Raw genomic sequence first — 57,671 nt, 5'->3', positions numbered from 1 at the left:
ATCGCCCGTGAGCAGGAGCAAGAAGAGGGCATGAAGAGTGCTCGCATGCTCAGTTCATCCCAGTTTGTGCCCAATCGTCTGACGCAAATCAGCATGACCGCACAAACCATCGCACCATTCATCCTGGTGTTGGCAACCTGCGCAGTGCTACTGACAAATGTGGCGCGGCGCGGTGGCACAACCTTGATCGAAGCGGATATCGTGGCGCTGGTTCTGATTTTGATTGTGATTGCCCGTCAAGCTATGACCTTGCTAGAAAATAACCGCCTGACCATGCAGATGCGCGGCGAACTGGTTATTTCGCGCCGTGAGTTGCAAGTGACGCGTCGTGAGGCAGATGAGGCAACACGTTCGGCTCAGGACAAACAGATCATGGAAGATGGCATCTCAGCACTACGAGATGTGCATGCACGTGTCGCTCGCGGTGATATCATCGCTCGTGCCCCTACGGTAGCTGGTCCCCTGCTACCTATCGCAATTAGCCTGAACCTGATGCTGGATCGTATTAGCGCTCTGTCACAGCGTGGAGCTAAATATGATCAACTGGCGCAGGAGTGCCGGGCACTGCAAGAAGGTATAGATCGTCTGGGTCAAGGATTGGCCCCCTGGCCTGCCAATCAGCCGATGCCGCAGGGAGCGACCGAGCTGCGGTCAGTCTATATTGGGCTCTCACATATTCAACGTCGGCAGGAAAATCAGTGGCGACGTGTGGGAAGCGCTCTGGAGTCGTTGAACAATCTGACGCGGCGCATCCAGGAGGCGCTCAATGAAATCAAGGGCTCACATCTGTTCAGCAAACAGACCAACGCCAGCTTTGAACGTATGGTGCTGGATCGCGTGATCCGTGAAGTTGATCTGCTCCATGAGCAACAACGTAATATCATCACGCAGTTGGCCTCTAGCCATCAACAGCAGCAGAGCGCAATGGCGCAGGCCGCAACATCGAACAAGCGGACCTCCGATATGGCTCATATCATACCGCCAACATTGACGCCACGTCCGCAGAGCCTGCCAGCGCCTCAGCAGAATGTCAATGCTCATCAGAATAGTTATAATCAACGCTTCTATCAATCACATCATCTGGAGCATATGCCTTTAGATGAATAAAGCAGCCAGCCAGGAGGGATATCTCATGGGATTTAACAGCATGCAGCCTATCCCTCCCGCTGCATTGGCACGCTGGTGGCACATCTGGTTAGAGAAATGATCGAAAACACTTCCCGTGGTTCAGAAGAGAGGCCGAACGAAATGGATCACAATTCACAATCAGGGTCGCGAGGTGAAATGACGACTCCGTTTTGTCTGGGACATCCTTCGCACACATTGCTGCCGGAGGAGAGTATTTGTCGGATATGTGGTGCGCTGGCAGCCCATACCGTGATCGGGGTCTATGAGGTGCAAAAACTTCTGGGCACTGGGAAAAGTGGATATGCCTATCTGGCACAGCATCAGCGTTCAGGACAACCTGTGGCACTCAAACTTTTCCCACCACAGGCCGCACAGACAGAACTCTGGGAAGCAGCACGTCGAGAGGTACGCATCGCGACATCCTTGCGACATCCATCTATCCTATCCGTTTTTAGTTGTAATACCTGGTCCCCTGAACAAAAAATGAGTTCTAGCGGTATCCAGGATCGCTATCAAACGCTCTCAAATATGTATCTTTTGACGCTCTGCCAGTACATCCCAGGCTCGCTTAAACACTTTGTGACATATTTGCAACAAGCAGAGAACCAGCGGGCACTGCGTGAACATGGCACATCAGTAAAGGCATTGCTCCTGCATGTCCTGCAACAGATTGGCTCGGCTGTCCAGGCGGCCCACGCGCGCGGGATCGTCCACGGGGCATTGTTGCCCGGCAATATTCTCTTTACCAGTTATGAGCGAGCCTGGGTGGCGGACTTTGGGCTGGGTCGTTTGCAACCACCGCCCGCGCCTTATCTGCCGCCAGAACTCTATGCCGCGGCCCAGGCCAGTCAACAGGGGAACTTTCAAGCCTATTGGAATATGGCGAATCCTGCCAGCGATCAATACATGTTTGCAGTCCTATGTCAACAGTTATTTTCGCAAACACTCCATAGTACAGACTATGAACCATTCCTGCCCGTGCTCAACCGGGCAATGCATCTCAAACCTGAGCGTCGCTATCCAGCGCTTAGCCTGCTAGTACAGGATCTCCTGACGTTGAGTACACAGGCCTCTGGCATACGCCCGGCCCAGTCACCGCGTCCAGCGCCAGGGAATCAAGGAAATCAAAAGAACTATCCATTGACTCCTCCAGCCTCGCTGCCGCCAGTTAATCCACGTGGACCGGCCGGGAATAGCGGATCTGGAGGCCCGAGATCATCAGGTGTCACGCCGCTACCAGCCTTTGCCAGTGGCCCGTTGACACCGGCACTACCAGCTACCCCTTTGACGCCCACTATGTCGCTGACAGCGGAGGATTGGGAGAAACGTGGTGACAAACTCTTTACGATGCATGATTATGAAGAGGCACTCAAAGCTTATCATCGCGCGGTAGAAGTCAACTGGAACAATGCTCATACCTGGCTGGCCCTGGGGGATACCTATTTCGCACTTGAACGTCATAAAGAGGCTTTGATGGCATATGAACAAGCCATGTATCTCAATCCCAATGACGCGCAAATCTGGCTGAATCGTGGAGCTATTCTGGATGTGCTGGGACGCCATCAGGAAGCCCTTGATTGTTATGAACGAGCCGATCAATTGCAGTCAGCATAATACCAAACGAGCAAAATAACTGCGTCAAAGTAGCATGCGCCAGCCCGAATCATCGTTTCTATCTCTATTGTATCCTTTTATAGCCCTGTCCGAATAGGAGTTGTCTTGTATGCAAACCATACTTAAACCAGATTTTTCCGTACAGCCTGCGCCCACCGCAACCAGCTATCTTCTTATTCAGGACTGTACTGTGCTGGCTCCCGATGAGCCTGGCAAGCTGCTACCAGGGCAAGATATTTTAATTGCCGATCAGAAGATTGCTGCCGTTGGTCCCAGTGGATCGCTTGCCGTGAATCCATTACGCGTTGAAAGGGTGATTACTGGCAAGGACCGCCTGGTGATGCCGGGACTGATCAACGCCCATACCCACTCATTGGAAAATCTGCTCAAGGCAACCTCGCCATCGCTCCCGCTAGAACTCTGGTTGATTCCATTATTTGCCGACACGCTTGATTGGTCACCCCGTTTAGTGTATCTTAGCACGTTGCTGGGGGCGCTAGAAATGCTGAAAACTGGCACCACGGCTGTATTGGACCATCTGTGGACAGGAGCTGGTGTCGCCACAAAATATCTGGATGCGACGATGCATGCCTATCACGATGCGGGTATCCGCGCTGCCGTTGCACCCTCGATTGAAGATCAGGATCTGGTGCTGGAGGCCGGTATCAAGCGCGGCATGACCTTTCCCGATCATCCCTTTACGAATCGCTTTGATGATTGGGATACCATCGATCAGCAGGTAGCTTCCTTAGAGCTTTTCGTGCAGACCTGGCATCAAACGGACAATGGACGCTTGCGCTGTTTCATCGGTCCAAGTGGCATTCATTGGTGCAGCCCGGAACTGCTAAAAACATGCTTACAGCTCTCAGATCGCTACCAGACAGGTATGCATCTGCATGCCGTAGAAACGGAGCTACAGGCAGCAGTGATCCACGAAGAGCTTGGCCAGGGAGGTATCCATTATTTAGCAGACATGGGGCTGCTACGTCCCGGCACATCGCTGGCCCATAGTATCTGGTTGGAGAAGGGCGACCTCGAGATCCTGGCCCGCACAGGGGCCACAGTAGTACATAATCCTATCAGTAACTTGCGACTCGGCAGTGGTCGCTTCCCGTTTACGGAGGCGCTCACGCAGGGCGTCACGGTCGCCCTGGGCAGCGATGGTTCGGCCAGTAATGATCGTCAGAATATGTTTGATGTCATCAAGCAAACCGGCCTGATGCATAATTTGCCAGATATCAATTATCGCCAATGGCCTCAACCACCGCAGATCCTGCATGCCGCAACCAATGGCGGAGCCGCGGCACTGGGATTATCCAACGAACTGGGCAAGATCGCGCCAGATCAACTCGCCGATCTTATGTTACTGAATCTAGAGGATGATGCGTTTATACCTTTGCGCGATCCTTATTTACACCTTGTCTATTGCGAACATGGTACAGCAGTCGATAGCGTCATCGTGAATGGAAAAGTGGTGCTCGAAGGAGGCAAGATCAGCAATGTCGATGAGCAAGCGGTACGACAAGAAATACGTGAACATTGCCAGTTCACTCTGACAAAGACGTCACAGAGCCATGCCGCAACACAGACAATCCTTTCCCAACTCGATCAATTACGTCACATTATTCTGCAGAAAAAACAGGTATTGTAGGTTATTTTTTATGAGGAAACAACTCTTATGTCCCGGCCATGCCTGCCACGGACACTATTTTGGATAGCATGAAGAAAGGACCACTACCCATGGATGATTTGACACGCACGCAGAATACCGATACAGCTAACGATCAGCCTCTCAATGAGGTCGAGAAGCCAAACTACGCCAGCGATTATCCAGAAGAACCACCCGAAGTTGGAGGGAGCGCCTCAACCAGCATTCGCTATACCTTCCGCTTCACGGGCTGGCCGAACATCTCGCAACTGGTCGCGGTAGCCGTTGCAACAGCCGTGTACACCGTCTTATCCTGGCTCACCATCACCACATTACCTAATCCGGCACTCGGCGTCAGTCCGCTCTTTATCGCCATCGGCTTTGGCATTCCCTTCGCCCTCTGGTTTGGTGGCTGGGCCTTCGTTATCGCCTATATCGGCAACTTCGTCGGAGCGGGCCTGCTCTCAGGGCTGCCAGCGCCAATCGCCATTCCCTTTGGGGCAGCGGACTTCATTCAGCTCTGTATCCCCATGCTCCTGTATCGTTTCCTTGCTCCACGTTTCAACGTAAGCCCGATTGGGAAAGATGTCTTTACGCGTCGTGGCTTCATCTTCTTCCTCATCTGTGCGGTCATACCCAATAATATCGTAGGCGGCCTGTATGGCAACTTCGTCTTATTAACCACCAACATGGAAACACCCAACTTATTCATCCCTAGCTGGTTCACATGGTCGGGTGTCAACATTATCATCGTCCTGATCATCGGTTCAATCCTGCTTTCACAACTGGGCCCCATCGTCGAGCGATTCGGACTCACCATCCGAGACGCCTTGCGCTAGATCCTCCCAACGCGTAACCAACGCCTCCCCGATCATTTTAGAATGGTCTGGGAGGCGTTTTGTCACCCCTTCCGTAGAAACCACCCTTCACGGGCAACGATCCTCTCGTACCCGGCTCTCATTTCCGCCTGCTCTGGCGCGACTTCGGAGCGAGGTTGCAATGCTCCTCCACCCGTGAAGGGTGGTTTCTACGGGTGGATCGGCGTTCCGCCTTTTATTTGCAGCTATAGGTGGGGCGCGGTATATTGATAAGAGAATATCAATGAACTGAGGTTTATAGACAAATGGTAGAAGTTTCGCTTATGATCGAGGGCCAGAACGGTTTAAACTGGCCCTATTGGAAACGTTTGGCCGCCGAAGTGGATCAGCTGGGCTTCGCTGGCCTGTTCCGTTCCGACCATTTTACGAATCCTAATCCACCTGATCTCGACTCGCTAGAAATGATCGTCTCTCTAGCCTATCTGGCCGATCAGACAAAGCAGATCCATTTTGGTCCGCTGGTGGCGCCGATCTCTTTCCGTGAACCAACCTTGCTGGCACGTCAGGCCGCATCTATTGATGATTTAAGCGGCGGTCGCATGATACTGGGATTGGGAGCTGGCTGGCAGGAGCGGGAACACCATAACTTCGGACATGAACTGGGCGATATCAAAACGCGTATGGCGCGCTTTGAAGAAGGATTGGAAGTTGTGACACGCTTATTGCGTAGCGATGAGCCCGTAACCTTTGAAGGCCAATTCTTTCAGTTACGCGACGCTATCCTCTTACCGCGCCCACAACGTGCTGGTGGGCCTCGCATCCTGATTGGCGGCAACGGTCTCAAACGCACCCTGCCCCTGACCGCACGCTATGCCGATATCTGGAATGGAATCTTCCTCACGCCAGCCGATTTCAAAGCGCATTCTGTGCGCCTGGATGAACTATTAATAGCGGCTGGTCGTCAGCCCGGTGATGTGAAACGCACCATGATGCATCAGATCATCTTTGCCCATGACGATACGGATCTCGCGCAAAAGCTCAACGTTTACCGCCTGAATCCTGATTTCCATGGACTCTCCAACGACGAACTTGTCGACCATCTGGCCGCCAACACTACAGCTATTATTGGTACCGCCAAACACGTCATCAAACAGATTCAGACCTATGCACAGGCTGGTGTCGAAGAATTGATGCTCCAATGGTTTGATTTCGAAGATGTGGAGGGTTTGCGCGCTTTCGCGACCAGTGTACTGCCGCACATCTAAGCACATATCAGACAGCTCTTGTCTGCGCAATCTTTGCGCATGACTTTTCGCACCGAGGTGCTCAAAAAAAATTTTTATTATATAGTGTATAAAGGGTTCTTCGAACCCTTTATACACTATATAATAAAAACATGCAGTAGTGTCAACACCTGTACATTTTTATTAAGTGTTGCAGTAGTGTCAACACCTGTACATTTTTATTAAGTGTTGCAGTAGTGTCAACACCTGTACATTTTTATTAAGTGTTGCAGAAAAAGTTCGAAGAACTTTTTCTGCAACACTTAATAAAACTTTTTGAGCACCTCGGTGCGAAAAGTCATGGGCCACGATAGCAAAGACCATGCGAGTTTGAAATATGCTAAAGAGCCCAGCGCAAAAATCCCTCTAACGCGATGAGGAATTTTTACGCTGTGCCTTTGCCAGCACTTCTTTTTGTACGTCCTCCATGGGCATGGACGTGGTTGGTTGCTCGTAGTAGGCAAGCACTTTTGTCTGACCAACATACGGCGGTAAGATCTGATGGACATATGCGGCTGTGGGACGAGGAGTCTTATGCAATAAGCATTTCAGGCGTATTCCCAATACATAGGTAAAAGCTTCGAATACGATCTTACGTGACATCTTGGATTGACCCAGGCGGCGATCCACAAAGATAATCGGGGTTTCGACAACTTTAAAACTTTTATTCAGGACACGATATGTCATCTCAACCTGGAAAGCATAACCGCGCGATTGGACACTATCCAGATCGATAGCCTCCAAAACCTCACGGCGATAACAGCGGAAGCCGCCGGTACAATCGTGTACAGGAACCTGCAAAACGACGCGCGCAAAGATATTGCCGCTCCCACTGATCAGCCGCCGCATCAGCGACCAGTTAGGCATAGCGCCACCAGGAATATAGCGCGAGCCAATCACCAGATCCGCCTCGCGAATCGCCGCCAGAAAGGCTGGCAAATGCTGTGGATCGTGTGAGAAATCAGCATCCATCTCAAAGGCTGCATCATAGCGCTGGGCGATGGCATACTTAAAGCCAGCGATATAGGCCGTGCCCAATCCCAATTTACCCGGACGTCGCATGACCGAGATACGCCCATCCTGCTGCTTCATTTCCTCCGCCAATTGACCGGTTCCATCGGGCGAATTATCATCGACGATCAAAACATCCGTGGTGGGAACATACGTAAAAATGCCGGCTAAGAGAGAAGGAAGATTTTCTATTTCATTATATGTGGGAATAATAATCAACGTTTTCATGAATTGTTCCCTTTACTGTTCATCACTACTGGTGTCTCGAAAAATAAAACTCTGTCTAAACAACGCTTTATGGACAAAATTAGCTTCTCAACAAAGTGTACCTCTGCCACAAAATTTTGCCTCTGGAGAGAGCAAACACAACGCATGCCATACTGATCATCTTGTGAAAGCTTTTTTAACTGGCTCAAAATGATTGGGAATTACGTTACAAAAAGGAAAGCTATCAATGATTTATTAGACCAATAGTGATAAAGGACGATGCACATATGGACAAAACCGCCACGCAAGATGCTATAAAACAGACCGGCCTGACAGGCCTGCTCAAGTATACGGATATGCTGCTCCAGCCAGCGATCCAGCTTAAAACGACGCTGGTCAAAGATCAGAAGGCCGAGGCTGCTCTGAAGCCAGGCACTTCAAAGTTTGGCGGCATTCCTGATCTCCCACCGGAACAGGATTGGCCGACCTGGAAAAATATTCCTCAATCGTTTATCGCCCAGCTTCGGCTCGCCGATCTACAAAACTATGATGTCCATCACTGGCTCCCACAGGATGGGATGCTCTGGTTCTTCTACGATGCCAGGCAAGAAACCTATGGCGAAGATCCTCAGGATGTCGGGGGCTGGCAGGTTTTTTATCGCGCCGACACGAATAACCTCAAACCAGCGACGGTACCCACAAATCTTCCAGTCTCAAGCCGCTTCAAGAGCAGTACGGTCAGCGTTGCGTCGGAACTGACCCTGACACAACAGCCACAACTAGAGGTTACTAATCTGAAATGGAGCGATGACGATCAAGAGAAATATGATACTGTCTATGAGCAATTTACGGACGTAGAAAACAAAACGCAGCCACGCCATCGTATCTTTGGCTATCCCGATACTCTTCAGGATGATATGCGCGTGCAATGTCAGTTAATGACCAATGGCATTACCGACGCCAATGATCCACGGGCAGCGCAGCTATCCAAAGGGGCTAATGACTGGCAACTCCTGCTCCAGATCGATAGCGATGAGGCCGCTGGTATGCAATGGGCCAATAGTGGCATGCTCTTCTATTGGATCAAACTATCTGATCTTCAAGCACATAAATTCGATCATACCTGGCTCGTACTGCAATCCGAGTAATTTGATTACTGTCTGGTGCTCGCTTTATAGCTAAAACACATAAAGGAGGAATGGAGAGATGGAGAAAAAAGGGAAGTGGTTGATCCTATGGCTATTGAGTATCCTGCTACTCAGTGGCTGTACTGGCGCGACAACACAAACGACAAAGCATTCAACTACAAAAGCCATAAACTCAGCCGATACAGCGAGCATCTTGCATTCTTCGCAAGCCATAGCACCGCTTTGGGGCCATCGTACCAAAACCAGTCACTGCCATATTCAAGGATCACTACCAGATCCAGCCTGTACACCAGGGAATATTATGCCTGGGGCCACTGCAGATACAGTCTGCGTACCGGGCTATACACGCACGGTACGGAATGTATCGGTCAGCACCAAAAATCGCGTCTACGCCGAATATGGCATCACCCAACGTTCACCTGGTCAGTATCAGATCGATCATTTCATCAGTCTGGGATCGGGAGGAGCCAACGACATCTCTAATCTCTGGCCACAGCCTGCTACGCCATTACCTGGCTACCACGAAAAAGATCGCCTGGAACGCTACCTCTATACACTGGTATGCAACGACCAGATGAGCTTGAAAGACGCACAAATCCAAATGGCAACCAACTGGGTAGCCGCCTACCAGGCCATACCCAAAAACTGGGTAGCCGATACAAGCAAAGATCCTGATTAACGTAGCCGCCGCACTTTATGGGCGATACCACTAAAATAAGAGGAATTTGTAGATCTCTGTCTTTCCGGGCTCGTACTACTCTCTCACCCCAACGCTCTGCACTGCTCCCTGAGAGGGATGTTGGAGTGGGGTGGGAATGACCTACGGGCGCGTTGGTCGTACGCGTTACAGTGCATCGACCTGCGCTACGCTGCGTGCGCTGCCTACGTTTTCCATCATGATTCTCGTTATTTGAGCTGTATTGGGGTGTCCCCTTGATCCACCAACAGATCCATGCGGCGATTGTGTTTGACTCGTAGTTCAAATCCACATCCCAACGCTTGACAGACCTCCATGAACGCAAAGATATCGCTGCCTCGATCCCCGACATGGATATATTCGCAGTCGGCAGGCGCCATCCCGATGCTCTGCGCTTGTTCTTGCCACACCTGCGACTCTTTTTGTTTCCGTCGTTCGCGTTGATGAGTCGTTTCTCCCTCCGGGGCAGGCTGGCGCAAAAAGGGATGTTGCGCGGCGATACCGGACACCTGCCGGGTGGTTGGGGAGACGGCTAAGACTGTTTGCAGCAAATAGCCCTGATGATCGCCATTGTCCAATGAGGCCCAATCCCGTGGTGGCGCGATGCTGTTGATAGTCCACCTCGGTCATATCTTGAATGAGGAGGACGCGTTTCTGGTGCTGCATCTGCATGCGTGTGTGCTGCACATGCGGCTGGATGAGCCGTTCATAGGTCACCTTCGGGCTCTCCAGGAGCCGATACGCTGCTTTGGTGCCGGCCTGACTCCCCATTTGAGCGGGCAATGACTCCATCGGAAACCGAGCCATGGCCGTGGCGACCTGAATGGCCCGGGCTGTGTGTCGTCGTCGTCTATCAGCCAGCAGCGCTGCCCCATAGGTCAGGACGGCCCACTGTTCAGCTGTTTGTATGCGCTCTTGCTCCATTTTTTCTTCTCTCTCTTTCTTTCCTTCACTTTTCCTTTCTTCTATTCTGTCATTTCTTCATTCCAAAAATGTGGGTAAAAGACAGGGTCGCAGCCGAGGTGCGCTTTGTCGTTCACGTACCCAAATCTCGCCCCAACACGCTCGCATGCCTGACATCATACGCTTTCCTCGTCCCGTACGATCCCAACGCCACAGATGGGAAAGAAGCATTTGGGGAAAACACCAAATGAAGGAAGACGTAGGCGCGGCACGCAGCGTCGCAAGGTCCGCGCTCTCGTCTCGTACGATCCTCCCGCCCGTAGGTATTCCTCCCCAGCATCCGTCTCGGGCAATACCGTTAAAAGAAGGAGAATGGATGGCGAAAAACGGGGTCTTCATCTCCCCAACAACGGTGCCGGGGCAGAGGACAGAGCATTGGGCCGCGATGAAGGTGCGTGCCAAGGCCGCAGCCGAGGTGCGCTTTCCCCTTCCTCGTACGACCCCCTCGTCAGGGCATTGGGGCGAGATGGTGGTACGAGCCAGAAAACCCGACCGCAAGGGTGCGGGCCTTCTTTACAAGATCCTCCTTCGGATCGATGCCGCTGCAACAACGTGGCATGGCTTACTGATACGTATGTAACTTCTGCGCTTACAGGATCCTCTTTCGGATCGACTCCTCTGCAACGCCAAAGGTATCAACGGTTACGTCGTCAATATCGACTTACAGTAATTGATGGACCCAGGGCCCACCATCAGGGATGAAAATGCGTATGAATCAGTGGGGATCAGTCGTGGCCGAGGTCGCGGATACTGTCACCCGGGCGACCACGAAAACATCCTTTGCCCGATCCGATGGCTCCCAAACGGCCCGTTGGTCGGCCTCGGAAAAGTGCTTGAGCTCATTCACCACTTAATGATATTGTTGGCGAAATCAAAAGTCGAGCCTGTGACGGAGGACAACATGTCTCTCGTTTGAGCTTAGGAAACCTATTCGCCAACAATATCTTAATATAGTTCTACCCTTATCTTATCTATCCTCCAGCTTTTCGACACCACACATTATTTAAAATATCTTCATCAATCACATTCCTGCCTTTAAAACAAAAAGTAGTGTTACATCTCCTGCTAATTAGTATTAACATGCTAGGCATAACCATCTTATAATTAATTCCCTTTGCCTTTTATCAATACGTACAGATACAATCATTCAGACATAATCAAAAATCCATATATCTCTTTACTAGCTGCTATAATGCATTGACATATATATATATGTTATAAACAATAGTGCTTGATGAAATTACTGATTCAAGCATCTAATAAGACGCTCAAAGTATTTTTAATATTTTAGAGCGCTATAAATCAGAAAGAACGTATATACCTACTAAGAATGTGTTCATTTCTTTTGTCCTAAAGAGAGGAGAACTATGCACCCATTGGAAGAAGGACCAAGAGACGCTAAGTTAACAAGCACGGCTCAGTCTTATGACCACAAAGGAATAGTCCGTATATCCCATTTTACGCGACTATTTTTGTGTAGCTTCAGCATTTTGCTAATCATGTTAACCACCAGTGGTTCTGTCTTGGCAGATCAACAACATGTAAGTAAGCCGTTGAATATCATCCAAATTGTCTATCCATCCTATGATTTTTTAGGTTGTGGAACTGGATGGAACAATGCTATTGATGGTAATCTACAAAGCTTTCGATACGCTTATACTACGGGTTCACAAGCTTGTTCGCAGGCAGTTTGGGATATACATGACGTTTCTCAAAACCGTACATGTAGTGTAAACGCGTATATCCCTACTGTGTTTGCAACCGCAAACATATCTTATGGATTCTATAGAGCAAACGGGTCATTAATTAAACGTTATTCAGTCAACCAGTACTATTACTCTGGCGAAGTTACGCTAGGTGATCCTGTGTATGGAATCCACCATATACTTATTCAAAGTAATAATGGGGAAAATGGAACATACATGGGTGCTGCTTACTTGAGCTACGATTGCGGTTAAGCAGTAGCAAGCATACAATAGATAAAGAGTACAAAAAGAAAGTAAAGGATTACAATGAAAAAACTCAAATGGCTTAGATACCTAGTAATTTGTTTGACTCTTACCGTCTTATGCTTTGCATACATTTCCGACACAGCCTCAGCTGCTACTTTTAAGAAAAATCCGACAACTACGACCAACTGGGAAAGTATTAAGGTCAAAGCAGATGCACACATTCATATAACCAACGGCGTAGCTTCTGTTGATTCACAAATCGATACTGCACTCGTAAAAGATGAAGTAGCTCTTGTCAATAAGTTTGTCGCAAAGTTTAACGCTTTACCTTTAACACTTCGACAACATCCTCATGCTTCGGTTTCAGTTGTTGCTCCCAAGTTTGTACAACCTTATAGTAATACTTATCAATGGCACTATGATGTGTACTGGTGGGGTGTGCGTATATATTTAAATACGTACGCCGCACAAAATTTCAATAACGCTATGATCGTTCTTGGGGCTGCAATAGGAGCCGCGATTGGGAATGTACTTGGAGTAGGTGCTGGGGCAGTTATTGGAGCTATAGTTGGAGCGATTGCTGGAGTAGCCGCCTCCTGGGTAGATAACGAATGTGGAGATAGGGGGATATTCATTGATATCAACTGGCTTTTACAAGTAGGTCTCACGCCAGTCTGTTGATCATAATATGCTTTATAAACTACCTGTACCGTTGAAATTAGACAGTCTATCATTGAGCTAGTTTCTAGTTACGAACAAGGTGCGCGAATAAGGCAATAACAGCAAACTCAGTGTACAAGATTTTCGTGAACTGCTATTCATGGCTATAGCAGGAGACCGTCACACTGAGTTGATCGAGAGAACGTCCCGTGATTTTTTGTTAAAAAAGATTATGGGACGTTCTTACTAGTAAGTAACATTCGTCCTAAAATTTTTGTAGAGAGGATAAAACGATGGAACAAGCAAACATTCGTATTGAGCGTCGTCCAAGCACCTCCGGTATTCTGCGTAGCTATAAAGTGTATGTTGATGGTCAACAAGTAGGGAAACTCCGAGAAAGTGAGCAATTGGCAGTACCAGTTCAACCAGGAGATCATGTGATCGTTTTGAGAGTCGATTGGTGTTCTAGCCATCCTGTTACCGTTCATGTCGAAGCCGGTGAGGAAGTACCACTTTACGGCCAAAGCATATCAGGTATAATTGCGGGACTGTATACACTAATATTCAATCCCCAAAATTATATTCAAGTGTTTTCGCATTAAGGGATATACACATCTAGCCCAACACGCATCAGCGTGTTTTTTGCGGCGATATTCCCTAGCAAATTCAACCTTACAACTCTACTAAATAGCGGTCAGCTCCGAATTGGCCGCTATTTTAGCACATGAAAAAACCTCCCCAATTCGTCTATTGCAAAGACAGAGCTTTTTGTGGATTCTCTTGATTACGTTCGCATCTCAGTGCAGAGCATCGGGGCGAGAGCGTCGTACGAGCAAAGGAGCATTGACCTGCGCTGACGCTCCGTGCAATGCCTACGTTTTTCCTCATGATTCTCGTTATTTGAGCGGTATTGCCCGTAAAGCATGGTGGCGTCGTACTTCCAATCTTCCTCAGGGGGTTATCACCAGATTATGGACGGTTGTATGTGGCTTGAATGTGATGGGGAGACTGTTTACACGCCGGAAGACGGTAATGGTGTCAGAGTCGATCACGGTGCCAGGGACGACATGCAGATCGGTCAGCTGCTCAAGAATCATGGGTAATGCGATAGTGGTTTCGAGGCGCGTCAGTGGAGCGCCCAGGCAGGTATGAATACCATGTCCGAAGGCAAGATGCTTGCATGCTCCCCGCTCGATGTCAAAGCGTTCGGGATCTACGAAGCGTTCGGGATCACGATTGGCCGCGGCAATCCAGCCAAATACCATATCGCCAGCATGGATCAATTGATCATCAAGCAGAATATCTGTCTGGGCGACTCGGAACATACCCCAGAGAATGGCCCGATAACGCAATACCTCTTCCACAGCGGATGGCATCAGGGTAGGCTGCATGCGTAGACGATCCATGACGCCGGGATGGGTATCAAAACATTGGATCGCCAGTGCCAACAGATTTTTCGTCGTCTCATGTCCTGCGATCAGCAACAGGACACAAAAAACAATCAGTTCCTCTTCCGTCAAATGCTCACCATCCACCTCTGCGGCCAACAGGCTACTCATTAGATCCTGGCGTGGACGCGAACGGCGCTCCCGCAGCATAACAGAAAAGTAATCAGACATCTCCTGCATCGACTGTTCACGCCGTTCCTCACTTCCTTCATCCATATCCGCGCCGCTGGCGATACCATCTGCCCAGCGCTTATAGAGTGCGCGATCACTGACCGGAATCCCGATCAGTTCCGCAATCACTGTCACGGGAAATGGATAAGAGAAATCCTGCACGAAATCAACCGATCCTTTGTCCTTAATCTGATCTAATAGATCCTGCACGATCTCCTGGATACGTCCCGTTAGCAGCGAGCAGGATTTCGGCGTGAAGACCTGCGCGACAATATTGCGCAACTGATTATGGCGTGGTGGGTCCATCGTCAAAAAGCTAATCCCGCGCCGCTGATCCTCTGGCCGCACAAGTTCCGCCCATTCAGACGAAAAGTGTGTATAATCAGTCAGCACATGCTCGACATCCTTATAGCGAAAGACATACCAACGCTCGGTCTCTTGATCGTAATAGACAGGATGTTGTTCACGCATCTCGCGGAACCACGCAAACGGATCAGATTTCTGGATGGGGCTGAATTGCTTCTGCACGCGCACCATACGATGCTTCCTTTCACGACTTGCAACAGAACACAGGTACAGAATACGGCTCGCCAGGAAATACAATAAGTACTGGCTCTTTTCTATAGAGTATTCCGCCAGCCAAAGAGGGGCATCACTATAACACTCCGATCTGTAATGTTTGCTATAATTTTCGTGAGGATGTTCATAGATAGAGAGAAAAAGGATTACATTTTTTATGGAGAGCGAACAACTCGCGATCTTTACAGAGCAGATGGAACGGATTGGCGTGTGTAGCCGGACCGAGGTGCATGCTCAAGGGTACTGGCACGAGACATTCCATTGCTGGTTCTTACAGCAGACAGACGGTAAAGATTATCTGCTCTTTCAATTGCGGGCTGCGCAAAAAAAAGATTTCCCATCCACATTGGATGTTACTGCCGCCGGTCACTTACTGGCTGACGAGACACCCGCCGATGGAGTACGTGAAATAGAAGAAGAATTAGGGGTGAAACTTTCTTTTCATGATCTCATAGATGCTGGCATTATTCCACATCAAATTGAGCTCGGGGCGTTAAAAAATCGAGAATTTTGTCATATCTACTTCTATCAACTCACCCAGGCAATCGAAACATTGGTGCTACAGCCAGAGGAGGTGGCCGGTATCTTCCAGATTGAATTAGGTGTTTTTGAGCAATTTATCGCACAGGAACGCACAACTATCCCAGGATATGGCTATATCATACAAGCAGATGGGACCAGACAGACGCTGATTAAAGAGTTTGGGACAGCAGACCTCTGTCCACACAACCCGCACTACTTCCCTGAAATTATCCAGACTGCCAGGCAGATCTTACATAAAAGCAACGCGTAATTTGATGCTCATTTCTAAACCCATTATCTTGATGTCGCTGTGACTGCATCGATGAAATATGAGATCGATTTGTGATGTGCAAACCTTATTCTATCTATGGATGAGAAAAGAGATTCAACTGATTGGAGCGCTGGATAGAGCGTATAGCTTGAATTAGAATTCTTCATTCATTGATAGAAAATTGTAAGTTTCATTACTTTTTGTGCAGTACTCATCATAGAAAAGGGACAATTATGAGATCTCTTCACGACGTACAACCACGCGCAGCCACACAGATTGGCGAAGCGCCACTGGCATCATTTATCTTTGCAGACACTCGTATGGCCTGGTTCTGGCTGATTGTTCGCTTATATGTAGGATATGAATGGCTGTCCGCAGGTTTAGAAAAAATGGTTGGTCCTAACCGCTGGGTCTTCTCTGGACATGATGGCGCGGCAATGGCGGGCTTCGCGAAAGGCGCGTTGAAACTCTCTGCCGGACCCCATGCGGCGGTACAGGGCTGGTATGCCACTATCTTGCAAAGTGTCGTTATTCCAGCCGCTCCTGCCTTCGCCTATATCGTGACCTTTGGTGAGGTGCTGGTAGGACTGGGACTGATCTTCGGTATTCTGACCGGTATCGCCGCCTTCTTCGGTGTCTTTATGAACCTGAACTATATGCTCGCCGGCACCGTCAGCATCAACCCGGTGATTGGTGTACTGGCAATGTTCTTGATCCTGGCCTGGCGTATCGCTGGCTACTGGGGTGGTGACCGCTGGATACTGCCTCTATTGGGCACTCCCTGGACAGGCTCCCTGCTCAAACAGCGCAAGAATGAAGAGCATAAAACAACTGGCGAAGCGCAATCATTATAATACAGCACAACGAAGGCCCGGCCGCAAGGATCGAGCCTTCGTTGTGTTTAGGGATGCAGGGCCTCTTGCCATTGGGCGACGGTGAGCAGAGGTGGGAAGTCGGTCTGTAAATGACGCATGCGTGTTGCCAGGGCGGCGGCGGCGGGTGGTCGCAGGCCGGTGCGCTGGAGGATCTCTTCGGTATGGAAGAGTTCCTGGGGCGTGCCGGTGAAGGCCAGTTCACCCTCGCGGAAGGCTACGACGCGCTGACAGTATTCCGCGACCAGTGTCATATCGTGCGTGATGATCAGGATGGTCTTCCCTAGCTTTTGCAGATCACATAGCAGGCTCATAATGCTCTGAATTGAACGTGCATCCTGTCCCGTGGTGGGCTCATCGACGACCAGGATATCTGGCCCCATTGCCAGCACGGCAGCTACCGCCAATCGCTGGCGCTGACCTTTACTCAGGAAGAGTGGATCTTCATCCGCATAGCTCGTTAAGCCAACCGCTTCGAGGGTCTCCGCCACGACCTTTTTGCGCTTTTTGGCATCCATCCCTAGATTCTTCAAGCCATATTCGATTTCATCACTCACCTTGCGGCAAAACAGTTGATGATCGGGATTCTGAAAGACATAGCCGACCGAGCCGGGCAGACGTGAGCGTACTTTGCGCGACGCGGTATCCTGTCCAAAGACCAGGAGGCGTCCGCTGGTGGCGCGATAGATGCCCGCGATGATTTTGGCAAAGGTGGTCTTACCGCTCCCATTGGGCCCCAGCAGCGCCAGCATCTCGCCGCGATACAGCGTGAGATCAACTCCTTTCAGGGCCAGCGAGCCATCACCATAGTTATAGGTTACACCACTGGCCTCTACCACAGGCTCTCCCTGTGGCACAGGAGCGACTACGATAGGATGCAAGGCATGCTGTGCAAGGACTGGCTGCAAAGCGGCCTCGGCCTCGGCAAAGGTCAGAGGTGGGCGCTGCTCAAAGGTATAACCTGTCTGCCAGGAGATACGCACTAGCTCACCAATCGAGGCACCACAACGCTCCAGCACGTCTCTCGCCCCGTAGAACTCAGCCGGTGGCGCGACTAATTCGATCCGGCCCGCATGCAAGAGCGCAATCCGGTCACAAAAGGCCGCCAGGATATCTGGATCTTGTTCAACCAGCAGGACGGTCATATGATAATCCCGACGTAAGCGTGCCAACGTCTCAATCACTTCTCGCTTGCCAACCGGATCAAGATCGCTGGTCGGCTCATCGAGGATGAGAAGTTCGGGCCGCATTGCCAGGAAGGCGGCAATTGCCACGCGCTGCTTCTGCCCGCCCGAAAGATCGGAAGGATGTAGATAGAGCGCCCCACGCCAGAGCTTTTCCAGGCCAACCCACTGCAAAGCCTCGTGGATACGCTGCACAATCTCCTCACGTGGCATATTCTGGATCTGCAAGCCCAATCCTAATTCATGCAATAAGCTCATACGCAGAAACTGATTTTCTGGATCTTGCAGCACCATACCAACCTTGTGGCTGGCGGTGGTATCCGCTGTGACGGCTTCGCCCAGCAACTTGATCTGCCCACGAAAATGATGGGGTAACTGCTCCTGTGTGAAACGCGTGCTATGGGGAATAATGCCTGTCAAGGCGCGGCAGAGCGTCGTTTTGCCCGCGCCACTCGGACCGGTAATCCCAAAACATTCACCTTGCCGAACTTGCAAGGCTACATCCCGCAATGTCCAGGCTCCAGGCTTCTCACTGAAAGTTGGATAGCGCCACCACAATCCACGCACATCCACGGCATTCCCCGTCAGCGTAGATGGTGCCACCTGTGACAGAGTGGCCGACCCATGCGGCTGATCAACAAACTCCTGCTCATGTGTCACCATATTCACCACCATCTCTGCGTCAAGGTCGTCAGGCCCGGAAAGGGACCAACAGCCATATACAATAGAACGAGACAGACGGCCACCACAGCCCAATCTATCGCACGCCAGGGGCTCGTCTCATAGAAATCCATGCTCTGCTGCCGCAAGGTATAGCCTCGTGCTAGCAAAGCATCACCTATTTCGCTGGAACGGCGAATCATCATCGCGACCATCGGTACAGCAATACTCGCCAGATCGCGTAAGCGACGCACAAAACTGCGTGGTTGCGCATTCACAGCCCGTGCGATTTGTGCCTGATAGATGGTCTCATAATCGTTCAACGCCAGATTCAGCGCTCGAAACACGGTACTCAAAAAGAAGATGATCGGCTGTGGAATATGTAATTGCCGTAGCGCGCCCATAAACTCAACATCGCGACTGGTCACAACCAGCGCAATCGTCGATAGCATCATGCCAGAGTAGCTAACCACCTTGGTAAAGGCCAGTAAAAGACCTTGATCGCTGACATACAGAGTCAGAGAATGGAAAACAGGTACCTGCGCCAGGGGCCAGGATGGGAGCGGCACGAGATACGAAATCACAAGCGCCACCGCGCTCGCCAACAAGATCCCATTGACAATCGCACGTTTCCACCAATAGTATGCCGCCACAATCGCCAGCCAGATGAGTTGCCATACAGCCACGCTCACAACAATAAAGCCTGCATAGACCTGCTGTTGTATAAATACAAAATTGCCCGGCACAGGATTCACCAATGCCCAGGTCAAAAAAAGACTCAATAAGGTCGGAATAATCAACAATAAATAGACACGCGCTACCTTCTCATGCATACCGCTTAAAAAGAAGAAAAGCACACTGGGTATCCAGAGCACTACCGCCCCTACAATATCGGGATGCGTGGTACTCATTGTGCGCAACTGAGCGGCTGACAGGCACATCACCAGGAGTACACGAGCCAGCACATGGATGCTCGCCAGTGGCGTATGCACACGGCGCGAAAAGAGAAAAGAGCGCACATAACGCCGCCCCGGAGGTGGCTGCAAATATGGAGTATTCTCAAGAGTTGTCGGAACATATTTTTGACTAGACAATCGCCGTGGCCTCCCAATATCTACGCTGAAATCCCGAAAAGTAGAATGACGCATTCAAAGTATACGCTATCCACGCTCACTGCTATGCATAAGTTGGATGCAAATTACTGCAATGTACATTATAAATACCACTTCCGGCTGTGGTCCTTTATCCTGTCTGAGCTGAAGTATAGCTGACAAATTGCCAATCCTCATGTTTAAACACAAAAGTCCCTACCCTCCCCTGCCTGTCTACAGGCGCCGCCAGGGAAGATAGGAACATATCAGATGAGTTCAGCTATTGTAAGAGATGTTAGTCTCGGGAGCGAGGATCGAAGGCGTCGCGTAAACCATCCCCGATGAATGAGATGGCAAGCACAATCACCGTAAGGATAATAGTTGGGAACAGAGTATTCCAGGGATGAAGGTCCAGGTTATCCATACCATCCGCGATCATCAGGCCCAGACTGGAGCCGGGATGTACCACACCCAGCCCGAGCAGGCTCAGACCAGCTTCACCAATAATTGTGCCAGCGATATTCATGGTTGAAGTGACAATAACAATATTGAAGAGATTTGGCACAATATGCTTATACATAATATAAATATCGCGTGTCCCCGATATTCTGGCGGCCTCGATAAATTGTTGTTGCCGGATCTGTAAGGTCTGACCACGCACAAAGCGGGCCATCATCGGCCAGGAGACAAGGGCCAGCGCGACGGAGACAATGACGAGGGAGGCGTTACCATTGCCCAGAAAAGGACCAATCAACGGTAAGCGCGTGAAATAATCGTTGGCGGTCGGTCCAAAGATGCCTGAGAGCAGAATGGCAAAGAGCAAACCGGGAAAGGCGAAGATCAGATCGGTAAAGCGAGCCAGCAGCGTATCAATCCAGCCACCATAGAAGCCCGCCAGAACCCCGACCGTCACACCCAGGCCCACATCCACCACCTCAACCAGAAAGGCCACAGTCAGCGAGATTAGTAAACCCTGCATCAAGCGTGCCAGCATATCTTCGCCCAGGGTATCAGTGCCCATAGGATATTGAGCTGATGGCCCCTGGCTGGACTTACTCAGTTCCTGATGATCATAGGTATGATAGACCGCCGGGCCGATATTCCCCTGGAGATCACTGGGGTAGACGGCTCCGATATGTTGATAAATCGGTGGCCCAAAGAGCGCCAGCAAGATTAAAAAGATGAGTACACTCAGGCTGATCATCGCCCGCTTGTCACGTCGGAACTGCTGCATCGACGCCCCGAACGGGCTGGGATGTTTCTTGCTTGACTGCTGTTGTAATGGTGACGCGCTTCTCCCCTGCCCCTCATGGGATGCCGCGATCTCCGCCGGCGTATCTTCAGCCAGCGCCGGACCATCCAGCGTATCCAGTCCCAGTATTTCTGGAGCGGGTGCACAGCCAATCTCCAGGATAGATGTATCTGGCGCAGTTGCCGTAAACTCCTTCTCGTCTTTCCCCATCGTCTGTCTTCCTCGATTCTAGTGCTAGTTTCTTTGTACTGTTTGCGGTTGGATCTATCTCTACTCGGATTTGATACGCGGATCGACAATGCCATAGAGCACGTCAGAGAACAGATTGCCCACGACCACGCCAATGGCGACCATAATCGTCGTAGCCTGAATCACTGGATAGTTACGCTGGGAGACAGCCGCAACGGTAATATTGGCAATGCCAGGAATACTGAAGATGTTTTCAATAAAGAACGAGCCGGTGACAAGCAAGCCGAGTAATAAGCCAATCGCCGTAATCAGAGGAATGACGGCGTTGCGCAAGGCATGGCGATAAATCACAATATTCTCGTGCAATCCCTTGGCACGAGCGGTACGCACATAATCCTGCCGCAAGACATCCAGCATCGTAGTGCGAGTCAGACGAGCATAATAAGCATAGCCAGCCAGGCCGTAAGTCAGGATGGGCACGATTTTGTACTGAATATTGCTCCAGTCATAGCTCCAGGGGGTGCCCCAGCCGCTCACCGGCCAGCCGACACCGCTCTTATCGATCCAGAGCACCAGCACCTGCACAAATACGGCAAGGATAAAGGAGGGTAAGGCGTAGAGAATCAGGGACGCCCCCATACTCAGCGTATCAATCCAGGTGTTGGCCTTTAAGGCAGTGATAATGCCAAGTGGAATGCCCATCATCAGCATTACAATCGTGCCCCAGAGCGATAATTCGACCGAGATGGGAACCCCATCCTTAAGGATATCCCAGACCGCTCGTTGCTGAGGATGAAAGGAGGTGCCCAGATCAAAGTGGGAGAGGCGGACAAGAAAGGCGAGATACTGTTGATACCAGGGAAGGTCAAACCCATAGGAATGACGTAATTGCTGCCAGAGCACAGGATTAAAATGATCTCCCATCGATTCTTTAATGGGATCACCAGGAGCAAAATAACCCAGAATGAAGGTGATAAAGGTCACGCCAAGCAGGATAAAGAATAATCCTATCAAGCGTTTGACCAGAAATCGAGTCATACCATGGTCCTCTGTAATACATGCGGTAGTGCGCAGGAGTGGAACAGCAAGACCAACATGGCCTCGCGCTTCCCTTCTGCGCACACATCATCAAGCTCTGTTTATGAGGTACTTATTGTGCGAAATAGACATTCGCCCAATCGCTACTCGCCATACTTCCCGTGGAGGAAAGTTTGTAGCCCTGTAACTTGGGATTGATCAGTTCAACGAAGGAAGACTGATACATGGTAATGAAGGGCACATCATTAACAAGCTTTTGCTCGGCATCCTGATATAGCTTCAAGCGCGCAGCCTGATCCTGCGTCGTATCGGCCTTCTCCAGCTCAACCTGTACCGCCTGCTGTGCAGCGGCAGCGGCTGATTTATTCTGACCATAGTTCACACCATTGTGCGAGGCACCTTTATCAAAGAACAGGGTCGTCCAGTCTTGCGGATCAAGATAGTCCGCGCTCCAACCACCATACCAGATTTGCAGCGGACCATTTTTGCCTGTCGTATTAAATTCCTGGGTGATCAGGTCAGTGTTCTGCATACCATTGAGTTTCACGTTGAAACCGAGAATTTGTTTCCACTCATTCGCGACAGCAGCCATGGTATCCGCACCGGCTTTATAACTCTGTGAAAAGGACAGTGTTATGCTCGGCAACTGGCTGGCGCTGCTATAACCTTCTTCCTTGATACCTTCCTGGAACAACTGTTTGGCTTTGGCTTGATCGCCAGTAGTACCTTTAACACCGTCAGGCCCGGTTAGATTTGGATTGTAACCAGGAATGCCGTTGGGGATAAGATGATTGCTAGGAGTGACCGTTTTGCCAATAATGCTATTTGCGATCAGATCTTTGTTCAATGCCAGATCCAGAGCCTGACGCACTTTGATGTTATCCAGAGGTTTGACCAGATAATTCAGGCTCATATAACGGTTTGCCAATGCGGGCGATTCCAGATAGCCTGGCAGATTCTCTGAGGCAGGGTCATCAGCAGGAGGAACAGGTGAGACATCGAACTGACCGGCTTTAAAGGATTTGAAGGTGCTATCACGATCACCCGTGATGATCTCATCAATCTCTTGCAGCTTAGGCTTGCTATCATAATAGTTGGGATTGGGGACCAGTACGAGTCCGGTGTTGTGATTGTAGCTCTTGACCTTGAAAGGACCAGCACCGGCACCCTCTTGCATATGGTCCACCCATTTGGCACCATACTCGGTCACCAGCTTTTTGTTCACGGTAAAAGATGTAGAATAATTCAGCGCCTGTAAAAAATAGGCTGCGGGCTTGCTAAGAACAATCTCAAGCGTCAAAGGATCTTTGACAATAATGCTATCACCGATCAAGGTCGGGATTTTGCCAGCGGATGCTTTATCGTAGTCTTTAATCAGACTTAAATAATTGCTCACCTGAGATTTGGTTACTGGATCAATGGTGCGATTGATGCTATAGGCAACATCATTGGCATCCAATTTGCTGCCATCGCTGAACTTCAGACCTGGACGTAACTTAAAGGTATAGGTCAGGCCATCAGCCGAAATCTGATGGGAGGCGGCCAGTTGATCATGGATAATTCCATGATCGTCGGCCTGAACCAGGCCCGTGAAGATCAGGTTGTAGGGATCTCCCAGTCCACTGGCTGTCAGGGCAGGATCGAGAGAATCGAAGTCGCCACCGACCATTGGCTCACGCAGAACCTGCTTGCTGGCGGGAGCTAGATTACTACTTTTGCCATTGGAGGTGCTCGCACCACCACATGCAGACAACAGGATGGCCAGGACACAAAAGATGCTTGCCAGGCTCAATAATTCCTTTTTCTTGTACACTTGACCCATGCATATCCCCCATGGTTCTAAAATAAGATAACTAGATTTCTCATTGTGGTCTATACATACTGTAAAAAGTATGGCAATAATTCTTCACAGATTATGCATCCACAACGCTCTTTCTTACCTTAAACTTGAAAGTAATCCAGAAAGGGTTCTAGTTAGCTATTGCGTGATATTGTTGATCAACAATATCAATTATCATCTGAATTTATTATGATGTATACTTTGCCCGTTGTCAAGAACCTGACGGAGTAATATTTATAATTGTATCTGATTTCAATTATAAATAGCGAACAAAATTGCATGTAAGGATGCAGCCTCAAATAGAGGATTACCCGCTACGCGGGTAGTGGGGGAAGAAAGAAGACCAGGGCTGCGCCCTGATCTTCTTTCAAGCGGGATTGCAAAGGGCGGCCAGCCCTTTGCCGGGGTTTGGGGTGTCCCCAAATACTTTTTTTCTCTCCCCCTACCCGCGTAGCGGGTAATGGGGGAGAGAGCCTGCTTACTCTTTAATCATTTGCATAAATTCCATACGCAGATCACGATCGGTGCGGAAAGTGCCGCGCATAACAGAAGAGGTCATTACGCCTGGTGTACGAATACCACGGGCGGACATGCACAGATGCTCTCCTTTGACGACAACTGCCACATGCGACGAGCCAGTAATACGGCAGACTTCGTCGGCGATCTGCTGGCCCAGACGCTCCTGAATCTGAAGCTGATGGGCGAATTGATGAGCGATACGCGCGAACTTAGAGAGTCCCAGAACCTTCTCCTGCGGAATATAACCAATGGCAACATCACACCACATTGGTAACAAATGATGTTCACAAAGTGAGAAGACACGCATGCCCGATACACAGACAATCTGATCGGTGGATACAGCGCTAAAAGTCGTCTCAGTTGTGCCCGGATTGTATTCTATAAACTCACGCCACCAGTCGGCCCAACGGCGCGGTGTATCTTGTAATCCTTCTCGATCAGGATTTTCACCCAGTGCGACAAGTAACTCATGTCCTAATTCGAGCAAGCGTGAATAATCCACCGTTTTGACTGCTGGATGCTGCTCTTCCGCAATCTCAGCCTGCTCATGTTCTCGCTCCAGAACAGGAGTTTCTTCACTGTGACCATTGCTCCTGGCATGGCCATTATTCCTGGCGTGGTCCTGATCTAAATGCAATACCATAATCTATTTATCCTCATTTCAGTGCATTTCGCTGCGCTTCCCACTGATAACCTTATACGCCACGCTTGTTTCCCCACAAGAGGGTGTGCAATTGAGGCAGCACAGTCACCCCATACCAGTGATCCGCTATAGTGCGCTGGATAAGCCAGTCCATACGATCTAAAATGCCTGATATGTCGATTTTATCGGCAGTTTGCGGCGGAGTATGGTTGCCCGCCTGTAAGTACATCGGGAACGCAGGGTACTGTTCTGCGACATATCTTGCATAGGCATAATCTTCCTCATTGAATATAACAATCTTGAGGCAGATTTGTATTTCATGGTTGGGTTGTGTATTCGTTGCGTTTACTATACAACGTTCCAGCCGCTCCCAACGAGTCACCTGCTTGCTGCTAGGCGGTTTGGGTGAGAGAGTGAGATAATCGAGCATGGCGAACCAGGGTTGCGCTACACTCCCCTGCGTCTCAATCGCAAAGGTGTATCCATACTGATGTCCCAATTCGATCAGCTCCTCAAGTGGCTGGATAGCGGGATTTCCACCGGAAAGGGTAACGAGAAGCGGTGTATCGCCAGATAAACGCCGCACTTCGGCAAAGATTTGCGCGCTATCCATGGCCTGCCACTCGCCTTTATGTTCCGGAAGTACCGCATAGAGGCTATCACACCAGGAGCAGCGATAATCGCAACCACCGGTTCGTACAAACACGGTAGGCTTGCCGATTAACGCCCCTTCCCCTTGAATGGTTGGCCCAAAGATTTCGGAAACCATAACCGTTCGTGTATGCGCGCGTGTGCCCTGAGCTGGCTGTATTGTTTGTGTCATCCCTTACAACTCCTCCCGCTCTGCATGTGTAATTTCCACATACCCTTTTTCCGTTTCCCATAATCTGATGCGATAGAGCAGCGTATCGGGTACACCACCTGCGACCAGCGCATCCCAGATCCAGTGCACTAGATTTTCAGCGGTGGTCCGTATGCCAGTCAAGGCATTCAAATCATTGTGATCCAGGCCGCCATGCTCGACAAGCTGTGCCTCTTTTCCACGCGGCACAGAGTCAGAAAGTTGCTCAAGAATCGTGGCATTTACAATCGTCTTCAAATCATCAAAATCCATCACCATCCCATCACTCGATTCGCCAGGCGTCTGGTTAATCGGCCCGCGCAAGGAAATCTGTAAGCGATAGGAGTGACCATGGGGACGACGACATTTGCCACGATGATTTGGAAGATGGTGGGCGGCCTCAAATGTAAATTCTTTGGTGATAATGGCATATCTTGTCATCAGATTTCCTCGTCTCATCTCATTTTCGTTCTTGCTCTCTTGAAAGAGTAAACGCTCTCCATGCCGTAATTATCGTCTCTTCACATATGATATGCATAGTACAAGCTGTCAGTTTACTTCTTCAGGTTGCGTGCAACTATTGGTCTGCACGCCCGGGAATATGTAAATACTGCTCGGGATCATTGGCATACGCGGTTGGATCGGGCACGCCAGCAACTCGAAAAGCCTCGTAGCGTTCAACGCAGGTTCCACACACGCCACAATGCCTATCATCCAAGCCATCGCTCCCGCCCTCATAGCAGCTCCAGGTCAGCTCAAACGGCACCTGTAAGGTAGCACCCAGGCGGGCAATTTGCGCCTTTGTGAAACGCATAAAAGGCGATTCTACCTCAATCTGCTGCCCTTCCATCGAGACGGACAGTAAAGTATTAAAGGCATCCACGAAAATCTTCCGGCAATCGGGATACTGGGAATAATCCCCTTGATGGGCGGCATAGGCGACGACACTGGCATGATCATTCCAGGCTACAGTGGCGGCTTGCAACAACATATTAGGATTGCGATACGGCACTACCGTTGCCTTCATGCTATCGTCAGTATAATGTCCATGCGGCATCTGGCGATTGGTATTGATCAAGGCTGAATCCGAGTCAGCCAGCAAACGGGCAATCGGCAGATCGATAGTATCATGCATGATCTCAAGATTGCTATAGCGAGCACGCAGGTCCGTGATATAGCGCTCCGCATAGGTCAACTCTTTCACGTGCTTCTGACCATAGTCAAACGAGAGCAAATGCAGTTGAAAACCTGCTGCGGCATAATAATGCGCCAACACGCAACTATCCATACCACCGCTCACAATTAAAACTGCTCGATTGGTAATAGGCATAATGAGTCCTCCTGATAATAGTCGGGAAAATCACAAAGTTGCTAGCCGATGGCAGGCAGATAACGCGTCAAAGCAGGACGAGGCCCTTGATACTCGGGGCGGGCATACTCGGTTGTAATCACAGTTTTGATATTACCACGGACAGTAAAATCGCCCACAACGCGCATCCAACGTGGTGAGAGCAGAGTAACCAGATCATCGAGAATAGCATTAGCGGAAGCTTCATGGCTAATCTGACGATTGCGATAAGCATTGATATACAGTTTCAAACTCTTCAACTCAACCACCGATGCATCAGGAACATAATCCACAATGATCGTCGCGAAATCAGGAAAACCTGAGCGAGGACAAAGACAGGTAAACTCAGGAATCTCAAAATGGGTCACATAATCTCGATCCTGATAGGAATTAGGCCATGCTTCAAGATGGCTACTCGCAATTTCATCAAAACCATAGCGTCCAGGAATGCGATCCTGTTCAGACTCTGCCATAAAGACCTCCAAATAGTCAGGAACAATTCTTCTAATAGCAACAATATCATACCTGACAACTCTTTCGCCCTAAAAAAATCACTCTGAACAGGCATGTACTGTAGTTGTTTACCAGCGATACCATCTCCAACTAAGGTGGAGGTCTCAAAAAATGACGACCCCCCTCTCCATCACTGATACCCGGCATTAATAATATCACGCCCAGAGGCTTATGGAAGCGGGATTACAAAGGGCGGCCAGCCCCATAGGGGCAAACGTAAGGCTTTTCAAGCGGGATTACAAAGGGCGGCCAGCCCTTTGCCGGGGTGTGGGGTGTCCCCAAATACCCCTTTTTCTTTTTTTCTTCGCCGCCGCAGGCGGCAGGGAGAAAAAAACGGATGTTGCACCCCTCGGGGCTACAACATCCAGCTGGCCTCATCTTCTGAGCTGGCGAGACCGATGATGATGACGCTGATATTGTCGACCCCACCGTGATTGAGGGCCGCCTGTACCAGTAACGCGCTGACCTGGGAAGGATTATGGGCCGAGGAGGCCAGAACTTTTTCCAGGGCCGAGTCGCGCACCATCTCCCACAGACCATCGGAGCAGAGCAACAAAACATCATTAACTTGCAGATCAACTATAAAGGTATCGATTTCAGCCGAGGCATGCTCTCCCAGACAGCGATAGATCTGGTTGCGCTGCGGATGCGTGTAGATGTCGTCGCGCGTGATCATGCCATCCTCAACCATGCGGGCTACCACGGAATGATCGTGGGTGATCTGCGACAAGCCTTCCGAGGGACGATAGAGATAGGTGCGGCTATCCCCGATGTTAGCGATATACGCGGTGGTGCCAACCAGCAAGGCCGCAGTAATAGTAGTCCCCATCATCTTAGGTGCCAGCTCACGATTGCGCCGATAGAGCGCCAGATTCGCGCGATGGATACCATCTTTCAACATGTCCATGAACAAAGTGTTTTCTTCTTTAGCAGTATTGCCACTGACATCGCGCAACAAGGCAGGCACAATCACATCGCTGGTCATATGGATGGCGGTTCGACTGGCCTCACGCCCATTGGCATGTCCGCCCATCCCATCGGCAACCATAAACAGACCGGCAGGATTGGAACCTTCATCCGTGACACGCATACCCTGAAAGGCAAACAAGCTATCCTCATTCGGAGCATCGCGGCGCTTCAAACCTGGATCAAGCCCGATTCCCACCACGAAGCGTAACGAAGCATCCTCTTCAGCTACTGGAGCGGGTGGCTCATCAGGGGTGGGGATTGACTGCAGGTCAAACTCAAGCTCATCGCTATCATCTACGTTGCCGTCCTCCTCCTGCACGTCAGGAAGAGGGAGTTGCTGATCTTCCTCATTCCATTCCTCAAGGAGTTCATATTGGGTAATATCGAATTCATCCTCCCAGTCGCCTGGATGCGTTTCCCAGACATCTACCTCAGACCCATCTTCAGTAGAATCCTCAAGATCTTCCCTGGCAATATCATGCCGTGAACGAGCAATCGGCAAATCCTCCTGCTCATCCAGGAACATTTCATCTGGATCTTCGAACTCCACCGTTTCAAAGCTTTGTTCTTGCACAGGAGGCGGAACAACCCTCAATTGCTGCCGTGAACTGTCAGGGCGACGTGAACTGTCAGGGCGACGTGAACTGTCAGGGCGACGTGGGATCGACACAGGAACATAGCTGGTCTGTCCACGATCCTCAATCGGGTTGGATGGTGACGCAAGCATGACTGAGCCAGTATCCTGACGCGGCATATTCTGGCGTAGCAGCGGGGTTGGATAGCTTAAACCAGGAAATTGTACATCTCCGACCGCCCGTGGAGCTTCATACGCTGGCCGACGCGCCAGTACAGGCTGTGTTGCTGGCATCCGCTGATTCGCCTGTATCTTCTGAGTGTCTGAAGTCTGACGCGTTTCAAGTAATTGTTTAGTTTGACGCTGTACGGGTCGCGAGGCCGGGGCTGATCGTGCAGAGGCTCTGATGGATGCATGAGATGCATGAGGCACCTGGGATGCCTGTGCATATTCCACTTCCAGAGCAATATTATCCTGTTCTACAGCCTGCTCGGCCAATGCTTCAGCCTCACGTAAATCATCCTCGAATGACTGGCGGGCAGTAACATCTTTCCAGAGATGCATGAGTATCTTCCGACCTGCAACCACTATCGCAATCCATAAGATGAGGAGCGATAGCGAAAGCAAGCATAAGCCGATCAGGGGGATCAGGATCGCGCTCCCTTGTGCCTGCCAGAGAACTGGAAGTTGTGGAAGCACCTGAATCAGGAAACGCCAGGCCCAGGGCGGAAAACCTCCTGAGCTAAGAAACAGGAGGATGGCGCTGACCCCTAACGCTACCAGCGCCATGACCTTCACCCAACGGTGCTGTGTGTATGCTTCTTTCAAATTCTCACTCATCATAACCCATCCAGACATTTGTTAGATCAGCTTTACATTTATCCAATCTCTATTACATAATCCGTCCTACGGACGGGATAAGAGAAGAAAAGGGGGTTTTCGGGGACACCCCGAACCCCGGCAATGGGACTGTCGTCCCCTTGCAACCCCTTTTTAAGGGCTGTGGGTAGACCGGACCGGCCTTGCAACCCCTTTTTAAGGGCTGCGGGTAGACCGGACCGGCCTTGCAACCCCTTTTTAAGGGCTGCGGGTAGACCGGACCGGCCTTGCAACCCCTTTTTAAGGGCTACGCGTGGACTGCCCTGGCAACCCCTTTGGTTAGCGGCTACGCAGACAACTCCATTTTGCTTTATTCACTACAGGTCAGTTCCCATAGTGGCGGGCGTGACCTGAAACGAGGTCATATTGATAACCGTTGTCGGCTGCAGAACAAAGCGAAAACCTGACTTCCCATCTTTCAATGCTGAATCAGAGACGGTAATCATCCACTGGGCGGGCTCCTGGGTATTCAGAGGCCAGACTTTCGCGAATAACATCACTCCAATTGCCTGAAAGCGGAGGGTATATACCTGCCCGGCTTTAGCATGGAAAGGGACAGCCTGTACCTGGGTAGAGGCACCATTAACGCGCTTGAGAATGCTCAAGTGGTTACCATCGATCAAGGCTTTATACCAGTTTTGGGCGTTGCTCCAGCGCAAAACCACTCCCATATTGACACCATTGCCGAATTGATTAACCATCCCATTGGCCTGGACATCCACATTGTCGCTACTCGGTCCGAGAATGGCGTTGACCGTTCCATGGGCGTTGGACACCTGTCCCGTCGCTGCATTAATCGAGAAGGCTTGAGATGTATTCGCATCTCCATCCCAGCTCCGGCCATCGGTTGCCAGGCCCCATAACGGTTGATTATTGCGTTGAAAAGTATCCTGGGCCAGGATATTGGTTGGTAGCGGAGTTGATGCTATCTGCATAGTTCCTCGATTCTGGCCTGTGGGCTGAATCTTTCCCGGCGTCTTCTGCGTCGGCGTACTTGTGCTCGAGGCGATGCTATGAGTAGGCTGCTTCCCAGGTATTGCCATTGGTACTATCAAAGCTGATTGGATCGCGTGGGCATTGGTGTTCGCTACAAAACCACCAATCAGCAGGAGAGCCAGCAACGTTATTAGAATAAAACGCCTGTTCATATGCTCACGCTCCCCTCGTACTGTGCACACACTCAGCGACAATAATAGACAATGACAATGATGGTAAATATTCATACAAAGTTGTAAGTGTATCCAATTTTTGCCATTCCATCATCTTTTTACCTCAAATGGGACCATTACCCTGCCATTGACTTGATTGGGCAGGATCTGTGGAATATCGCTACTCATCTTTGCCGAAATAGGCTTTAAGTCCAGCGTTGCCAGCAACTGCATATGATCATGCAGCCAACTCACCCCCTCGCGTGTCTGGCCCGTCGATGGATCAGCCTGACCAGCAAAAGCACGGTTGGCATTGTCAATCATGTCATTAATAATACTGAGCGTTACCGGCTGGCGCATTTGGGCAGGGGTCATTTTCATAAGTTTCTGAGCATCACTGCGGACTTGCGTCAGCCAGAGCTCAATATTGTCCATAGCAACCGTGAGATCCGTTACCTGCTGGCGCAGACCTGCGGGCGGATTTGACGCCTGCAACAGGCCACGTAAATGCTTATTCACATGATCCATATAGTCGGGAGGCAATTGATCTGGGCCATTCACATCCAACAAACCGATGCGGGCCAGGCGCTCATTGACTAAGAGCGGCGATTTAGCCGGTAAATCTTTATACAGGAAGGTCGTGCCATCCAGATAAGCCAGCACCCGCAAGGTCTGGCGCTGAATAAAGGCCGTATCCTTTGTATTTTCCCATGTCTCTCGCATGCTACCCGTCCACTCAACAAGCTTGCTGGTATTGCGATACAGCCAGTTGTTCAATCCACCCGGCAACTCCATCTGCTCCAGGGTAGGATCAGAGGACAATAGATGGCGCAGATGATCCAGATAGCTATAGGGCTTTGCGTTACCCGTAGCGGGAATCGGCGTGGCGGAAAATTCGCCATAATAGCGCCAATCCTGCGTATTCAAGGAGGGAGAGATAGGTGGGACATGGGCATCCTCCTCGGTAATCAATATGCGACTGGTCAGCGCGAGCAGATTAGAATGCTGATTATCTCCGGCAAACTGCAGATGAGCTTTCCCTCCAGTAAGGGTGAGCGCTCCCAGCGCAATCGACATAGGATCACTCTGGCTCTTATCCGCCAGCAACCAGGCATAATATTTCTTGTTAGCAGCTGGATTAGGAATGCCATGGAGATCCAGCACAACCTGATCAGCGATTCCCTGACTACTCGTTTCATTGACCTGTCCGCTACTGGTAAAGGTTACGCGTCCAACCGCCGCCGGTGCAGATGGAGTTGGCTTCGCAGCGATACCAGGGGTAAAAGAGCGGGAGAAAACTAGAAATGAGCCAAGAATACCCAGAATAAGGGCGATAGTCACAAATGCCAGGAGTTTGGAAACAGGCTTTGTATGCACGCGGGCCTGAGCTGGTGGTGCTGGTTGGATGGGCTCAGGAGGCGGCGGTTGCACGGAAAGGTCAGGACTAATGCGAGGGGCAAAAGGCACTTCGCGATGCAACTGACCTGGAGCTGGAGTAAATTGATTTGACGCTTGAGTAGCCTGGGTATCAAAAGCCAGCAGAGGTTTCTGTTCAGCTGAGACCGAAGGCTGGGACATATAGTGAGGCTGATTCTGCGCCTGAGGCAGCGGTACAAACACCGGTGCTGGTCGCAAAGGCAATCCAGGAGCCGCTACAGGTTGTGCGGATTCGCCACCAGTCGTTTGGTCAGAGGGCAACGGGCGTGTTGTTCTGGTAGATATCTCAGGTGCCAGAGAAGCTGTATTAGAACGGTTTAATGAGCGTTGGCGCGCAGCCTGTCCTCCTCGGACGGCATCTATTAACTGCTCCATTGACTCATAGACAGGAAAACCATTTTTTATTGCTAGCTGCTTCAACTGGGCACTATGCTCAATAACAAAAATGAGCGTCAGATTATACTGTCGCTTCAGATGCTTGAGTGCTGTAAAATCATCAGGACGCTGGATAGCACGTGCTCCATCGGCCAGCATTAATACAACCGGCTTCTGCTGTCCTGAGAGGATAGGGAAAAGCGTTGCCTTCTCATCCCCGGGCTCAATATAAAACACACTGAAATCACCTGAGTCATTTTTCTTCATTGTTTCCTCGCTTCCATGACTTCCTTATCTCTCCCAGCGTACCAGCGCCGCTCTTGCTTCTGTGTCACCACGGTACGTCGATGGGGAACATGTGTAGGAGCCTCAAATATTTGATCATCGGCCGGTTCAATATGCGCCAGACGCACACGGCGATGCTGACGACGTGGAGCATCCAACTCCCATTCCTGTCCATAATCCAGCTCTATCGTCTTGCGTCCGACTGGAGGAGTCGGAGTAACGAGATGGGGGGTATAACCCATCTGCCGCATCGTACGCAGATCTAATTCAACGCTGGGGGCTGAAGCCGTAAATAATCTGTTGCAAAGGCGATAAAACACCAATCCGCCAATAATGACCACCGCACTCCAGGCCAGCACCCAGGAAGCGGATTGCGCCAGTAAAAACACTGTCTCCATGCGCCGCCCATCCTGCAATGATGCGGGCAACTGCGGCCACATGCGGAAAAGATCATGCCAGACGGGGGGTGGGAAACCACCCGACTTGAAGACGAGCAGAGCTCCAAAGATACAGCACAACATTGGATATAAAAACTCGACAAACCATGATGTACGCAACTGCTGATTCGCCAGATCGCGCTGCCGCCGTACTGCCCGCCTCTGAGCTGGTCGCTCGACCGTGCCCCAGGTATGGATCAATACACCAGTAACAACCAGCAAGCCACCCAGATAGCCATCTAACGGTAACACCTCGTGCAGATAGAGATACGCCACGATTGCGCCAAAGATAGGCTCTAGAATTGAGATAAATGAGACCGTCACTGGCGAAATATATTTCTGTAAGAGCACTGTGAACAGAGTTGGCAATAAGATCGTTCCCAGGCCAATGTAAAGAACTACCCCGACATCTGCAGGTAGTTCGAAATGAACCAGCGTCCAATCGCCAAAGAGCAAAGCAATCAAGTTGGCCCAGATCGCCATCGTCAATAACTCAACCCCGAAAAGCGGCCAGTATACAGATGGGTCCTTCTGCTCGTGATCCGCCAGAAAGATATAGAAGGTACACAGCATGCCACCGATAAACGCGATCAGCGCCCCCCTGGTCCCACCCATCGATGAGTTCACCATCAGCAAAATCGCGCCACTAACCGAGACAATCCCAGCAAACCAGGTTGCTTTTGAAATCGGCTGGCGCAAGAAACGCCAGGTAAAAATCGCCGCCAGCAAGCCATTCAGCGAGGGAAAGAACGCAGTACCGGTCGCGCTGTTATACTTCAGGGCAACCGCTAGCGAAAACAAGCCCAGGCATAAACAACTCCCCAGCAAGAAACCGCTCTTCACCGCATCGCGCGTCATATGACGCCAGGAAAAAGCAATGATAAAGACTGCTGGTGGAACCAGAGTCATCATAGTGAAAAAAGTGAATACAATAGGATCAACCCGTCCCAGCATCGCTTTGGCAACCGAATAATATGAGCCAAAGAGAAATGTATTCAACGCGAATGCGGTACTCGCTACTACCTTCATTTTTTTCATAACAATGACACCTCGTAACCCCTCAAGCAACCTGAACGACGGTTGATAGCATACAAACGCTGTCTATAAAAAAGATCCAAAGATCATAAAATGCTTAAATATACCTTTTTAAGGAAAACTTTGTCATCGTGCTGGATAAAGATAGGGATATGTGAGATGGCTCGATCAGACTAGAGCGCAGACTGACCGGAGCAAAGCCCTTCAAAAGCGCATAGGCGGTAGGAAGCGGTGTACCGTGTTATGCTTACGAGAAAGCAGAAACACCCGATGAGCGAACTGTTATTCTGGTAATGTCGATACGCCTTCAAAGTTCTCATTCACATACCCATGTCAGAAGTATACCTAAATACAGGTGCGAAGCGGGGCGCATTCGTCTCCAAATTGCCTGTGCCCGCTAACAGAGAGTCGCTAGAAAGCCATTACAGATTGAGGTGGAGTGACACTATTTTGAGTGAGCACATCGTCATTTTTCTGGATGTCCATCACCATATCCAACAATCACGCCGCCAAAGGTCGTCGAACCAACGTAGCAGCCACTCTTCACGGGCAATACCGCTTAAACAAGAGGAATATTGACGAAAAACGTAGGTGCGGCCCGAACGCAAGTGAGGCCCGCTTTCCCGTGAATCGTACGAAACTCCTTTTCCCGCAGCTCCGCATCCGTACCCCAACCAGGAGAGCATGGCGTAGTAGAGAGAGCATTGGAGCGAGATGGTCTTACGAGAAACGGGAAAGCGGACCTCCGTTGCGACGTCGGGCCGCACCTACAATCCCCTTCATGATTCTCCGTATTTAAGCGGTATTGCCCGTAAAGGGTGGAGAAATCCGCAAATCTCGCCCCGAAGACGCGCCAGAAATACAAATGTGGCAAGCTGGTCGTTTAGCTCCACCCGTGAAGGGGCCACTACGAGTTAATCGACGGCGCGCATGGGCAGGCATGGATGAGGTCTCTGTTGCATGATTACATAAAACATCGTATGATATCGTAAGCGTACAGGAGGAGAAAGCACATGTGTAAACAAAAGAAGCAACAATCAAATATTCTCGCCAGAGTTGCTTCCCCCGGCCAGAGTTATATCATCTGGGGCAGCCTGGCGCTCGTCGGGGCGGCCTTTCTCTGCATTATCAATATCGTGTTCATCTATGCTTCGTATAAATCAGCACATCCTACTCTTAACTTAACACTATCCGATGTGCTTATCCTACTCTCCGGCCCTCTCATTATTGCCGGATTGCTTGCCTTGATCGGGATCGCGGCCATAATCTTTGGTATCAAACAACATAAACATGGATAGCCACCCACCAGGCCACCAGGATACGTCAATTCAAGTGGTCTGTATCTGTTGCCGATTAGTACTTTGAGATAGTTAAAACGTCAGGTTAAAACAAAATAATCATCGTCTACAACAGGCTAAACGGTGCTCAGACCTGCTATTACAGCCTTAAGCACGACTATAGAATACTTGTATAGCGCATGTAGCTCTCTTTTTGTATAAAAATGCAGAGATTTTTGCGTTCATTGACGTTAGTATACTTGAACGTCCTTACTAAAAGCGTGTGCTAGCTTTCTATCAAAAATGCCCAAGACTCAAACTATAAGAAAATCAGATGTCTTGACAAAGAGGTTGTTTTCCCATTACTATTCTTTTTACGGATATATTCACTATAGGCACAAAAAAATAGATAGCAACAATAGGAAAGATCGCTTGCCTTTTAATAGGAGATCTGTCTGGAAATTTGCGGATTGCGGTAGTTGTGCTATTCTGCACTTCATATGGATAAAACGTCGGCCGCTGTTACGCTATCGGTCAGTAAGAGCGAGCAAGCAAGCATGTATCCAACAATGATGGGATTTGGAGAAGCATAATGGAGATATTTCCTTCGCATACCATTCATGATATATCCACCTCGGCTCGCATAGAGCAGTCGCATGGAGTTGTCTCTCGCTTCAAACAGCTTTTTTTTAAGCCTTCTAACCCAGCTTCCGTCACGCAACAGCAGCGGGGTCCAAGAACGCGGCCACTTGCCCTCACGGTCGCTCAACGCACCGATGTCGGACGGAAGCGCCAGCATAATGAAGACAGTGTGGCGTATATAATTCCTAAAGATCAACAGCTCCTCGAAAACAAGGGCGCGCTCTTTATTGTCGCGGACGGCATGGGCGGGCATGCGGCGGGTGAGGTTGCCAGTGAGATCGCTGTGGATACTGTATGCACCCTGTACTATCAAGATGCTGATACCGATATTCCAACCAGCTTGCGACGAGCGATCCAATATGCGAATGCCACAATTTATCAACGTGCCACGGAAAATACCGAGCATAGTGGTATGGGAACAACCTGTGTGGTCGCGGTGCTCCGTGGCAAAACAGCCTATGTCGCCAATGTAGGGGATAGCCGTGCGTATATGGTACGCAAGGGTCATGTACGCCAGATCTCACAGGATCATTCCTGGGTTGCGGAACAGGTACGTATGGGACAAATGTCTGAGGAAGAAGCTCAGAGCCATTCAATGCGCAATATTATCACTCGTTCGTTGGGGCCCTTTCCTGAAGTAGAGGTCGATATTTTTGTTGAGCCAGTAGAAGAGGGTGACGCATTTGTACTGTGTAGCGATGGACTCTGTGGCATGCTTAACGATAATGAAATCACCAGTATTGTTGAACAATTTGGTCCCCAGGAGAGCGTTTACCGTCTGGTAGAGTATGCAAATGCGCAGGGTGGCATTGATAATATTACAGCGATTGTGGCACGCGTCAATCAAAGATAAAGCCAGCTCGTACCTGCTAAAATTCCAGAGCGCTGACACTTCCATGGAGACAGTCTCCGCCAATAGACAAAATATTATCTATAAATAGAAGTATGGCTATCTATTACGCTCCTCTGGCTGACTCCTCCCTGACACATCCGGGTAAATTTCTTTATAAATTCAAACTAGCAATAGCGCGCTAAGAGTTCCTGTGCATGTGTGACAATCTGCATGTACTCGCAGCCCTGCGCCTCTGCGCACACCTCTTCGAATCCCTGTCTCGCCTGCTGACTTTTTCCCTGTAAGGCCGCCACCAGCGCCAGAGCCAGATTGCCTTTCATCCGTGTCTCAGCCTCCACCTTTAACGCCAGCGCCCATTGAATATCTTTTTGTGCCAGAACCAGCAAGCGGGATTGCTTCTGCTGGCTGATCGTGCTATCCTGCGCCTGCGCAATACGTATGTTGCCCAGCGCCACTAATGCCTGTCCCATACAGGGAGCATTCTGCATGGAGCGTGCGACATAAAAGGCCTGACAGACACAGGTAGTGGCCTGCCGCAAATTTCCCTGCGCCTGGAGCACGCCAGCCAGGCCAGCATTCCAACGGCTGGTATATTCGGGATCGCCTTTCAGTTCTAATGCCTTGCGATATTGCTCTTCAGCTTGCGCTAAATTGCCCTGGGCGGCATCTAACTCGCCCAGATTGCTCAGAACAAGCGATAACAATGCTCGATCACCGACGCTTTCAGCCAGATGCAAAGCGCGCCGAAGTACTGCCTGCGCCTGTTTATAATCAGCCATCTTAATATAAATAAAACCGATATTTGAGGAAACATGCGCAATCTGCCGCAATTCTTTATACTGTTCCGAAAAGACAAGGGCGCGGTTCTGATAATCCAGAGCCTGGCGAAGCTGGCCCATAAAGACTGCCACTGCACCCACATGGCGCTGTAAGCGACCCAGTAGATCGGGATAACCCTCAATAATACGCTGCGTCTGCGTTTTGCAGAGCTGCCGTCCTGTGATTACAGGTAACGAACGCTGTTTCTGATCAGCTTCAAAGAGGGTAAGCGCCTGCTGTGCCATTTGTAAAGCCTGTTCACAGTGACCTTCCAGATTATAAAGATTGCTCTGCGTATAATACAAGCGTGAGAGTACTGGCCCTCCGACGACCTGTGCTTGTTGCAAGAGCTTTTCTTCCTGCGCAATACACTCCCATGCTTGCCAGATATTGCCTTGATAGCGCCACGTCCAGCTAATCTGATCCCAGAGCAGTGCCTGAATCTGGATTTCAGCCAGGGTATCATCCGCAGATTTTATCTGATTGCGCAGCTTCAGTACGCGTTCAAACAGTTTACGCGCCTGGGCATAATCACCATCGCTGGTAATCTCACATTCCGCCAGACGCTCCAGCAGCATCAGATAAGAAGGAGTTTCATGCGCACCTTCTTTTTCGAGATAGCCGACCGCCTTTTGATAATAGGAGGCGGCCTCAGCAAAGGCAGAGACACGATAGGCGCTATTTCCAGCCAGTTCAGCATAATAGGCAATCTGCGCCGCCTCGGCTCCAGCCAGTTCTAGATGCCGTGTCACCGTCGCGGCAACCTCTTCTTCGCGCCCACGGTTAATGCGCACAATCACATCTGCCGCGCGTTGATGCAGACGGGCGCGTCGAAATAGGGACAAATGAGGATCGTCGTATAATAATTCCACCAATAAAGGATGCCAGAAATGATAGGTGATGCGCGTGCCGCTGCCTTCAGTTGTCACGACACCTTCCTTGAGCGCCTCTTCAATCAAGGTGAGCATAGAATCGTCCTCATCAATTTCAGAGCCCGTTTCCAGTGCGCACAAGACTGGCATTTCAAAAGAGCCCCCCAGGATCGATGCATGAATCAGCAGCTCGTGGCATTGTGTACTCAAGCGTTTCATGTGATAGCTCAACGCTTCCATCACATTCTCAGGCAGCTTGTTAGAGGATGGGGCATGAATCAGTTCTTCGGCAAACAGTGGATTGCCGGAAGCTCGTTGCTGAATATTTTCTACCCGATGTTCCGATACATCAGTTACCGCTGCCGCATCCGATAAATTGGTGACAAGCTGTTTGATATGCTCAGGCGAAAGAGGCTGCACCTCGATTGGCTGGATAGTATGCTCGCGCTGCATTTCCAGGATCAGCCGGCCAAAGGCATGCGTAGAAGCCAGTGACGCTTCTCCATCGCGACAGGTAGCGAGAAAGGCAATTCCATAGCCAGTCAATTGGCGGGCCAGATGTCCCAATAATTCATAGCTACTCACATCCACCCACTGAATATCATCCAGTACAATCAAGAGAGGTCCATGCTCACTGGCTAGCTTGAGAAGCTCGCTGATTGCCGTGTAGAGCGTATATTTGGACTGCTCAGGCATCAAGATATGTGGTGACAGGCTGACATCGATATCCGTGTGCAGAGTATCCAGCAGGCCGGGGAGGGTTGCCAGAGCGCGTACCGCCTCAATATTCAGTAAGGAGAGCACGCTGGATTCAGCGATCAAAATCTTACGCAGAGCCTCGATCCAGACACGATAGGGGATACCACTCTCCTGTTGATAGACACGGTTCCAGACAATGTTCCAACCATTGTGCTGGGCGTCGCGCCCCAATTCCTCCGCCAGACGCGTCTTGCCAATCCCCACACCCCCTTTAAGCAAGAGCAGTTGCGGCTGCCGCTGGGTATCCAATGGAATACCGGACAGGCGACGCGAACCGACCATTTGTAAACGCGCATTCTGCTCAATCTGTCGCAAGAGGGCGCGCATCATCTGCAACTCGGTATCACGTCCGACGAGAGGACTATGATGGCGGCGTCCAATCTGCGCGCTGGATGGCAGAGGCATCACAAGGTGATGCGCACGCGCTTCCTCTTTTGAGGAGGGGCGAGGTTTCTCACGCTCTTCAGCCTCTTCCAGGGGTAACGGGGCAGTAGCATCTGTCAATGCCTGAATATCGAGCGTCCGCCCTGAACGGATCGCATCATACAGGGCGCGCGTCTCGATGGAAGGATGCGCTTTATAATCACGCTGCAACGTATCGGCAAAACTTCGATACGCTTGAATGGCTTCGACGCGCCGTCGCTGATGGATCAGAACTCTAATCAACTGCTGAATCGCCAGTTCATTGGTTGGATCTTTGATCAGCAAATTATTTAAGACATTGATCGCGTTGGTATAATCCTTACGTGTGATATACAGGCTGGACGATTTCAACAGCAAATCGGCCCACTTCCGGCGCAAGCGTTGCCGCAACGCCGTCGACCATTCAGCCGTGCGTTCCTCAGGCAAAAAATCACCATGATAGAGCGCGATGGCATGCTGGAGCACGTCCTCATAGTCGGGGAGTTGATCGTCAGCTTGCTCGATTTGAGCAGTTAAACGTTCGAATTCGTCGATATCAATCCAGATATGCTTCTGGCCGGCCAGGGTAAACCAGTCCCCATCTGTCAAAAGGCGCTCACTGGTGGTCGGTGGCGTCTTCTGATCAGCCTTGACGGAGGGATGCCCAAGGGCACGGCGCAGAGAAGTAAGGGCGTCGTTTAATTTACCGTTAGCGACATTCAAATCGTCGTTGGGCCAGAGCGCCACCAGCGCCTGAGAGCGATTCGCGCTACGCCCGGGACAGCAAATCAGATAAGCCAGCAAGGCACGCGCAGAACGCTTCTGCCAGGCAGTATCATTCACCACACTCCAATCGTTCCGCTTTTTCTGACGGCTACGTGTCTGATCCCGTTGCTCCAGGCGAAACTGCCCGAGAGTCGAGATACGCAGCACCACATTCTCTCCATCGACACCCGATGTTGAACGCGAGATGCGAGACGAAAGCGTAGAGATGTTTGACGCCATAGCACTATCTCCTGTGGTGATAGATGGTGTATCCAACGACGCCTGCACATCGGGAGGAAGATGCTTGCCGATATACTTACGCGTAGTCCGTCCATCGATGGTCTGATAGGCATACCAATAGGGCCCATGACCAATTCCTTCTTGACACCTGCGACAACGTGGCTTCCCACAATATGTCACTTGTTGATGGTAGGTGATCTTGCTCGGCTGCGTCATGCCGCACCCTCCTCTGTTCCGGGTCCATACCTGCATTGCACGCCACAATTTTCAACTTATGCAGGAAAAGATTTGGGAGCTACTGGCTGCCTGAGCTCCATTCTACGCTAAGTATCTACAGCATGCTCTATATAGTATTCGCTTTATGGACGTTATTTATCACTAGCGGCCTATTTACTAGTACAATGTGGCTAATAACGTATTCAGCTACTCATCCGACCGACTGGCACACAGGCGGGTGGGCACAGCTCATTGCTCAGCTAGAGATAAATAGCTACAAGAGAGCTATGGTATCTTTTCCCTTAATGTGTGAAGATACCATATGATTTTCAAATCATCAATATTTCATCATACCAATTCCGCCCCGCAATTTCTTTGTTTGCTTACTCCAGCTATCCCAATGATAATTTGTTGCTTTTCTATTTCAAAACGATTTTATTACTATTATATCCAAAAATACAAAATTTGAGAACGAATTTCCTTACCTGAAAGCTTATACAAAGTGTTTGATTCCCATCACCATCGGGATCTTGCTGCTCACCTGCTGGCAGGCGCCGGCGCGCCTGCCAGCAGGTGCGAAAACTCATGCACAGAGACCATGGAGGCCATGGGAATCAAACACTTTATTAAAAGGTCTAATCATACCGAATAAAACGTAGATGCGATCCGGAGAGCAGATCCAGCTCTAGAATCATGACTGGCATTAGTTAATTCTAATAATGTCTCAAACACTAGAAGCAGGAGATTTGCACTGAGCGTTGTCGTGGACCATCAAGTTCAACCAGAACGATGCGCTGCCAGATCCCAAGGAGCAGGCGGCGATTGGTATATGGTATGACCAGTGAGGGGCCAATGATTGAAGATAAAATATGGTCGGGCGTATGCTCAGGATCATGTGGATGGCGATAATTGAGATCCGGGAGGATATTTCTCAAGGCATCCAGAAAATCCAGATCGGTGCCGGGATCAAGGTCCGCGGTAGTGATTGCACAAGTGGTGTGAGCTACGAAGAGCATACAAATGCCACTCTCATCTTTCACACGCTGCATATATGCTTCAACCGTATCGGTGATATCCACAATCTCATCTTTTTTTTGTGTACGAATTTGTAGTGTTTTCATTGGCGCTTCGATATAGTCCTCCACCTCTATAAATAGACAGGTACAGTATACCGCTAAAAGTTTCAACCAGATTGTAGCATATAATATCCATCCTACGGCCAGGCTACTCGCGACATTCAATCTCAGTTGCGCTCCAATAGTGTTCAACCACGCTTTGGGCTAATTGCAGTATCTGTACACGCAATTCTAGTGGATCAAGGATCTCTACACCTGCGCCAAAACTAATAATAGCGGCACAGGCTTCATGAGACGTTTCAAAACGGAGCTTGAAGGTGATCCATCCGGCTTCATCCGCCTCAGCTACCTGCCCAATACGAAAGAGTCGGCTGGCGCTATAGATACGCTCGACTGCCTCAGGAGCAGCACGCAGCAGGACATGATAACAGGGCAAAGTGGCCTGGAAATTCTGCGATGACTGCCGCCAGAATGCTGCCAGATCAAAAGCTATGGGACGTACAAATGATTGATCAGAAAGAGAAACATCCTGAATACGCGACACACGATAGCTACGCATCTGCCCCTCAACGCCCGCAACCAGATACCAGACACTCCCTTTGGCAACCAGGCCCAATGGATCAACCAGACGCTCAACCAGCGTGGTACCACGAGGATAGGTAAAGTGCACTTTCCGTTCCTGCCAGAGCGCCTGCTGCAAGATTGATAATGCGGGCACTGCCTCCTCGCGCTGATGCCAGCTTGTCGCGTCAATGTAAATACGCTGGCTGACATATTCAGCATCCTGGCGTTGCCGCTGTGGTAAAGCCACAAATAGCTTCAGGGATGCCTCCTCCGCCGCCTTATGCAATCCTAGATCAGTCAACAGTTGCACCGGCCTGGTTAGAAAGAGGGATTGTATTTCAGGCTCGGTCAGGCCATTCAGATTGGTACGATAGGCTTCTAGCAGGCTCCAGCCGCCACAGGAGCCACGCTCAGCCACAACAGGAATACCTGCCATACTCAGAGCCTCCATATCACGATGAATGGTCCGCTCAGAGACTTCCAGACGCTCAGCCAGCTCACGGGCCGTGATACGTCGATGAACCTGCAACAATAACAGCAAAGAAAGTAACCGATCAGCTCGCATATGCCACTTCCTCCATACATAATCTCAATCTCTCTCCACTGTAGCACATAGATAGGACACTTTTTGTCATATTTGTATGGCAAGCCATAGGCTGTCCACCAAAGTCAGCAGAGTGATGTGTTACTATAAAGAAGAAAAGACAGACAGATACAAGCGGGCCTCTAGATGATAATAGTCGTCCGTACATCTTTTAAAGGACGGAACATACGTGAGTACTAGTGACGATATGCAAAAGAGCGAACTCTGGGAAGTTTCGCGACGACTGATCGGCATGGATACAGTGAGCGCACATAGCAATCTGGAAGCTGCCGAGTACCTTGCGCACTATTTGCAAGAAAGCGGTTTTGAGAGCCGCATCTTAACGGACGAGGTAGAAGGGGTCAAAAAGGCTTCTGTACTGGCCTGGTTTGGACCACAAGAGCCCGGTGGATTGATGATCTCGGGCCACATTGATACAGTACCCTTTGATGGTCAGCCCGATTGGAAAACAAATCCATTGGAACTCCAAACCGATGGCAAGCGCATTTATGGACGTGGCACGGCCGATATGAAGATATTTCTCGCCCAGGCCGTTGTGGCCGCCCGTCAGGTTCACCAGCAACATAGCACCTTCAAACATCCCCTCCTCTTTGTCTTTACCTACGATGAAGAGATCGCGGGGCAGGGTTCAGGACACCTGGTCCATAATATACTGCCAACATTCTTTAAAGAGACATTACCAATGCCAGAGTACGCGTTGATTGGGGAGCCAACTGATTTCAACATCTTTCCGGCCCACAAAGGCTTTGCGACCTTCGATGTGGTGGTGCGCGGCAAGGGAGGCCATAGCAGTGTCCCCAAACAAGGATTAAACGCGATCAAGAAGATGTCCGATGTGATCCAGATCATCGATGAGATTGATCAGGAGCTGCAACAGCGTATCACGCCCGAGAATCTGCAACTCTTCCCTGAATGCCCAACCTCTGCCTTTAACTACGGCGTAATCAAGGGCGGCCTGGCAACGAATATGATTGCCGATACCTGTCGCCTCAATGTGAGCCTGCGTGTCTCACCTGGAGATAATGAAGAAGAGATTCTCAATACGATGCGCGCTCGCATTGAGCAGGAAATTGCTCGTGAGATGCGTGCCTTCTCTCCCGAATGCGGCGTCTTTATCGAACATCTACATGCCACACCACCTATGAAATCTCCGCTGGAGAGTCCCATCAGTCACCTGCTCAGTCGGATAATTGAGAAACCTGTCGAGCATGGTGCACCCTATGGAACGGATGCAGGACAATTCCAGCTTCTCAATATCAATTCGTATGTATGTGGACCCGGCACGCTTGAGCAGGCCCATCAGCCCAATGAAAGCATTCCCATCGAACATTTCCTTACCGGCCAAAAACATGTGGAACGCATCATCTATGAATGGTGTGTGAAAGGCGTCTAACAAACACGCAACCACAAAGATCCCATTTCCCTACCTGCCACAGGCAGAGCAATCAAGCTCATGCCCTGTGGCATTCAAGCAACTATGCCTGCAAAAACCATAAAAAAAGGACCACTTTATGAGTGGTCCAGATGTGGCTCCTCGAACAGGACTCGAACCTGTAACACATCGGTTAACAGCCGATTGCTCTACCATTGAGCTATCGAGGATCAGTTCTCGTTAGAACACAAATAATATATACCCTTGCGGCTTTTTTGTCAATACCTTTTTTTGGGATTTTTCCTACGCGCGCCACTTCGATTGAAGGATTGCTTTGATCCAGATATTACTTACCGACAGGACTTCACATCAGCCTGCTGACCTGCAATAATACTTGAGCATACAACGTTTACTCTTCGCCCGTATACTGCTATTTGGGGGAGATAAAATATCTATCTCGATAGCATTTTATTGGTGAAAGAGATTGTAGCATGAAGTGCAGGCAAGATGTCTATCATTAGACCAGAAAGAGATATTGTAGTGAAAAACTCCGATGGCAGCCAGCAGCGCGTTACGAATGCGTACCTTGAAAGCCCGAATAGCCTTCTCATCTCCCTTTCAAGTGGCGTCGTTCTTCCCTATCAATCAAATGCTGTCACAATTCTTGACATGACTAACGGTCAACACATCGGAGTGACGGCCATTGAACACGCACATCGCCAACACGCGTTGATCGTGGGCGATCTACAACAACTACTCGGCGCGCCAAACAATTGGAATACAGATGATAATCATACTAGCATGCAGGAGATAAATCCCAATCTTTATCAGTTTACCGCCTCACTTCCCGCCGGGACCTATAATTATAAAGTAGCATTTCACGATGGCTGGAGTGATGTCATTCCAGCCAATCACAATGTAACCCTGGTGGTTCCAGTGGATGATATCAGCGTAACTTTCTCATATGTGCCATGGGATCCGGCGACGCAATGCCCACAAATCTATGATTCCTTGAATAATTCCAGAGTCATATTACCAACTGCGGCAACCTCTCCCACCAGTAATCTACTTATCACCCTGGACACAGAGATCGATGTGACCCATACGGTTCAGATCAGCCTGTATGGCTATGAGGCCGCCACAATTATTGCACGCAATGTATTGAATGAAGCACGCTTCGTTTATAGTGGGGATGATCTGGGAAGTATATTGACGGCGCAGGAGACACATTTCCGGCTCTGGGCACCTACTGCATCAGAGGTTCAGCTTTTGCTCTACAAAGAAGAGGATGGTCCTCTCAGCCAGACAATTGCGATGCAACGTGCAGAACAAGGCACCTGGCAGGCCACTGTCACGCAAGCACTCACTAACTGGTATTACCTCTATCAAGTCACCGCCCAGGGTCAGACGCGCACCGCTGTAGATCCCTATGCGCGGGCGCTAGCCATTAATGCCAGCAAAGCGCTCATCGCTGATCTGGGACAAACCGATCCTCAGAGTTGGGAGCAGGACAACTATAAGAAGCTGGCACATCCAGTAGATGCTGTCATCTACGAGGTCCATGTGCGCGACTTTTCTATTAACGCCAATTCAGGCATGAGCAATAAGGGAATGTTCCTGGCCTTCACTGAGCTCGCTACCCACAATCCACACCAAACAAGCACTGGAGTAGCCAGCCTGCAAGCGCTCGGCATCACCCATGTACAGATCATGCCAGTCTTTGAGTTTGCCAGCGTCGATGAACTTATTCCTACGCAATATAACTGGGGCTACGATCCACGCAATTATAACACTCCTGAAGGGGCCTATGCGACAACACCTCACGGGACCGCTCGCATTATAGAATTCAAGCGTATGGTGCAGAGCCTCCATGCAGCAGGACTGGGGGTCGTGATGGATGTTGTCTACAATCATACCTTTACCACAGAAGATGCGGATTTTAACAACATTGTCCCACACTATTATTATCGTACAGATGATGAGGGCAATTATACCAATGGCTCAGGCTGTGGCAATGAGATTGCCTGTGAGCGTCCCATGGTCCAAAAATTTATACGCGATTCCCTGAAATATTGGATGCAGGAGTATCATGTCGATGGCTTCCGCTTTGATTTAATGGCCCTGCTCGGTGTTGCGACCATGCAGATCATTGCGCAGGATCTACGCGCGCTTCATCCCAATCCGCTCGTGTATGGCGAACCCTGGAGCGGTGGAAGCACCGCCTTGCCCGCGCAACAGCTCCTTACCAAGGGACAACAGAAAAATCTACAGATCGCCGTTTTCAACGATATGATACGCAACGGTCTGCTTGGTAGCCCTTTTTCGCCTTCCTCACAGGGTTTCGCAACGGGTGCCAGCGATCAAGCTGAAACCATCAAGCGATCAGTGCAGGGCAGCATCCACGACTTCACAGCCGGTCCTGGTGAAACCATCAACTATGCCAGCAGCCACGATAATATGACGCTCTGGGATAAGATTACCGCCAGCAATCCCAGCACCAGCCAGACTGATCGCATCAATATGGATAAGCTCGCTCAGGCAATTGTGCTCACTGCACAAGGTATTCCATTTTTCCAGGGTGGCGAGGAATTTCTGCGCACCAAGAGCGGCAATGATAACAGCTATAACGCAGGTGATGCGGTCAACCAGTTTGACTGGGAGCGCAAAGATCTCTATAAAGACGTCTTCGATTACTACGCAGGCCTGATCCAATTGCGTCAGCGCCATCCCGCCTTCCGCATGACCAATGCGCAGGATATCACTGACCATCTCACATTTATCGATAGTCCCGCCAACACTATCATCTATCAGCTTGCCAGCAACGCCAACCAGGATAGCTGGAAAACCATCCTGGTCATCTATAATCCTAATCGCGACTCATTCACCATCAATCTGCCACCGGGACCCTGGACCATCGTAGTCACTCAGAATCGCATCAACGAACAGGGGATTCAGAAACTGACAGGCAGCCTGACCGTCTCAGGTATCGCCTGCATGATTCTCTATCAAAATTAAAGACAGCAAAATAGTCGCCATGCATGTAACACGTATGGCGACTATTTTACCGCTTGGAGAAGCTGGCGAGAAAAAGCTAAAGGTAATTTGCCAGTTTTTTCAAAGCGGGATCGAGCTGCAAAGCTTGCTCATAATCCTTCCGGGCAGACTCGGGCTGTGCCAATAATTTATACACAGAACCACGCTCATAATAAGCCACAGCTAATTCAGGTTGTAATTGAATCACCTGTGTATAATCGGCCAATGCCTGCTCAAAGTTTCCTACTTGCAAATAATCATGTCCACGGTTCATGTATGCCTGTGCCAGAGCAGGTTCACGCTGCAAAGCTTCCGTATAATCAGCAATCGCCAGCTCAGGCTTATGCAACACCACACTATACAGGATCGCGCGACAATAATAGGGTTCTGCAAGTTGAGGAGCGACCTGCATAGCAGTCGTATAATCCTGCAACGCCAGATCATACTGCTCCAACATCTTGTAGGCAATGCCCCGGCTACAATAAAACTGTCCTCGTTGCGGATCAAGCTCCAGGCCCTTGCTGTAATCGACAACCACAGCAGTATAGTTCTCAAGTTTCCGATAAGCCTCGGCTCGCTGCCGATACAGCTCAATTAGCTTCTCTGACTCATTGGGACGCAATACATAAACATTGATAGCTTTCGTAAACGCATCAACTGCATCCTGATACTCATGCAAGTAATAGGAGAGCGCGCCCTGCATACTATGTACAACAGCACTATCAGTATCTTCTTTTACCCCTGGCATAGTCATATCCACCATAGAGCCATCGTCTAAATCAACAGTGGAAAAGGGATCATCCATCCGATGGACCATGATGCAAACCTTTCTTCTTATTTCCTCAATGCAGATTACTGGAAAGGGTTAGTTCCATATAGTGAAGCAATCAGCGAGGAACTGCTCGCTCCATTTAGATATATACTGGTTGGATATGTTCAATGTAACCCATACTTGCTAGTATACACAAAAATATCCCAAATTATCCTATAAAAGAGCTATATTGCACCCAATATGCTGCCTATTTTTCCTGGAATAGCAACCTAAATTATCAGGCATCATTTCCGGCAAAAACTTATATGCAGCCTTGATACGCCAGAATCCTCTTACCCTTCAAGCAATTTAGCTCAGCAGCGACGAGAAAAACGTCCAACTAACCACCACCATCATACACTGTTCTCACGTTTTATTTCCATTATTGCTATGCTTTTTCTTAACATAATTCTAAGTTAGATTATTGTTAAAACATCCAGGATACAATCTCCATATATAGTAACAATATCTCTACCTCATATAAATATAGCAAGGTTACTTCAAATGCCATTCTTGCATCTGATTAATCCTCAGTAACGTGTATAGCTCAGATATTATATTACGTTCATACATGGAGGAACACTATGTCGGATGTCACCAGTCCCCTCGAACAGGAGAGCAGTTATATTCCTTCTGCTGAGAGAACAGCAGGTGGAGAGGACAGGCATGATGCACATGTACGCCATATAATTGAAAGAATCTTGTGGATGCTGGGAGTTTGTCTGCTGGCTGCGGCAGCGTTGTATATTCATGCCCATAAAGGACCACTGCCAGGAGAAGTGGCATTCTCACGCGCCGTTCAAGCGATCCACTACGCCCCTGCGATCCTGGCGTTTCTCACCTTCTTCAGCTCGCTTAACGATATTCCTCCTTCGATTGCGGAGGTGATTATCGTAGCCCTGATCTTTTTGCTGATGCGCTGGTTCAAACAGGTTGCTTTCTTTCTATTAACCCTGGGGGTGGGAAACGGCACCAATATGTTGATTGGCGATTATGTGCAGCGACCACGCCCAGGTGCGAAGCTTATTCATGTGTATACACCCTTGAATTTTAATAGCTTCCCTTCCGGCCATACCGAGCACGATGTAGTCTTCTATGGCTCATTGCTCTATCTCAGCTTTACAAGAGCGGTACGCGAGTGGCGCTATCATTGGATTCTGATACCTTTTCAAATCTTTGCAGGACTGGCAATTTTTTGTATTGGCTACTCACGCGTCCTGGAAGGTGAGCACTGGCTCAGTGATGTTCTCGGCGGCTATCTCTCTGGAGCACTCTGGCTATTCTTACTGATCTTCTGCTACCGTTGGGTCACGACTAAATTGCAACAACGCAAAACGCAAAAAGCGTAGCAGTCACCCTTCCCGGGCAATACCGCTTCATGATTCCTCTGAAATTGGGAGCAATTTCATGGTTCAGGGTGCTCCGTCAAGAGCATGGGCTATTGAAGCGGTATTGCCCGGGAAGGGTGACTGCTACGGGTGGATCGGCGTTCCACCTTCTCGGTATTTGGGTTAAAATTTGCGTAGTAGTGGGCGCGGCGATTTTTTCTCCATCTGTTGCTTGACCAGATTAGTATAAAAGCCGTTACGTAATAACAAATCCTGATGGGTGCCGCTTTCCACAATTGTGCCCTGATCCATGACTAGAATCAGATCGGCATTGCGGACAGTGCTCAGGCGATGTGCGATGATAATTTGCGTGCACGGTAACGCCTCTAGATTCTGGGCCACAATCTGTTCCGTTACGACATCCAGATTACTGGTCGCTTCATCTAAGAGCAAAATCGCTGGATGATGGGCAATCGCACGTGCCAGGGAGAGGCGCTGACGCTGGCCGCCGGATAAGGCACTCCCACCTTCAGCTACCAAAGTCTCATACCCCAGCGGCATCTTAATAACATCTTCATGAATGGCCGCCATCTGGGCCGCCTGAACGGCATAATCTTTCTCCAGGGTAGAATCATTAAAGAGGATATTTTCCATGATTGAACCACTAAAAATGGCCGAATCCTGTAACACTACTCCAAATTGCCGCCGCACCTCCTGATATTGCAGTTGCTCCAGCGGAATTCCATCATAATAGATGTGGCCCTCGGTTGGAATATATAATCCCAATAGCAACTTTCCCAGCGTGCTCTTACCCGATCCGGTACGCCCCACCAGCGCAACTTTTTGACCGGCAACAATATTCAGATTAATGGAATGCAAGACACGCGGTGTCTCAGGCGCATAGCGGAAACCCACATTTTCGAGGCGAATATAACCAGACAACCGGGGCGGCGATTGAATACCCTGAATCCCCTGAATACGCTGCTCTGGCTCAGCGGTCATAATATCTGCCAGACGGTCGAGATGTGCCTTTACGATTTGTAATTGTTGTCCACTACTTGCCAGCGAAGAGAGTGGCGAAAGGAAAGAGGTCGAGAGCGAGGTTAACGCTAACATAGTGCCGACGGTCATGGCACCGTTGAGTACCTGAATCGCCCCGACCCAGAGCAAGGCCATGGGTGCGAAAACACGTAGAATCAACAACATCGTACTGGCAACTGTCGAAAGATAACTACGCTTGATCGAGATGTTAAGCTGGTCAAAGAAAAGATTGGTCCAGCGTTCGTGTGCACTATACTCAGCGCCAGCAGCTTTGAGGGTCGCTATACCGGCCAATGCTTCAGCCATATAACCCTGAGATTTGCCTTGCGCCGCCAGTTCTTGCGCCGCCAGACTCGCAATAGGACGATAGACACTCAAAATCAGCAATACCTGTAACAAACCAATCGCCAATGCCAGCACGCCAAAGGTTGGTGCTTCCACCATCAGAATACAGAGATACAGGATTACCATGCTGCCGTCCAGCATGGTTGAGATTAATTGACCGCTGAGAGTATCGCGAATAATCGTATTACTTGCCATGCGCGTCAGGAGGTCACCACTGGAACGTTGTTGAAAGAAACTATAGGGCAATAATAAGAGATGTTCAAAAAAACTCAGCATCATATGTGTATCAATACGTGCCCGTACATAAATGAGGAGCCATTCACGGAGCAGCGTCAGAAAGCCCTGGGAAAAGACGAGCATCAACATCCCCACACCCAGAAGCAACATAGCATTATTGAGGTGCGCCGGGATGATTTTATCAATCACCGTTTCCGTCAAAATGGGGGGAATAAGCCCCAGGACTTGCAATAGAATGGATGCCAGAATGACCTGGAATAGTGCACCCGGTGCCTGGCGAATGGCCTGGATCGCATACATCCGCAGTGAAAGGGGAGATGAGATGTGGCGACGATGGAAATCCATGCCTGGCTCGAGCATCAACACAACGCCGGTAAACCCATTACTAAATTCATCTTCACTTATTTGACGTCGTCCGGAAGCAGGATCAACCACGGTCACCAGTTCAGGCGTCCAGCGCTCGACAACCAGGAAGTGATTGAATTGCCAATGCACAATCGCCGGTAAGCTTACATCGTGAAAATCATTGCGCTGCAACGCCACCGCACGCGCGATCATCCCCAGATTGCGTGCCGCCTTGACCAGATTTAAAGCCGAGACACCATCACGGCTGGCCCCATACAATGTGCGCAATTCAGAGATGGACGTCTCGCGACCATGATAGCTTAAAACCATCGCCAGACTGGCGAGACCACACTCAACTTCACTCATCTGTAATAATACAGGGACGCGTTTACTCCACAGCTTATTGATAATAGAATGTCTTGAATATGCGGCTTTTGATTTCATTTCTTGCTGCTGATCTACCTGCGGCTTTTGATTTGTCATATGTATCATACTGTCTTACGCCCCCACTAAACTTCCTAAACCCGGCAAAAGCGCGATAATACGTTGTGATCCAGTCTGCACAGTAGCCATCACCAGGCTTCCCATAGCGGATGCAGCCACCGTTCCCTTGATTTGGACCAGCACCACAGCCGCTGGCTGCGTCACAACATCTTGTCTCACACCGTAGCGTTGATGCAGGGTATTTGGACTAAGCATGCCAGATTCAATCTTAATTACGTTGCTTTGAAATTGAGATTGCCCTGTTCCAAATTGGATATCTGCTGACTGACCGGGGTGAATCTTCGCCAACTGGTCTGCGGGCAAAAAAATTGCCGCAATTGGAGCGCCTCCAGCCTGATTCTTCGTGCCCATAGTGCTATGGGCATCCAGCACAACACCTGGAACATGAATATAGAGGGGAATCTGCTCATTCCAGGCCAGAGCCCCCATCACTAGCAAGAATGCAAGTAAGAACCATAACAAAAATGTCACAGGAAAAGGCATAAAGTGCGGCAGAGATGTTTTATCCCGCCTGCGTTTATGGTGCTCAAGTGCCTGATCCCGAAAAATGGAACCTCTGGTTGCCATACCTGTTATCCACCTATTTCCACTACTCTACAAATTAGCTACTTCTTTATACATTATAAGAATCAATGCAAATAAGCTTGTATAACTAGCATTTATATACTTTCTAAAGTTTTATTCATTTTTCGAGATAGAGAAAAATTCATAGAAATACACAAGAAATTATCCTTTTTGAGTTTATGTGAGCTATAAAAAACTCGATAGGAGCAATACTCACCACCTTAAAAAATGAAAGCAATATTCATCAATACTTAACATAATCATTAATTCTATTGCTATTATGAATTATTCTTCAAAATTCCATTGAATTAACGCTACTCGCTTGTTTTATGAATTTTTATAATGCATTTAGGTGCCGAGTTCGAGAAGTATACGAAGAAAAAACAAGACATGCGTAAGCTTATTGATCAATACAGTAAGTTCATATGGGATGGACGGTACGTAAAGTGTTAGTAACTTTTTTCTCTTATGAAAGCGCATGTCTCCCTGAAAATGTTTTGACGGTACCAATAAAAACAAGTCTTTGCAATGCAAAGAGAAAGGATACATACAATGAACATCAATATCGCACGTGCCTGGAAAGATGCCCAATATCGCAATTCATTAACCAGCGAGGAACTCGCGCAGCTTCCGCAGTGCCCGGTTGGAGCTGTTGAGCTGACCGACACCGAACTGGCTAATATCGATGGTGCCTTTGGTAGCTTCGGTGGCAGCTTCGGTGGCTTTGGTGAGGGTGGTTTCGGTGAAGGTGGCTTCTTCCGACATAGTGGCAGCTTCGGTGGTGGTAGCTATGGTGGTAGCTTCGGTGGTGGTAGCTATGGTGGCTTCTTCGGTGGCGGCTATGGCGGCTTCTTCGGTGGCGGTTGCTACTAGGTTTTAAGCCTGGTTGCTCACTATAAAGCCCGCAAGGTGCTAACACAGATCGGTGAGGGTAGTAGACAATTACTGCTGCCCTTACCGATCGCCAATCAACAACCTGAATAGTTTTTTCATACAAGAAAGGTTTCCATACCATGATTATTGATATCGCACGCGCCTGGAAAGATGCCCAATATCGCAATTCTCTGAATAATGAGGAGCGCGCACAGCTTCCTCAGAATCCCATTGGTACACTTGAGCTAACTGATATTGATCTGGCGACCATCAGTGGTGCCTGTGGTCCTGAATGCGGTGGTTTGCTTGGTGGCCTCGGCCTCGGCCTGGGTATCAACCTGGGCATCGATCCCTGTGGCGAGTCGGGCGGTGGCTATGGCTATGGCGGCGGCTTCTATCATCACCACAGCGGCTCATGGGGCGGCGGTTTCGGTGGCGATTTTGGCGGCGGCAGCTGTGATCCCTGCAATCCCTGCCACTAAGACACAATCAGCACCGGTAACATGCTTGGACTGATCAGAGAGAGTGATTGGTTCACGTTACCATCCTGGTCATAAGTGACCAACGTACCACGACCACATCACGACGCTAATCGTGATGTGGTACGTTACGCATTCGTCTATATTCATATTCACATGCATATTCACATGCATCCGTATCACAACCGTGTATGATCAGATTTGTAGGACAGTGCTATGTTCAAGGTTGCCATAGCGAAAAAACGCTCGTTTGCATACGAAACAATAACATAGCTCATCGGGCAATTTGTATTGGGGTGGCCCAGTGGAAAGATGAAAATGATGAAACAACTTTTGCCCTCAAACGAACAGCAGGCTCACTATAAAGCTCTCTGGTATCGCGCTCTTACCCTGACTGAGCGAGCTATTCTCCTACCGGATACGACACAGCAGCCGTCTGTTGAGCCAGAGTCTGTCTCAGACAGCGTCAGGCAGCGCTTCCAAAGCTGGAAAGAACAACCACCATTTAAGCAGGGAACACTTTTTACCCAACGTCTGGCAGCCGATGCTTTGAGCGAAAAGGATCTTTTTACGCTCCTGAGTGAGCCAGTCGAACAGTTACAAGGCCGGTTGGCAGAGACAACGTCTTTGCCCTGGCTCGCTACGCTTATTGATACATTTGCTACCAGGCGGGCGGACAGTGATCCAACACCGTTGTTTGCCAGAGTAAAACAACAGCCACCAGCCGGAAATCTGTCTTTTTTGGATACCATCGAGCCACTGATGACTGCCGGTCTGATACGTCTGGAAGCAGGGGTACAGGAACTGGCACAAATCTATACTCACTTACCGTTTGAGCCTCAGAAGATAGTTTCACTCCTCTCAAGGCATATTCCTGAACGTGTCTTACCTAAACTGCTCAAAACGTTGGTGCTCGAATTGAATATTGCTCGCGTCCAGGGCCGTCTGCAAGGGAAGACATCTGAGGCGCGCTTTCACGATTTTATCCAACAACTCATGCTACCACAGGGCATGCTACCACTCCTGGAAGAATATGTCGTGCTGGGAAGACAACTGGTAGAAACGATTGATATGTGGGTCAATTATGAACTTGAATTGTTGACGCGACTCTGCAATGATTGGCAGGAAATTTGTGCGCAGTTAAATGCCGGGCAAGATCCAGGTGTTTTGATTGAGATTCGATCCGAGCAGGGAGATACTCATCGCCATGGACGCAGTGTCGCTATTCTGACATGGAGTTCTGGCTTTCAATTAGTCTATAAACCTCGCTCGCTTGCCATCGATGTACATTTTCAAAAAGTGCTTACCTGGATCAATCAGCAAGGCTTCCAACCAGCATTCCAGACCATCAAGATCCTCAATCAAGAGCAGTATGGTTGGGTAGAGTTTATACGCGGACGCTCTTGCTCATCCGAAGAAGAGGTTGCTCGTTTCTATGAACGGCAAGGAGGTTATCTGGCTCTCCTCTATGCCCTGGAAGCGACTGATTTCCATGGAGAAAATCTGATCGCGGCAGGCGAGCATCCAATCTTGATCGACCTCGAAGCCCTCTTTCATCCGCCTATTGGTGAGCAGGATCAGGCCGCGAAAAATCATCCAGCCATGCAGGCAATGGATAGATCGGTGATGCGCACCAATCTCTTGCCACAACGCATCTGGACGAATGAGCAGGGCCAGAGCATCGATATCAGTGGGCTGGGCGGCGCAGCCGGGCAGAAGACGCCCATGCCGGTACCACGCTGGGCAGAGCTGGGTACCGACAATATGCAAATAAAACTGGAACAGGTTGAGATCCAGCTCGGTAATCATCGACCACAACTATACGGGAAAGAGGTTGATACATTACAGTACTGCCCTTCAATCATTAAAGGCTTCAGCGCAGCATACCATCTTATCCTCAAAAATCGCCAGATCCTGCTAAACGATGTACTGCCACTCTTTGTTAATGATGAGATACGTTGCCTGGTGCGTCCCACACGCTTCTACACAATTCTCCTTAATAATAGTTACCATCCCGAGATTTTACGCGATGCGCTTGAGCGTGATCGCTTTTTTGATCGTCTATGGCTGGATGCCGCCCAGGAGCCGCTTTTGACGCGTGTTATCGCCAGTGAACGAGCCGATCTCTGGAAAGGCGATGTTCCCCTCTTTACGACCACACCAACCTCACACGATTTGTTCACAACCCACGGCGATGTAATTCCAGATTTCTTTACCACTACCGGACTTGAGATGGCAACCAATCATATCAAAAACTTTAGTGAGCAGGACCTTGAGCGCCAGATCTGGTTTATCCAGGCAACCTTTGCCAGTGTGGCCCCGCTGACAGATAAACGTGTTCACCGCGCCGTCCAGCTAGATCCGACCAGTCCTTTAGCTACTCAGGAACATTTGCTGACGG

Annotated in this window: 45 protein-coding genes, 1 tRNA gene and 1 pseudogene (2 of these 47 cut by a window edge); 22 read left to right on the top strand and 25 right to left on the bottom strand. The window is 49.7% G+C overall.

The window, feature by feature from the left end:
* The 5 genes from F1593_RS02695 to F1593_RS02675 all read left to right on the top strand — a co-directional run.
* Positions 1-1,107 carry the 3' portion of a hypothetical protein gene (locus F1593_RS02695; RefSeq protein WP_149400026.1) on the top strand. It extends 1,104 nt beyond the left edge of the window, so only the last 1,107 of its 2,211 coding nucleotides appear in the window; its start codon lies off the left edge, out of view; its stop codon occupies positions 1,105-1,107.
* 177 nt (positions 1,108-1,284) lie between these two features.
* Complete coding sequence (locus tag F1593_RS02690; protein ID WP_172631812.1) at positions 1,285-2,742, top strand: protein kinase family protein; 1,458 nt, start codon at positions 1,285-1,287, stop codon at positions 2,740-2,742.
* Between the two features lie 109 nt (positions 2,743-2,851).
* Positions 2,852-4,393 carry an amidohydrolase family protein gene (locus tag F1593_RS02685; RefSeq protein ID WP_149400024.1) on the top strand — a complete coding sequence of 514 codons (1,542 nt, stop codon included), beginning with the start codon at positions 2,852-2,854 and terminating at the stop codon, positions 4,391-4,393.
* 89 nt (positions 4,394-4,482) lie between these two features.
* A complete protein-coding gene (locus F1593_RS02680) occupies positions 4,483-5,229 on the top strand; it encodes a hypothetical protein (protein ID WP_149400023.1) in 747 nt (248 codons plus the stop codon).
* Between the two features lie 284 nt (positions 5,230-5,513).
* Positions 5,514-6,473: a TIGR03560 family F420-dependent LLM class oxidoreductase gene (locus tag F1593_RS02675; protein WP_149400022.1), complete on the top strand. Its 960-nt coding sequence runs from the start codon at positions 5,514-5,516 to the stop codon at positions 6,471-6,473.
* Between the two features lie 384 nt (positions 6,474-6,857).
* Here F1593_RS02675 and F1593_RS02670 read toward each other — a convergent pair whose 3' ends face one another.
* Entirely contained in the window at positions 6,858-7,730 is an 873-nt protein-coding gene (locus F1593_RS02670; RefSeq protein WP_149400021.1) for a polyprenol monophosphomannose synthase, read from the bottom strand.
* Positions 7,731-7,996: 266 nt separating this feature from the next.
* On the opposite strand from F1593_RS02670, the gene F1593_RS02665 reads away from it, so the two are divergent.
* A complete protein-coding gene (locus F1593_RS02665) occupies positions 7,997-8,857 on the top strand; it encodes a YwqG family protein (RefSeq protein ID WP_149400020.1) in 861 nt (286 codons plus the stop codon).
* Positions 8,858-8,915: 58 nt separating this feature from the next.
* Positions 8,916-9,536: an HNH endonuclease gene (locus tag F1593_RS02660; RefSeq protein WP_149400019.1), complete on the top strand. Its 621-nt coding sequence runs from the start codon at positions 8,916-8,918 to the stop codon at positions 9,534-9,536.
* Positions 9,537-9,763: 227 nt separating this feature from the next.
* Here F1593_RS02660 and F1593_RS29210 read toward each other — a convergent pair whose 3' ends face one another.
* Together F1593_RS29210 and F1593_RS29775 are read right to left on the bottom strand one after the other, a co-directional pair.
* Positions 9,764-10,132: a hypothetical protein gene (locus F1593_RS29210; protein ID WP_235932467.1), complete on the bottom strand. Its 369-nt coding sequence runs from the start codon at positions 10,130-10,132 to the stop codon at positions 9,764-9,766.
* Positions 10,133-10,280: 148 nt separating this feature from the next.
* Positions 10,281-10,478 (bottom strand): annotated as a pseudogene (locus tag F1593_RS29775) (IS4/Tn5 family transposase DNA-binding protein); the annotation flags it as partial.
* A gap of 226 nt (positions 10,479-10,704) precedes the next feature.
* Between F1593_RS29775 and F1593_RS02650 the strand changes: the two are divergent.
* The 5 genes from F1593_RS02650 (at position 10,705) to F1593_RS02635 (ending at position 13,731) form a co-directional block, all read left to right on the top strand.
* Positions 10,705-11,097 (top strand): hypothetical protein, encoded by a 393-nt coding sequence (locus tag F1593_RS02650; protein WP_149400017.1) that lies wholly within the window; start codon positions 10,705-10,707, stop codon positions 11,095-11,097.
* Between the two features lie 130 nt (positions 11,098-11,227).
* Positions 11,228-11,371, top strand: a complete 144-nt coding sequence (locus F1593_RS28145) for a hypothetical protein (protein ID WP_172631811.1) — start codon at positions 11,228-11,230, stop codon at positions 11,369-11,371.
* A 513-nt stretch (positions 11,372-11,884) separates the two neighbouring features.
* Complete coding sequence (locus F1593_RS02645) at positions 11,885-12,475, top strand: hypothetical protein (RefSeq protein ID WP_149400016.1); 591 nt, start codon at positions 11,885-11,887, stop codon at positions 12,473-12,475.
* A gap of 54 nt (positions 12,476-12,529) precedes the next feature.
* A complete protein-coding gene (locus F1593_RS02640; protein WP_149400015.1) occupies positions 12,530-13,150 on the top strand; it encodes a hypothetical protein in 621 nt (206 codons plus the stop codon).
* 272 nt (positions 13,151-13,422) lie between these two features.
* Positions 13,423-13,731, top strand: coding sequence for a hypothetical protein (locus F1593_RS02635; RefSeq protein WP_149400014.1), 309 nt, complete (start codon positions 13,423-13,425; stop codon positions 13,729-13,731).
* Between the two features lie 348 nt (positions 13,732-14,079).
* Here F1593_RS02635 and F1593_RS02630 read toward each other — a convergent pair whose 3' ends face one another.
* Complete coding sequence (locus tag F1593_RS02630) at positions 14,080-15,285, bottom strand: cytochrome P450 (protein WP_149400013.1); 1,206 nt, start codon at positions 15,283-15,285, stop codon at positions 14,080-14,082.
* Positions 15,286-15,484: 199 nt separating this feature from the next.
* Here F1593_RS02630 and F1593_RS02625 point away from each other — a divergent pair, with 199 nt between their 5' ends.
* Entirely contained in the window at positions 15,485-16,120 is a 636-nt protein-coding gene (locus tag F1593_RS02625; protein ID WP_149400012.1) for an NUDIX hydrolase, read from the top strand.
* Positions 16,121-16,353: 233 nt separating this feature from the next.
* On the top strand, positions 16,354-16,974 hold the full coding sequence (locus F1593_RS02620) for a DoxX family protein (RefSeq protein ID WP_149400011.1): 621 nt from the start codon (positions 16,354-16,356) through the stop codon (positions 16,972-16,974).
* A 47-nt stretch (positions 16,975-17,021) separates the two neighbouring features.
* Here F1593_RS02620 and F1593_RS02615 read toward each other — a convergent pair whose 3' ends face one another.
* The 14 genes from F1593_RS02615 to F1593_RS02545 all read right to left on the bottom strand — a co-directional run bounded on the left by F1593_RS02615 (position 17,022) and on the right by F1593_RS02545 (position 35,252).
* Positions 17,022-18,839, bottom strand: coding sequence for an ABC transporter ATP-binding protein (locus F1593_RS02615; protein WP_172631809.1), 1,818 nt, complete (start codon positions 18,837-18,839; stop codon positions 17,022-17,024).
* A gap of 2 nt (positions 18,840-18,841) precedes the next feature.
* Positions 18,842-19,930 (bottom strand): energy-coupling factor transporter transmembrane component T, encoded by a 1,089-nt coding sequence (locus F1593_RS02610; protein WP_172631808.1) that lies wholly within the window; start codon positions 19,928-19,930, stop codon positions 18,842-18,844.
* Positions 19,931-20,222: 292 nt separating this feature from the next.
* On the bottom strand, positions 20,223-21,389 hold the full coding sequence (locus F1593_RS02605; protein ID WP_149400008.1) for an ABC transporter permease: 1,167 nt from the start codon (positions 21,387-21,389) through the stop codon (positions 20,223-20,225).
* Positions 21,390-21,449: 60 nt separating this feature from the next.
* Positions 21,450-22,406, bottom strand: a complete 957-nt coding sequence (locus F1593_RS02600) for an ABC transporter permease (RefSeq protein ID WP_149400007.1) — start codon at positions 22,404-22,406, stop codon at positions 21,450-21,452.
* Between the two features lie 112 nt (positions 22,407-22,518).
* A complete protein-coding gene (locus tag F1593_RS02595) occupies positions 22,519-24,228 on the bottom strand; it encodes a peptide ABC transporter substrate-binding protein (RefSeq protein ID WP_149400006.1) in 1,710 nt (569 codons plus the stop codon).
* Positions 24,229-24,724: 496 nt separating this feature from the next.
* Entirely contained in the window at positions 24,725-25,408 is a 684-nt protein-coding gene (gene folE / locus F1593_RS02590; protein WP_149400005.1) for a GTP cyclohydrolase I, read from the bottom strand.
* 52 nt (positions 25,409-25,460) lie between these two features.
* Complete coding sequence (gene queE, locus F1593_RS02585; RefSeq protein WP_149400004.1) at positions 25,461-26,231, bottom strand: 7-carboxy-7-deazaguanine synthase QueE; 771 nt, start codon at positions 26,229-26,231, stop codon at positions 25,461-25,463.
* A gap of 3 nt (positions 26,232-26,234) precedes the next feature.
* Positions 26,235-26,690 (bottom strand): 6-pyruvoyl trahydropterin synthase family protein, encoded by a 456-nt coding sequence (locus F1593_RS02580; RefSeq protein ID WP_149400003.1) that lies wholly within the window; start codon positions 26,688-26,690, stop codon positions 26,235-26,237.
* Between the two features lie 136 nt (positions 26,691-26,826).
* The gene (queC, locus tag F1593_RS02575; RefSeq protein WP_149400002.1) at positions 26,827-27,579 is read right to left on the bottom strand and encodes a 7-cyano-7-deazaguanine synthase QueC; all 753 of its coding nucleotides are present in this window, start codon (positions 27,577-27,579) and stop codon (positions 26,827-26,829) included.
* Positions 27,580-27,620: 41 nt separating this feature from the next.
* Positions 27,621-28,070, bottom strand: coding sequence for a preQ(1) synthase (queF, locus tag F1593_RS02570; RefSeq protein ID WP_149400001.1), 450 nt, complete (start codon positions 28,068-28,070; stop codon positions 27,621-27,623).
* Positions 28,071-28,465: 395 nt separating this feature from the next.
* Positions 28,466-30,496, bottom strand: coding sequence for a PP2C family protein-serine/threonine phosphatase (locus F1593_RS02565; RefSeq protein WP_172631807.1), 2,031 nt, complete (start codon positions 30,494-30,496; stop codon positions 28,466-28,468).
* A 353-nt stretch (positions 30,497-30,849) separates the two neighbouring features.
* Complete coding sequence (locus tag F1593_RS02555; protein WP_149399998.1) at positions 30,850-31,680, bottom strand: hypothetical protein; 831 nt, start codon at positions 31,678-31,680, stop codon at positions 30,850-30,852.
* 111 nt (positions 31,681-31,791) lie between these two features.
* Positions 31,792-33,759, bottom strand: coding sequence for a hypothetical protein (locus F1593_RS02550; protein ID WP_149399997.1), 1,968 nt, complete (start codon positions 33,757-33,759; stop codon positions 31,792-31,794).
* Positions 33,756-35,252, bottom strand: coding sequence for a DMT family transporter (locus F1593_RS02545; RefSeq protein ID WP_149399996.1), 1,497 nt, complete (start codon positions 35,250-35,252; stop codon positions 33,756-33,758). The genes F1593_RS02550 and F1593_RS02545 overlap by 4 nt, the downstream gene beginning before the upstream one ends.
* Positions 35,253-36,262: 1,010 nt before the next feature.
* Here F1593_RS02545 and F1593_RS02540 point away from each other — a divergent pair.
* Both F1593_RS02540 and F1593_RS02535 read left to right on the top strand, forming a co-directional pair.
* Entirely contained in the window at positions 36,263-36,547 is a 285-nt protein-coding gene (locus F1593_RS02540; RefSeq protein WP_149399995.1) for a hypothetical protein, read from the top strand.
* A gap of 571 nt (positions 36,548-37,118) precedes the next feature.
* Positions 37,119-38,021 (top strand): Stp1/IreP family PP2C-type Ser/Thr phosphatase, encoded by a 903-nt coding sequence (locus tag F1593_RS02535; protein ID WP_149399994.1) that lies wholly within the window; start codon positions 37,119-37,121, stop codon positions 38,019-38,021.
* A 164-nt stretch (positions 38,022-38,185) separates the two neighbouring features.
* Here the strand turns inward: F1593_RS02535 and F1593_RS02530 are convergent, their stop codons facing one another.
* The 3 genes from F1593_RS02530 to F1593_RS02520 all read right to left on the bottom strand — a co-directional run bounded on the left by F1593_RS02530 (position 38,186) and on the right by F1593_RS02520 (position 44,299).
* On the bottom strand, positions 38,186-42,094 hold the full coding sequence (locus F1593_RS02530; RefSeq protein WP_172631806.1) for a DUF6788 family protein: 3,909 nt from the start codon (positions 42,092-42,094) through the stop codon (positions 38,186-38,188).
* A gap of 731 nt (positions 42,095-42,825) precedes the next feature.
* A complete protein-coding gene (locus F1593_RS02525) occupies positions 42,826-43,215 on the bottom strand; it encodes a secondary thiamine-phosphate synthase enzyme YjbQ (RefSeq protein WP_149399992.1) in 390 nt (129 codons plus the stop codon).
* Positions 43,216-43,318: 103 nt separating this feature from the next.
* A complete protein-coding gene (locus F1593_RS02520) occupies positions 43,319-44,299 on the bottom strand; it encodes a helix-turn-helix transcriptional regulator (protein ID WP_149399991.1) in 981 nt (326 codons plus the stop codon).
* A 208-nt stretch (positions 44,300-44,507) separates the two neighbouring features.
* On the opposite strand from F1593_RS02520, the gene F1593_RS02515 reads away from it, so the two are divergent.
* Positions 44,508-45,731 (top strand): M20 family metallopeptidase, encoded by a 1,224-nt coding sequence (locus tag F1593_RS02515; RefSeq protein WP_149399990.1) that lies wholly within the window; start codon positions 44,508-44,510, stop codon positions 45,729-45,731.
* A 134-nt stretch (positions 45,732-45,865) separates the two neighbouring features.
* On the opposite strand, the gene F1593_RS02510 is transcribed toward F1593_RS02515, so the two are convergent.
* Positions 45,866-45,940, bottom strand: a tRNA-Asn gene (locus tag F1593_RS02510).
* 310 nt (positions 45,941-46,250) lie between these two features.
* Between F1593_RS02510 and pulA the strand changes: the two genes are divergently transcribed.
* The gene (pulA, locus tag F1593_RS02505) at positions 46,251-48,725 is read left to right on the top strand and encodes a type I pullulanase (RefSeq protein ID WP_172631805.1); all 2,475 of its coding nucleotides are present in this window, start codon (positions 46,251-46,253) and stop codon (positions 48,723-48,725) included.
* A gap of 76 nt (positions 48,726-48,801) precedes the next feature.
* Here the strand turns inward: pulA and F1593_RS02500 are convergent, their stop codons facing one another.
* Positions 48,802-49,560, bottom strand: coding sequence for a tetratricopeptide repeat protein (locus F1593_RS02500; protein WP_149399988.1), 759 nt, complete (start codon positions 49,558-49,560; stop codon positions 48,802-48,804).
* Positions 49,561-50,138: 578 nt separating this feature from the next.
* Between F1593_RS02500 and F1593_RS02495 the strand changes: the two genes are divergently transcribed.
* Positions 50,139-50,903 carry a phosphatase PAP2 family protein gene (locus F1593_RS02495; protein WP_149399987.1) on the top strand — a complete coding sequence of 255 codons (765 nt, stop codon included), beginning with the start codon at positions 50,139-50,141 and terminating at the stop codon, positions 50,901-50,903.
* 162 nt (positions 50,904-51,065) lie between these two features.
* Here F1593_RS02495 and F1593_RS02490 read toward each other — a convergent pair whose 3' ends face one another.
* Together F1593_RS02490 and F1593_RS02485 are read right to left on the bottom strand one after the other, a co-directional pair.
* Positions 51,066-53,342, bottom strand: coding sequence for a peptidase domain-containing ABC transporter (locus F1593_RS02490; protein ID WP_149399986.1), 2,277 nt, complete (start codon positions 53,340-53,342; stop codon positions 51,066-51,068).
* A 6-nt stretch (positions 53,343-53,348) separates the two neighbouring features.
* Positions 53,349-53,921 carry a hypothetical protein gene (locus F1593_RS02485; RefSeq protein ID WP_149399985.1) on the bottom strand — a complete coding sequence of 191 codons (573 nt, stop codon included), beginning with the start codon at positions 53,919-53,921 and terminating at the stop codon, positions 53,349-53,351.
* A 549-nt stretch (positions 53,922-54,470) separates the two neighbouring features.
* Here F1593_RS02485 and F1593_RS02480 point away from each other — a divergent pair.
* The 3 genes from F1593_RS02480 to F1593_RS02470 all read left to right on the top strand — a co-directional run.
* Positions 54,471-54,791 (top strand): mersacidin/lichenicidin family type 2 lantibiotic, encoded by a 321-nt coding sequence (locus F1593_RS02480; RefSeq protein ID WP_216368751.1) that lies wholly within the window; start codon positions 54,471-54,473, stop codon positions 54,789-54,791.
* Between the two features lie 140 nt (positions 54,792-54,931).
* Positions 54,932-55,273: a mersacidin/lichenicidin family type 2 lantibiotic gene (locus F1593_RS02475; protein ID WP_149399983.1), complete on the top strand. Its 342-nt coding sequence runs from the start codon at positions 54,932-54,934 to the stop codon at positions 55,271-55,273.
* 315 nt (positions 55,274-55,588) lie between these two features.
* Positions 55,589-57,671, top strand: the 5' portion of a protein-coding gene (locus tag F1593_RS02470) for a type 2 lanthipeptide synthetase LanM family protein (protein ID WP_172631804.1). 1,223 nt of this gene lie beyond the right edge of the window; 2,083 of the gene's 3,306 nt are visible here — the first part of the coding sequence; it begins with the start codon at positions 55,589-55,591; its stop codon lies beyond the right edge, outside the window.

Source organism: Dictyobacter arantiisoli, assembly GCF_008326305.1.
Lineage (GTDB): Bacteria > Chloroflexota > Ktedonobacteria > Ktedonobacterales > Ktedonobacteraceae > Dictyobacter > Dictyobacter arantiisoli.
Note: the sequence above shows the minus strand (reverse complement) of the source record. Positions and strands in the feature narration are given on the sequence as shown.

Bases quoted from the DNA above. Each gene is read 5' to 3' on its own strand.
- F1593_RS02680 (WP_149400023.1), top strand. From the start codon at position 4,483: ATGGATGATTTGACACGCACGCAGAATACCGATACAGCTAACGATCAG.
- F1593_RS02530 (WP_172631806.1), bottom strand. From the start codon at position 42,094: ATGACGCAGCCGAGCAAGATCACCTACCATCAACAAGTGACATATTGT.
- F1593_RS02650 (WP_149400017.1), top strand. From the start codon at position 10,705: ATGAAGGAAGACGTAGGCGCGGCACGCAGCGTCGCAAGGTCCGCGCTC.
- F1593_RS02690 (WP_172631812.1), top strand. From the start codon at position 1,285: ATGACGACTCCGTTTTGTCTGGGACATCCTTCGCACACATTGCTGCCG.
- F1593_RS02605 (WP_149400008.1), bottom strand. From the start codon at position 21,389: ATGGGGAAAGACGAGAAGGAGTTTACGGCAACTGCGCCAGATACATCT.
- F1593_RS02675 (WP_149400022.1), top strand. From the start codon at position 5,514: ATGGTAGAAGTTTCGCTTATGATCGAGGGCCAGAACGGTTTAAACTGG.
- F1593_RS02495 (WP_149399987.1), top strand. From the start codon at position 50,139: ATGTCGGATGTCACCAGTCCCCTCGAACAGGAGAGCAGTTATATTCCT.
- F1593_RS02545 (WP_149399996.1), bottom strand. From the start codon at position 35,252: ATGAAAAAAATGAAGGTAGTAGCGAGTACCGCATTCGCGTTGAATACA.
- queE (WP_149400004.1), bottom strand. From the start codon at position 26,231: ATGACACAAACAATACAGCCAGCTCAGGGCACACGCGCGCATACACGA.
- F1593_RS02640 (WP_149400015.1), top strand. From the start codon at position 12,530: ATGAAAAAACTCAAATGGCTTAGATACCTAGTAATTTGTTTGACTCTT.
- F1593_RS02615 (WP_172631809.1), bottom strand. From the start codon at position 18,839: ATGGTGACACATGAGCAGGAGTTTGTTGATCAGCCGCATGGGTCGGCC.
- F1593_RS02525 (WP_149399992.1), bottom strand. From the start codon at position 43,215: ATGAAAACACTACAAATTCGTACACAAAAAAAAGATGAGATTGTGGAT.
- F1593_RS02670 (WP_149400021.1), bottom strand. From the start codon at position 7,730: ATGAAAACGTTGATTATTATTCCCACATATAATGAAATAGAAAATCTT.
- F1593_RS28145 (WP_172631811.1), top strand. From the start codon at position 11,228: ATGAATCAGTGGGGATCAGTCGTGGCCGAGGTCGCGGATACTGTCACC.
- F1593_RS02475 (WP_149399983.1), top strand. From the start codon at position 54,932: ATGATTATTGATATCGCACGCGCCTGGAAAGATGCCCAATATCGCAAT.
- F1593_RS02480 (WP_216368751.1), top strand. From the start codon at position 54,471: ATGAACATCAATATCGCACGTGCCTGGAAAGATGCCCAATATCGCAAT.
- F1593_RS02500 (WP_149399988.1), bottom strand. From the start codon at position 49,560: ATGGTCCATCGGATGGATGATCCCTTTTCCACTGTTGATTTAGACGAT.
- F1593_RS02520 (WP_149399991.1), bottom strand. From the start codon at position 44,299: ATGCGAGCTGATCGGTTACTTTCTTTGCTGTTATTGTTGCAGGTTCAT.
- F1593_RS02485 (WP_149399985.1), bottom strand. From the start codon at position 53,921: ATGGCAACCAGAGGTTCCATTTTTCGGGATCAGGCACTTGAGCACCAT.
- F1593_RS02620 (WP_149400011.1), top strand. From the start codon at position 16,354: ATGAGATCTCTTCACGACGTACAACCACGCGCAGCCACACAGATTGGC.
- F1593_RS02600 (WP_149400007.1), bottom strand. From the start codon at position 22,406: ATGACTCGATTTCTGGTCAAACGCTTGATAGGATTATTCTTTATCCTG.
- F1593_RS02580 (WP_149400003.1), bottom strand. From the start codon at position 26,690: ATGACAAGATATGCCATTATCACCAAAGAATTTACATTTGAGGCCGCC.
- queC (WP_149400002.1), bottom strand. From the start codon at position 27,579: ATGCCTATTACCAATCGAGCAGTTTTAATTGTGAGCGGTGGTATGGAT.
- F1593_RS02660 (WP_149400019.1), top strand. From the start codon at position 8,916: ATGGAGAAAAAAGGGAAGTGGTTGATCCTATGGCTATTGAGTATCCTG.
- F1593_RS02540 (WP_149399995.1), top strand. From the start codon at position 36,263: ATGTGTAAACAAAAGAAGCAACAATCAAATATTCTCGCCAGAGTTGCT.
- F1593_RS02645 (WP_149400016.1), top strand. From the start codon at position 11,885: ATGCACCCATTGGAAGAAGGACCAAGAGACGCTAAGTTAACAAGCACG.
- F1593_RS02550 (WP_149399997.1), bottom strand. From the start codon at position 33,759: ATGAAGAAAAATGACTCAGGTGATTTCAGTGTGTTTTATATTGAGCCC.
- F1593_RS02595 (WP_149400006.1), bottom strand. From the start codon at position 24,228: ATGGGTCAAGTGTACAAGAAAAAGGAATTATTGAGCCTGGCAAGCATC.
- F1593_RS02565 (WP_172631807.1), bottom strand. From the start codon at position 30,496: ATGATGAGTGAGAATTTGAAAGAAGCATACACACAGCACCGTTGGGTG.
- F1593_RS02625 (WP_149400012.1), top strand. From the start codon at position 15,485: ATGGAGAGCGAACAACTCGCGATCTTTACAGAGCAGATGGAACGGATT.
- F1593_RS02685 (WP_149400024.1), top strand. From the start codon at position 2,852: ATGCAAACCATACTTAAACCAGATTTTTCCGTACAGCCTGCGCCCACC.
- F1593_RS02490 (WP_149399986.1), bottom strand. From the start codon at position 53,342: ATGATACATATGACAAATCAAAAGCCGCAGGTAGATCAGCAGCAAGAA.
- folE (WP_149400005.1), bottom strand. From the start codon at position 25,408: ATGGTATTGCATTTAGATCAGGACCACGCCAGGAATAATGGCCATGCC.
- F1593_RS02665 (WP_149400020.1), top strand. From the start codon at position 7,997: ATGGACAAAACCGCCACGCAAGATGCTATAAAACAGACCGGCCTGACA.
- F1593_RS02555 (WP_149399998.1), bottom strand. From the start codon at position 31,680: ATGAACAGGCGTTTTATTCTAATAACGTTGCTGGCTCTCCTGCTGATT.
- queF (WP_149400001.1), bottom strand. From the start codon at position 28,070: ATGGCAGAGTCTGAACAGGATCGCATTCCTGGACGCTATGGTTTTGAT.
- F1593_RS02535 (WP_149399994.1), top strand. From the start codon at position 37,119: ATGGAGATATTTCCTTCGCATACCATTCATGATATATCCACCTCGGCT.
- F1593_RS02630 (WP_149400013.1), bottom strand. From the start codon at position 15,285: ATGGTGCGCGTGCAGAAGCAATTCAGCCCCATCCAGAAATCTGATCCG.
- F1593_RS02635 (WP_149400014.1), top strand. From the start codon at position 13,423: ATGGAACAAGCAAACATTCGTATTGAGCGTCGTCCAAGCACCTCCGGT.